The sequence below is a fragment of the Sphingomonas sp. So64.6b genome (genome assembly GCF_014171475.1).
Taxonomy (GTDB): domain Bacteria; phylum Pseudomonadota; class Alphaproteobacteria; order Sphingomonadales; family Sphingomonadaceae; genus Sphingomonas; species Sphingomonas alpina_A.
In genome coordinates, this window is sequence record NZ_CP048817.1 from 114,279 (window position 1) to 170,697 (window position 56,419).

Consider the following 56,419-nt stretch of genomic DNA (forward strand, 5'->3'; position numbering starts at 1 on the left):
TCGAAACGCTCGCGGCGGCTGCCGGAATCGCCCGGGTCGAAACGCTCGATGCGTCGGGCGGCGGATCGCTGCCGGCGATCGCTGCGTCGCAGCCCGCCCTGTTCGAGACGGTCGAGCGCGACGACGATGATCTCGCGGCGATCCTCTACACCTCGGGAACGACGGGCCGGTCCAAGGGCGCGATGCTCAGCCACGATAATCTCGCCTCCAACGCCTTTACGCTGAAGGAGTATTGGCGCTTCACCGGCGATGATGTGCTGCTCCACGCGCTGCCGATCTTCCACACGCACGGCCTGTTCGTCGCGACCAACATCATGCTCGCCGCTGGCGGATCGATGCGCTTCCTGGCCAAATTCGATGCCGAAGCGGTGCTGCGCGAATTACCGCATGCGACGGTCATGATGGGCGTGCCGACCTTCTATATCAGATTGCTGGGCGAGCCGCGCTTCACGCGCGATCTGGTCGGCCATATCCGCTTGTTCGTGTCGGGCTCGGCACCGCTCTCCGCCGACATCCATCGTGAGTTTGCGGGCCGTACCGGGCACGCGATCCTCGAACGCTATGGCATGACCGAAACCAACATGAACACGTCGAACCCCTATGACGGCGACCGGCGCGCCGGCACGGTGGGTTTCCCGCTGCCCGGCGTATCGATCCGCACCGTCGATCCCGAAAACCACGCGCCGCTGGCGCAGGGCGAGGTCGGGATGATCGCGATTGCCGGTCCCAACGTGTTCAAGGGATATTGGCGAATGCCCGAAAAGACCGCAGCGGAATTCCATGACGGGCATTTCCTGTCCGGCGATCTGGGTTTGATCGATGACCGCGGTTACGTCTCGATCGTCGGCCGGGCCAAGGACCTGATCATTTCGGGCGGTTACAACGTCTATCCGGCAGAGGTCGAAACCGCACTCGACGAGCTTGAGGAAATCCATGAATCGGCGGTGATCGGCGTGCCGCACCCCGATCTCGGCGAGGGCGTGGTCGCGGTCGTCGTGCCGCGCGAAACCGGATTTGCCGATTCCGGGCGGGTCAAGGCGTTGCTGGCGGACAGTCTGGCGCGCTTCAAACAGCCGCGCCGTATCGTCTTTGTCGATGCCCTGCCCAAGAACGCGATGGGCAAGGTGCAGAAGACCGTGCTGCGCGCCGACTATGGGGACAGTTTTACGGGTTAGGCATCCGCGTGACCTGGATATGCACTGCGCGCCACTCGCCCTTGATGCGGCGGAAGGTGTCGGAAAAGCGGAAGCGGCTGGCGAAGCTCTTGCCGCCCGAACTGCCCTTCAACAGCGTTTCCGCGCCGACCACACCGGCATCCGGACCCAGTTCCGTCACCGTGCGGTCGACCAGCACGATCGGCTCGAAGCGGTCGTCGGGTGCGGTCCACCCTTCGATGAAGTCACGCTTGCCGAGCCGCTTGCCCGATCCGTCGATGAACACCAGATCGTCGGACACCATCCGTTCGAGCGCGGCGCCATCCTTGGTCAGCTGCGCCTGGTCGAACCTATCCGCGAAGGCGACCAGCGTGTCGGCAGCGCGATCCGCCGGCGCGGCGAGGGGGGGTGACGCCGTGGCGAGCGCAAGCATCGAAATCAAAAGCTTCATCGTCGATTCCCCGGTTCGGTCGGCTTGTTGTGACAGCGTCGTCCGGGCATTCAAGGCACTCGCTTGAAATCGGAGATCCAGTTCACTTCCCAGGTCTTGCCCGCATCGCCGGAAAAGGATTGTTCGATCCGGAACGCCTTGTCGACCACCGGAGTGAAGATGAAGCGCACGAAGATCTGGCGGTCGCCGAGCGTGTCTTCATTGTAGAATTCACCGCGCCCGCTGGCGTCGAAACCGCCGATCATCGCCCGTGTGATCCCGCCGTCGCGGCTGCTCGCCCAGCTGACCTTCCATTGATGCGATGCCGGATCGTAGAGCCTGAGGCTCAGGCCTTCGATCTGCCCGGCTGGACCCGACACATTGAGCTCGCCGAGATTGGCCTTGCCGCCCCACACTTTGCGCACCACCGAGCTGCCGTCATACTCGACCCATTCGGTTGATCCGGTGAGTGGTTTGGTGCGGCGCGCGATGTGCGCGGTCCATGATCCGAACTCGAAATCGAAATCGCGGCTCCCGTCGCGCAAGACCGGCATGACTCGCCCGTCGGGCCGTGCCGTCGGTGCGGTGGACTGGGCGATCGCCGGCGCCGGTTGAAGCGCGACGATCGCACTGGCGATCAGCGTCCGGATCGAAAGTCGGGCGATCTTGCCCATGGGGATTTCCTAATGTTGGCGGTGAGGGTGCGCGTTCAGCCGTCCAGGCGGCTGAAGACGCCGTCGCGCTGCGCCTTGGTGTGGCAGGCCATGCAGCGCGTGACGCCCTGAGCCCCCGTGACGGCGACCTCGGTCCGGCTGTCGCCGAGGAATTCGATGAAGCGCCAGCCGTCGCGCCTCTTCTCCATCACGTCGACCAGCATGCGGGCACCGGGCTGGATACTGCCCGGACCGGTCTTCGGTGCATGCAGGTCGAACGCGATGACCGAACCGAGCGGGAACGCACCCGTTCGATAACCCGTCATCGCGGGCTGATTGGCATAGATATGATGGATGCCGGCATATTTCGGAAAGGAAGGATTGCCTTCGCCGACATAGCTGCTGGTGACATGAGTCCATTCGCGAAAGCCTTGCGGGTAGGCGACCTCGCTATCGTCGCTTGCGCCGATCGTCAGCGTGGCGATGCAACCGAGCAGGATGATCTTGAAAGCGGTCATGGCTCTGGATGCGGTGCCGCTTGGCGACCGACAACGACCACTTCGATGAATTTCGACGAGACCACTTGGCCCGCCTGGCAAGGCCGCCGTCATCCGGCTTTGAGCGCAGGAATCGGATTTGGGTGCGGCGCGTGGCGTCGTAGCGCCACCGACCCGACCATCGGCGAGAGACTTTCGGATGACATTTGCGAACCCGGGCAGTTCATGCGGCCCAGGCACTTCACGCGGACCGCCGAAAGTGGACCGGGTAAAACAGCCCATAGTGGACATTGTCCGGAGCGTTTGGCCGATCCACGTCTCGCACCCGGAGGGCTGGTCAATTGGCCCCGCCCGTATCGCGGCACCGTCAGTCACTCAGCGCCATCAACTGCCCCGGCGGAACGGAAAGTCATCAATGCGCCACCGCTTTTTCCGCCCGTCCATGATCATGCATCCGGCCTTGCTGCTTTGCGGTGTTGCCGCCGGACTATCGCCAATGCCCGGCCTGGCGCAGGAAATTGTGGCGCTTCCCGCGACGGTCGAACGTCAGAAGCTCGACGATGCCTGGTGGACCGGGCCGATGATGGCCAATTCGGCGGCGACCCTGCCGCGCGGTCATGCGCTGATCGAGACGTATGTCTATGACCGGATCAACGCGACATCGCACGGCTTCGGCTCGCTGACCTATCTGCTCTACGGGATCACCGACGGTGTGACGCTGGGCGTGAAGCCGTCATTCGGTTTCAATGCGGTGAAGAATGGCCGCGATGGTTCGGGCGTCGGTTTTGGCGACCTGACCTTTTCGGCGCAGCTTCGCCTGACCTCGTTCGACGCCGCGAAATCGATTCCGGCGATCGCCGTGTCGTTGCAGCACAGCCTGCCCACCGGAAAGCATGACCGGCTCGGTGACCGGCCGGGCGATGGGCTCGGCAGCGGCGCCCACACCACCACGCTATCGCTCTATGCGCAGCATTATTTCTGGCTGCCCAATGGCCGCATCTTCCGGGCCCGGCTGAATGTCTCGAATGCCTTTTCCAGTAAGGCGACGCTGAACGATGTCAGCGTGTACGGCACCGGGGACGGCTTTCGCGGCCACGCCATGCCGGGCGGGTCCTTCACCATCGGCCTGTCCGGCGAATATAGCCTGACGCGAAGCTGGGTGCTGGCGCTCGACCTGATCCGTAATCATGAAGGGCCGACGCGTGTGGCCGGTTTCGATATTCGCGATTTGGCCGATCCGCTGCCGGTCCGCTATCGCTCCAACGTGAGCACGACCTTCGCGATCGCGCCGGGCGTCGAATATAGCTGGAAAGCCAATCTCGGCATCCTGTTCGCGGCGCGTTTCATTCCGAAGGGGCGTCACAACAGCGCCTCGATCACGCCGGCGGTGGCAATCAATTACGTCTATTGAGCCGGCGGCGCTTCCCGCATCACATCATGGACCAGCGCCATGGCGCGGCGCATCGCCGGCAGGTCCATCGATCCCAGCCCGAACACCAGCCCGGCATGGCTCGCCGCGCCAAGATAATATCGCCGCAAGCTGCGGATCTCGACATTGCGCCGCGCCAGCGTCGCGATCACCGCGTCGACATCGATCGCCCCGTTCGACAGGGCGGTCACATGCATGCCGTAAGCCGACTCGATCGGATCGAGCCAATCGGCGAAGTCGTCGCGCAACAGGTCGAGCAGCAACTGCCGGCGCTCGCCATAAAGGCGCCGCATCCGCGCGATGTGACGCGTCAGATGCCCGCCAGCGATGAAGCCGGTCATCGCCGTCTGGGCCGGCAGCGAGCAGGGCCCGTCGATGCAGATCTTCGCGGTGACCAGCGCTTGCGTCGCCCAGGATGGGGGCAGGACGAAACCGAGCCGGATATTGGGCAAGGTCGATTTGGAGAAGGTGCCGACATAGAACACGACGTCGTCCTCGTCGGCGCTCTTCAGCGCCTTGATCGGCCCACCCTTGGCGCGGAACTCCCCGTCATAATCATCCTCGATGATGATCGCCCCATGATCGCGCGCGAACTGGATCAGCGCCGCGCGGCGCTTTTTCGACAGCGTCGATCCAAGCGGAAACTGATGTGAAGGGCTGACGCAGATGATGTCGATATCGGCCGGCAATTGCCCGACGATCATGCCCTCGGCATCGACCTCTACCGGATACAGCGTCGCGCCGGCCGCGGCGAAGGGAATGCGCGTCGGCCCGTAACCCGGCTCCTCGACCGCAACCCTGGTGCGGCCCGGATCGACCAGGATCCGCGCGAGCAGGTCGAACGCTTGCTGTGCCCCGCTGGTGATGATCAGGTCGTCGGCATGACATGCGACCCCGCGCATCACCGACAAATGCATCGACACCGCCGAGCGCAGATCGCGGTCGCCCTGCGGATCGCCATAGTTGAACGGTGCCCGCTCGAATGCGCGCTCCTTTTGCGCGGACACTCGGCGCCAGATGTCGAACGGAAAATTCTTCAGGTCGACCAGGCCCGGGCGAAAATCGAACCGCTCGCCCTCCGGTGCCGGGACGATCGCGCTGCGGTCATCGAAGAAACCAAAGGCCGATGTCACGTCGTGCCGGAACCAGAACGGGTTCAGCCGATGTTCCGGCACTGGCGTGTCCGCCGCGCGCGCGGCGGGAAGCGATGGCGGGCTGTCCGCGACATAAGTGCCCGACCCGTGCCGCGCGGTCAGATACCCTTCGCCAAGCAACTGGTCATAAACACCGACGACGGTCGTCCGCGCCATGCCGAACAATGTGGCCGACTGGCGGCTCGAGGGCAGCTTGGTACCCGGCTTCAACTCGCCGCCGACAATGGCCGCTTTCAGTTGCTGATGCAGGCGACGTGCCCGATGCGGGGTTTCCGCCGATCCGATATCCAGCTCGATCTCAAAGATTTCCACACATTGGTCCCGCTTGAGTCACGCCGAGCGGCATTGAGTGAACGACAATGCTGCCGCCATTACAATGCCGCTGACGGCGAACGGCCCGGTCGGCCGGTCGGGTGTCGCCCGGCGACCTCCGTTCGTTTCGTGCGAAGTCGAGAAACGGGCCATAAGCGTTGCGCGGCATCTTGCATAAACTATTGATATCATGAAATATATGCGGTTCGCGTCACGAGTCTCGCCTTGGAGATACGCAACGTTACGGTGTCCCATATCTCTCCGCGTACCCGCAAAAGATGTGGCACAACCGGTGTCCCATATCTCTTACAACTGTCCACGGCTGCCGCCGGCCAATGATTCAACCGCCATCGGCCACCCGCTATCTCGGCAAATGTGCATAGGCGTCCCTCAGAACCCAAAGCCGTTTGGGCGGAACTGCCAGCAGTGGCTGGCTTCGGCTGTCCATCGCTTGCGGTCCAGCCATTCAACGATCGCCCACGCAAAGTCCCCCCACCCCTTGCGATACCGCCCCGCGCCCGTCACACTTGCCTGCTTCGACTGTAACGAGGTGCCGATGTCCGCAAACACGACCGTGAATTCGTCGCCGACGGTCGAGGGCAAGCGCTACGTCACCTTGCCCGCTCGGCCCGAGCCGTTGCGTGTCGCGGTCGATGAAACCGCGATCGTCGTGATCGACATGCAGAACGCCTATGCCTCGCCCGGCGGTTATGTCGATCTTGCCGGGTTCGACATCTCCGGCGCGGCGGGCGCGATCGATCGGGTCGCGGCGGTGCTCGATACCGCGCGGCACGCCGGGGTGCAGATCGTCTATCTGCAAAATGGCTGGGACCCGGACTATGCCGAAGCCGGCGGCCCCGGCTCGCCCAACTGGCACAAGTCGAACGCGCTGAAGACGATGCGCGCGCGGCCCGAATTGCACGGGCGATTGCTCGCGCGCGGCGGCTGGGATTATGAGATCGTCGATGCGCTGACCCCGCAACCGGGCGATCTGCGCGTGCACAAGACACGCTATTCCGCCTTCTTCAATTCGCAACTCGACAGCACGCTCCGCGCACGCGGCATCCGCAACATCGTGTTCGTCGGCATCGCCACCAATGTCTGCGTCGAAAGCACGCTGCGCGACGGCTTCCACCTCGAATATTTCGGCGTGATGCTGGAGGATGCGACGCATCATCTCGGGCCGGACTATTTGCAGGCCGCGACCGTCTATAATGTCGAGAAATTCTTCGGCTGGGTGTCGACCGTGCCCGATTTCTGCGGCACGTTCGGGCAAATCGCCGACAGCGATCCAGCTACCACCACCCGTTCACCCTGAGCTTGTCGGGCCGCAGGCCAACGTCGTTCTTCTTTTCGACCGTCGGAAGAAGAAAGAACGGTGCTTCGACAAGCTCAGCACGAACGGAAGATAGGAAGCCCAAATGCCCTTTACCCCGATCAACCCGTCGCAATTCCCCACCCCGATCGCGCCCTATTCGGCTGGCGCCAGGGCAGGTAACACCGTCTATGTCTCGGGTGTGCTCGCGCTCGGCGAAGGCGGCGCGGTGCTGCATGTCGGTGATGCGGCGGCGCAGACCCGCCATATTCTCGACGTCATCAAGATCACGCTCGAGGCCGGCGGTGCGACGCTGGAGGACGTGGCGATGAACCATATCTTCCTCAAGGATCTGGCCGATTATGCCGCGTTCAATGCGGTCTATGCCGAGTATTTTCCCGGCGCGAAGCCCGCGCGCTACTGCATTCGATGCGATCTGGTGAAGCCCGATTGCCTGGTCGAGATCGCCAGCGTGGCACATATCAGTTGATGCCCGAGGCCGCGGGTCTTTATTACGAAACCCAAGGCTTCATAGATGCGCCGCCGCTTATCCTGTCGTCGGGCATGGGCGGATCGGCGAGTTACTGGCGCCCGAACATCGCTGCGCTCACTGAGCATTTTCACGTCATCGCTTATGATCATCGCGGTACCGGGCGTTCGGACCGAACGGTCACGCCGCGCATCGAAAGCATCGGCGACGATATGCTCGCGCTGATGGACGCGCTGAATATCCCGAGCGCCTCGATCATGGGGCACGCCATTGGCGGCATGGGCGGTCTCGCGCTCGCGCTCGATGCGCCGGCGCGGGTCGATCGGCTGGTGGTGGTCAATGGCTGGGGGCAGCCCGATCCCTATACCGCACGTTGTTTCGACACGCGGCTGAGCCTGCTGCGTCATGGCGGTGTGCGTGACTATGTCCACGCACAGCCAATCTTTCTCTATCCACCGCAATGGATCTCCGATCATCATGCGGAACTGGAGGAGGAAGAGGCCGCGCATATCGCAGCCTTCCCCGCCGAGATGGTCGAGCAGCGCATCCTCGAAGCGGTGCGCTTCGATGTGATGGAACGTCTCGCGAAACTGGTCGTGCCGACGCTGCTGCTCGCAAGTGGCGATGACGGGCTGGTGCCGCCGGGTTGTTCCCAATCGCTCGCAGACGCCATCCCCGGCGCCCGGCTCGAGACCATGAAATGGGGCGGCCACGCATGCAACGTCACCGATCCCGATACCTTCAACGCACTCATTCTCGATTTTCTGAGGAGCTAAGCCAATGCAGGTCGGAGTCTTCGTCCCCATCAACAATAATGGCTGGCTGATCAGCGAGAACGCGCCGCAATATATGCCGAGCTTCGATCTCAACAAGCAGATCGCGCAGAGTGCGGAGAAGCACGGACTCGATTTCCTGCTCTCGATGATCAAGCTGCGCGGCTTTGGCGGCAAGACCGAGTTCTGGGAGTATGGCCTGGAAAGCTTCACGCTGATGGCCGGCCTCGCAGCGGTGACCGAGAAGATCAAGATCTACGCGACCTGCCCGACTTTGGTGATCCCGCCGGCCTTTGCCGCGCGCATGTGCAACACGATCGATTCGATCAGCCATGGGCGTTTCGGCCTTAACCTGATCACCGGGTGGCAGCGGCCCGAATATAGCCAAATGGGTTTGTGGCCCGGCGACGAGCATTTCCGCAACCGCTATCAGATGCTCGACGAATATGCCCAGATTCTCCGTGAGTTATGGGAAACCGGGCGAAGCGACCTGAAGGGCCAATATTACCAGATGGACGATTGCCTCGTCCGCCCCAAGCCCGAAGGCGATATGAAGATCATTTGCGCGGGCAGCTCGGACGAGGGTCTCGCTTTCTCGGCCAAATGGGCGGATTACGCTTTCTGCCTCGGCAAGGGCGTCAACACGCCGACCGCTTTCTCCTCGAACAATGCACGCCTCGCGGCGGCGACTGCGAAGACCGGGCGCGATGTGTCGATCTTCGTGCTGGTGATGATCATCGCCGACGAAACCGACGAAGCGGCAATGGCGAAGTGGAAAAGCTATAATGACGGCGTCGATATCGACGCGATCTCCTGGCTCGCCGAGCAGGGGGCAGCCGACAAGCACAACGCCTCGACCAATGTCCGCCAGCTCGCCGCGCCGGAGGGCGCGGTCAATATCAATATGGGTACGCTGGTTGGGTCCTATAAGAGCATCGCGCGGATGCTCGACGAGATGGCGGAAGTGCCCAATACCGGCGGCGTGCTGCTCACCTTCGACGATTTTGTCGAAGGGGTGGAGGCGTTCGGCACGCGGATTCAACCGCTGATGAAAAGCCGGAATAAGTGACTTATCTCCCCTCCCTGCAAGGGAGGGGCCGGGGGTGGGTAAGCATCGGAGCGGGCTCGATGCCCGTTCCGATGCTTCGGGCTTGGCGCGACGAATCTTTATAAGCGCGCGGACGCGCGCACCCACCCCCAACCCCTCCCTTGCAGGGAGGGGAGAAAGAAGGAGCGCCGCAATGTCGATCTGGATCAAATTGCTGATCGCCATCGTCGCCATCGTGGCGGCGCTCGGCTTGATCCTGCTCTTCGCCTCACCGCCGGGCGTGCTCAACTTCATCAATTCGCACACCCCGGGCGACGGCAATGCCGAACAGGTCGCGGACGGCGTCGCCTATGGCACCGACCCGGCGCAGAAGCTCGATGTCTGGGCACCCCGGCAACGCGCCGACGCCACACCCCTTCCGGTGGTGATCTTCTATTATGGCGGCGGCTGGGTGAAAGGATCGCGCGGCGAATATGGCTTTGCCGGCCGCGCCTTTGCCGCGCAGGGTTTCATCGCGGTGCTTCCCGATTACCGGCTGGTGCCCGGCGTGCGCTTCCCCGTGTTCGTCCAGGACAGCGCGCTTGCGGTCAAATGGGTGCGCGACACTATCGCGCGCTATGGCGGCGATCCGAAACGGATCACTTTGTCCGGCCATTCGGCGGGCGCCTATAATGCCGCGATGCTCGCGCTCGACCGGCACTGGCTGACCGATATCGGTGTCGATCCCGGCATCGTCCGCGCCGCCGCGCTGCTTGCCGGACCGTATGACTTCTACCCGTTCGAAAAGAAGCGCAGCATCGATGCGATGAGCCACTGGCCACGCCTGCTCGAAACGCAGCCGATCCAGTTCGCGCGCAAGGATGCGCCGCCTTTATGGCTCGCCGCCGGCACCGCCGATGATGTCGTACGGCCCTATAATGCCGAACATCTCGCGAAACGGCTGAAAGAACTGGGCGCGCCGGTGACACTCCGGCTCTACCCCGGACAGAGTCACAATGATCTGGTAATGGGCCTGTCGAAACCGTTTCGGAGCCGCTCACCCACGCTCAAGGAAAGCAGCGATTTCCTGAAAGCGAATTCGCACTGACGACTGGAGCGATCAGGGCGCCAACGCAGCGAGCTTGCTCGCGTCAACCGCCGCGACCGCCTGTTTCAGCGTGGCGATATCGGTGACATTGCCCTCGGCGCTGACGAGGAAGCGGCTCGCGGCCATCGTCTCATATTTGCCGCGCTTCTCGGCGCTGTCCCATTTCTCGGTGACCATCGCGCCGCCGACCATCTCGGTCTTTTCGTAACCGGTCGAGGTCTGCTTGTTCGACTGGACGTTCAGCGCACCGCCAAGCGTGGCAAGCGCGCCCAGCGCGGACATATCGGCCACCGACAGGGTGAAATGCTGGTCGCCTGCACTATACTTGCCCTGCGCAGTGCTGGCGCCGATGCCGCTGGCGCCGCCGCTGGTCGATTCGGTATCGCCGCGCGCGAAACCGGCGATCGACGCGGGCAGCATCGCCTGCAACGCCGCCGCCGGCACCGCATCGGTCTTGCCGCTCGCCGCATTGGCCTGCATCCGCGCGGTTGCAGCCTCCATCTTCTTGCCCGCCTCCTCGATCTTGCCGAGGTCGACACTGCCCATGCCCGGCACGTTGACCGTGCCACTTGTCGTCCCGGTGCTTGCGCTGATCAACGGCCGCGCGATCTGTGCCGACACTGCGCCGGCGATCGTGCCGACCACGATGAACACGACCACCGCCACGACCATGGTGATAAGAACATAGGGCACGGCCTTGTCGGCGGGGGCCTTCATCAGCTTCGGCAGGCCGATCCACAGTAGATAAAGGCTGTACAGGCCGAGCAGGCCGAGGATCATGAGCGCCGGCAGGATCTGGAAGATACCGGCCAGCCAGCCCGCAGTGGCGCTGAACGCTGCGACCTTCATCGCGGACACCGGGTTCTTGGTCGCGCCGAAGCTCGGCGCGAGCGCATCGATGATCAGCGCCAGCACATAGGTGCTGCCCAGCGCCAATGCATATCCGATCACCGCCGTGGTCAGTGCGCTGGTGATCGACGGGCGATAGGTGATGCCATAGGCGCCATAGCCGAACACGAGTGATCCGATCAGCGCCGCCACCGGGCCGATCGCCGCGAGCGGCACCACCCAGCCGGTGAAGATGCCCTTGACCGTCATCGGTTCGCTGTCGATCCGGTCCCATTCGGCGGCGGGTGTCATCAACAGTCGCTTGATCCGGTCCACCATTCCCGTCGAACCATTATCTTCTGGAAGCTGCGTCGCCATGGTCAATTCCCCTGTCGCATATGCGGATTTTCCCCATGCGGATGCTATCGGCATTTCCGCCGAAAGATAGGACCAAGGCGACATGCGCGCGTTCATTGCGTGTAGCCGATTGCGCGAAGGCCGCGTCCATCCCATATCCGCCGCCATGAGCGATACCATGACGTGGCACGGCACGACAATTCTCTCCGTGCGCCGAAACGGCAAAGTCGTCGTCGCGGGCGATGGCCAGGTCTCGATGGGTCAGACCGTGATGAAACCCAATGCGAAGAAGGTCCGCCGTCTCGGCGATGGATCAGTGATCGGCGGCTTTGCCGGCGCGACCGCCGATGCCTTCACCTTGTTCGAACGCCTCGAACGCAAACTCGAACAGCACCACGGGCAATTGCTCCGTGCCGCGGTCGAGCTGGCCAAGGACTGGCGCACTGACAAATATCTGCGCAACCTGGAGGCGATGATGATCGTCGCCGACAAGGAAGTGACGCTGATCCTGACCGGCAATGGCGATGTGCTGGAGCCGGAGGCCGGGGTCGCGGCGATCGGGTCGGGCGGCAATTACGCCCTCGCCGCCGCTCGCGCGCTGGTCGATTACGAACAGGATGCCGAGACGATCTGCCGCAAGGCGATGGCGATTGCGGCTGAGGTCTGCGTTTACACTAATGACCGGCTGACGATTGAGACGTTGGAAACGGCCTGACTTTTCTCCCCTCCCTGAAAGGGAGGGGCCGGGGGTGGGTTGCGAGCAAAGCGAGCGTCCGCCCTAGTCCGAAGCGATAGCGGGGCATCGAGCCCCGCCATCGCTCACCCACCCCTTACCCCTCCCTTCCAGGGAGGGGGGAGTTTAGAATGAACGACGCACTCACCCCCAAAGCCATTGTCGCCGCACTCGACGAGCACATCATCGGCCAGCGCGACGCCAAGCGCGCGGTTGCGGTCGCGCTGCGCAATCGCTGGCGCCGTCAGCGCCTCGGCGCCGATCTGCGCGATGAGGTATCCCCGAAGAACATTCTGATGATCGGCCCGACCGGCTGCGGCAAGACCGAGATCAGCCGCCGTCTCGCCAAGCTTGCCGACGCGCCGTTCATCAAGGTCGAGGCGACCAAGTTCACCGAGGTCGGCTATGTCGGCCGCGACGTCGAGCAGATCGCGCGCGACCTGGTCGAGGAAGCGGTGCGCCTGGAAAAGGAACGTCGCCGTGTCGCGGTCAAGGACAAGGCCGAAGAAGCGGCGATGATCCGCCTGCTCGACGCGCTGACCGGCAAAGGCGCGAGCGAGGCGACGCGCGAGGCGTTTCGCCAGCGCATGGCCGACGGGCATCTCGACAATACCGAGATCGAGATCGAACTCGAAGCGCAAACGCAGATGCCGTTCGAAGTGCCCGGCCAGATGGGCATGATCAATTTGAGCGAGATGATGGGCAAGGCGTTGGGCGGCAATCAGCTCAAGCGCCGCAAGCTTACCGTGCCCAATGCATGGGAGAAACTGGTCGAGGAAGAGGCCGACAAAAGGCTCGACCAGGAGGAGGTCAGCCGCACCGCGCTGGCCGATGCCGAGGCGAACGGCATCGTCTTCCTCGATGAGATCGACAAGATCGCGGTCAGCGAACAACGCGGCGGGGCGAGCGTCAGCCGCGAGGGCGTACAGCGCGACCTGTTGCCGCTGATCGAGGGCACGACCGTCGCGACCAAATATGGGCCGATGAAGACCGACCATATCCTGTTCATCGCCAGCGGCGCTTTTCATGTCGCCAAGCCGAGCGACCTGCTGCCCGAACTGCAGGGCCGTTTGCCGATCCGGGTCGAACTGAAAGCGTTGACCGAGGCGGATTTCGTCGCGATCCTGAGCGACACCAAGGCGTCGCTGCCGCAGCAATATAAGGCGCTGATCGCGACCGAGGGCGTGACCGTCAACTTCACCGAAGACGGCATCGCCGCCGTCGCCAAGATCGCGGCGGAAGTGAATGGCGAGATCGAGAATATCGGTGCGCGCCGGCTGCAGACGGTGATGGAGAAATTGCTTGAGGAAGTGAGCTTCACCGCCGAGGACCGCAGCGGCGAGACGGTGGTGGTCAATGCCGCTTATGTCGAAAGCCAGTTGGCGAGCATTGCGCGCAATACGGATCTGTCGCGGTTCGTGCTGTAGCAGCGAGCCAATTTGACGTCGCCGTTTTCCGCGCTGACCCCACCCCGTTCGCGCTGAGCCTGTCGAAGGGCCGTTCTTCTTTCTCCCGGCGGGCAAGAAAAGAACGGTGCTTCGACAAGCTCAGCACGAACGGGGAGGGGATAGTTCCTGGGAAGTCACCCTTCCGCTTTCCCGATCCCCGCGCTAGCCTCCCGCCAAATCCGTATCGGGAGTCGTTCGTGAAGCATCCATTCGTCGCGCTGAGCCTGGCAGTTGCCCTCACGTCTCCCGCCGTCGCGCAGGATGCACCCAAGCCCCCGATTGCCGCGAAAAAGCCCCATGAGATCAAGGCCCCGTTCGGCGCGACCCGCCAGGACGACTATTATTGGCTGCGCGACGACACGCGCAAGAATCCCGATATGCTGGCCTATCTTGCGGCCGAGAACAGCTATGCCGACACGGTCCTCGCGCCCACCAAAAAGCTGCAGGACACGCTCTACAATGAGGTCGTCGGGCGCATCAAACAGGATGACAGTACGGTCCCCTATCTGAAGAACGGCTATTATTATTACACGCGCTTCGAAACCGGCGCGGATTATCCGGTCGTCGCGCGGCGCAAGGGCAGTATGCAGGCGCCGGAGGAAATGCTGCTCGACCAGCCCAAACTCGCCGCCGGCAAAGGGTTTTTCCAGGCCGCGTCGCAGACCGTCAGCCCAGACAACAAATTGCTCGCCTGGGCCGAGGATACCGTCGGCCGGCGTCAATATGTGCTCAAGGTGAAGGATATCGCAACTGGCGCGATGCATGCCGATCTCGTGCCCAATGTCGAACCCAATCTGGTCTGGGGCGACGACAACAGGACGATCTACTATGTCGAAAAGGACCCGGTCACCCTGCTCAGCAAGCGGGTCAAGGCACATGTGCTGGGTACGCCCGCGTCGGCCGATACGCTGGTCTATGAGGAGAAGGATGACAGCTTCTATATGGGGCTAAGCCGTACCAGCGACGACAAATATATCTGTATCCAGTTGCAAAGCACGGTCAGCAATGAACAGCGTTGCACGCCAGCCAATACAATGGGTGCCAAAACGCCCGGTGAATTCGGCATTGTCGCGCCACGCGAGCGCGAGTTCCGCTACGATGCCGACCATATCGGCACGCGCTGGATCGTCAGGACCGACTGGAACGCCCCCAATTACAAGCTGATGGTTGCGGACGATTCGAAAGCGAAGCTGGGCCGTGCCGGCTGGACCGATCTGGTGCCGGTCGACGCCGATGTCTTCATCGAGAATTTCAAGCCGTTCGACGGCTTCATCGCGATTGAGGAGCGTTCGGGCGGCAATAAAAGGCTTCGCCTGTTACCCGCCAAGGGCAAGAGCAGCTTCGTCCAGTCCGACGAGCCGGCCTATGTCATGTCGATCGGAGTCAATGAGGAGCCCGCATCCCCCTGGCTGCGCTATAGCTATGGCTCGCTGACCACGCCGGGCACGACCTATGAGGTCAATGCCGCGACTGGCGAACGCCGCGTGCTCAAGGTTCAGCCGGTGCCCGGATACGACGCCAGCCAATATGTCACCGAACGTGTCTGGGCGCCGGCGCGTGACGGCACGAAGATCCCTGTCTCGCTGGTCTACAAAAAGGGCTTCAAGAAGGACGGCAAGGGCGCGCTGCTGCAATATGCCTATGGCAGTTATGGCGCATCGTCGGATCCCTCTTTCTCAGCCTCCTGGCCGAGCCTGCTCGATCGCGGCATGGTCTATGCCATCGCGCATATCCGCGGCGGTCAGGAAATGGGCCGCAAATGGTATGACGACGGCCATTTGATGAACAAGAAGAACAGCTTCACCGACTTTGTCGACGTGACGCGCTATCTCGTCGCCAATGGTTATGCGGCGAAAGACCGGGTCGCGGCGCTTGGTGGTAGCGCGGGCGGCCTGCTGATGGGCGGGATCGCCAATATCGCGCCGCAGGATTACCGCGTGATCATCGCGCAAGTGCCGTTCGTCGATGTCGTGACGACGATGCTCGACGCCACCATCCCGCTGACCACCAACGAATATGACGAATGGGGCAACCCGGCGGGCAAACCGGCCTATGATTATATGCTGAGCTATTCGCCCTATGATCAGGTCAGCGCGCAGGCCTATCCCGCATTGTTCGTCAGCACCGGCCTGTGGGATTCGCAGGTGCAATATTACGAGCCGGCGAAATGGGTCGCCAAGTTGCGCGCGACATCGACCGGCACATCGCCATTGGTGTTCCGCATCAACATGGAAGCCGGCCATGGCGGCAAATCGGGTCGCTTCCAGCGCTTCCACCAGTCAGCCGAATATACCGCGTTCATGCTCACCGAATTGGGCGTGGCGCCTTAAGCAGTCTTGAAGGCCTAGCTCTTCGGCTTCTCGTAAGGCACGAAATCACCCAGCCGGCATGATCCACCGCGAAAGCCGGCGCTGCGGTCGATCGTCTCGAAAATGTCGCCCTTGCAGACTTGGCTGCCATAGATTTTGAACACCGGAATGCGGTCCGAACTCAGCCCGGGGCAGGCCTCGGGCAAGGTATTGACCCAGATCCGCCGGCCGGATTCGCGATAGAGCAACGTCCGGTCGCCGATGATCTGCGGATTGGTCCGCCGGAAATCGTCGAGGCAGCGTTGTGGTGGCCCGGCGACACGGCCCTCCAGCGCGCGCGCCAGTTCGGCATCGCTCGCGGCGGTGCTGTCGGCAGTGGTGGCGCAGGCGACCAGCGCCAGCGGGGCGAGCAACATAATACGCACAAGCGTTCTCCGTGATCCATGCCCCCCGCTCAGGCTTGTAGCAGGATCAGCCGCGGAACGCATCCTTGGCCGCGCGCCGCTCGGCCAGTTCCGCTGCGGATGAAGCGCGCAAGAACGGGTTGGTCGCCAGTTCCAGGGCGATCGTCGTCGGCACGGTTGGTTCGCTCGCGCCGCGCGCCGCATCGACCGTCGCCATGCGGTCGACGATCGCCGCATTGCCGGGTTCGGCAACGCGCGCATAGCGGCCGTTCGCCTGGGTATATTCGTGCGCGCAATAGACGATCGTTTCGGGCGGCAGCTTGGCGAGGCGCTGCATATTGGCGAACATCTGTCCCGCATCGCCCTCGAATAACCGGCCGCAGCCCATTGCGAACAAGGTGTCGCCGGTGAAGACGAGGTCGTCTTCGGGCAGATGGAAGGTGATGTGTCCGGCGGTATGTCCGGGCGTCTCCATCACCGTCGCGACATGCGCGCCGAGCGCGACCGTATCGCCTTCACCGACCGCGACATCCAGCGTGGGGATCCGTGCCGCCTCGGCCGCTGGGCCGGTCACCACCGCGCCATGCGCTTCCTTGATCGCAGCGTTGCCGCCGGTATGATCGGGGTGCCAGTGCGTGTTCCAGATCTGCCCGATCCGCCACCCGCGCTTGTCCGCCTCGGCCAGCACCGGTGCGGCATCGGCCGGATCGACCACCATCGTCTCGCCCGATGTCTGATCATGGACCAGCCAGATATAATTGTCGCTCAGCGCCGGGATGCGCACGATCTCAAGGTCAGTCATGACTCACTCCGAAAGTTAAGTGCCGCATTGCCGAGGCGGGTTGTGACATCGGCGGCGGGTTCGGCGCGTGCCCGCGCCACGCCACCGCCTGCCCAAAGCGGCGAGAAATCGCCGCGCCCCTCGCGCTCCGCTTTGGCGCGAAGCGGCGCGAGTGCGGCGCTGGCATAGGGGAAAGGCGGCGCGGCCGGGTTGATCGGGCCAAGCGCGTCGATCAGCCGGTTGCGCAGGCCCCGCGCAATGCCGCCAGTGAACAAATTGGTCGCGACCAGATCGTCCGCGCTGCCAGTCCCCAGCCGCCGCCGATGCACTGCGCTGGTCCATGTCTCGGGCGTGAGCAGATAGGCGGTGCCGGCCTGCACCGCCGCCGCGCCATGAGCCATTGCCGCCGACACGCTCGCCGCGTCGGCGATTCCGCCTGCGGCGATCACCCGCACATCAATCGCCGAAACGACCTGCGGCAGAAGCTCGTCGAGCGGCACGGAGCGATAGTCATCGAGGAAATGGCCGGCATGGCCACCCGCTTCTACACCTTGCACGATCACGGCATCGCAACCGTGTCCGGCCAAATGGCGCGCTTCGGCCAAGGTCGTCGCATTGCCGAAGATCAGTGCGCCCGTCGCGCGAACGCGTGCGAGCAGATCCTGGTCGGGCAGCCCGAAGTGGAAACTGACGATCTCCGGCCGCGCCCAGTCAAGCGCCTCCGCCATGGCCAGGTCGAACGGCCGGCGCAGCGGCGGCGAGCCGGTCGGCGGATCGACGCCCTCTTCGGCATAAAAGGGAACGAGCGCGCTGCGCCAGGCCGTTTCGTCCGGCTGGGCCCCAAGCGTGTGACAGAAGAAATTGAGGTTGAGCGGCCCGGCAACCGCGGCGCGGATCGCGGTCACCTCGGCGACCATCGCCGTGGCATCGAGCACCGCGCAGGCCAGCGACCCGACACCGCCCGAACCGATCGTCGCGATAGCCAACTCGCGTCCCGCGAAATTGGCCATCGGCGCCTGGACGATGGGCAGCCGCGCGCCGGTCAGTTTTAGGAAACCGGCGGCGGCCATCATGATCCTACCACTCGCCCGTATTGGGCATCGATGCCCAGGGTTCGGCCGGCGGCAATACGCCATCCTGCAACAGCTCGACCGAGATATTGTCGGGGCTGCGCACGAACGCCATATGCCCGTCGCGCGGCGGGCGATTGATCGTCACCCCGGCGTCTTTCAGTCGCTGGCACGTTTCGTAGATATTGTCGACGCGATAGGCGAGGTGGCCGAAATTGCGTCCGCCGGAATATTCTTCCGGATCCCAGTTATGCGTCAGTTCGACCTGCGCATCCTCGTCGCCGGGTGCGGCGAGGAAAATCAGCGTGAAGCGGCCCTTCTCGCTGTCCATCCGCCGCACTTCCTTCAGCCCGATCAACTCGAAGAATTTTATCGTCGCGTCTGGATCGGTCACGCGGATCATCGTGTGGAGATATTTCATCGCAGGACCTCTTGCTGGCGTCGCGCCTCAGATAGGGGTTCGTGTCACGTCTCGCCAGCACCCAGGCTTCGAAAATCAGGGCTTGGCTGGTGTCGCGAACTGCGCCAGCGCGGCCTTTGCGGCGATACCAGACTCGCTCTCGGGCGCGATCTTGCTTGCTTGACCCCATGCTGCCTTGGCACCCGCCTCATCACCGCCAAGCGCGGCGATATTGCCTGCCTCGAGCTGTACCGAGGCGTCGTCGCCGGACCGCTTCAGCGCCTCCGCGATGTCCTTCCTGGCGCGCGGCAGGTCATCCATGCGCCGTGCGAGTGTCGCCGACAGCAACCAGGCGAGCGGATCGGCCGCGGCGTCGACCAGCGCCTGGTCGAGATCCTCGCGCGCGCCGGCCAGATCATTGCTCGCGACTTGCGCCCGCCCCCGATCGAGCAAGGCTTCGCCGCGTTGCAACCCGGTCAGGGATCCCGCCGCCAGCGCCGCATCGAGCGCCGCGCGCGCCTTGCCCGGCTCCTTCGCGGCGAGCCAGGCGTTGCCGCCCTGCGCCCAGAACAAGGCGGCACGCTTGTCCTTCGCCAGTTCCGCCGCCCGCGCCGCGCCCTCGAACTCGGCCGCGGCGGCGTTCCAATTCCCGCTATTGGCATAAGCCACGCCGAGGCATTGCCGCGCGAGAAATCCGCCGCCCGACAATTGCCAGCGTCCCGCCTCGTCCGCGCCCGTCGCCGGATCGTTGGTCGCGAGGTCAAGGCAGTGGGTATAGCGGTCCTGGGCGGGGGCGGGCGGCCCCGCCTGAACGGGGGCAGCGGCGGCGAGCAGCAACAGGGGAAGGATCATAGGCGCGATATCACATCCTCGACCGCTTTGATCAGCAGCGCGATATCGGCATCGCGCGACAGGCGGTGATCGCCATCCTTGACCAGCACCGTCTGCACATCGGCTGAACGGATCATCTCGGCGAGCCGGGCGGTGCGCGTCCATGGCACGTCGCGATCGAGTTGCCCCTGAATCAGCCGCACCGGGCAATCGACGGGAATCGCGCCGAACATCAACCGGCTCGCCTCGCCCGAATTCCAGAACGCGGCGGTGGTGATCGTCGGCTGGTCCGAATAAGGCGAGGCGCGCGATACCTTGCCGCCCGACAGGATCGCCAGCTTCTCATCGGTGGTGAAGCCCCAGTCGGTGAAATCGGGCGCCGGCGCTACCCCGACCAACCCGGCGACCAGCTCCGGCCGGTCGCGCGCGATCAGCAGCATGATCCAGCCGCCCATCGACGAACCGACCAGCACCGCCGGGCCGTTCGCCAGTTGCTCGATCATCGACAGGGCGTCGTCACGCCAGCCGGTCAGCGTCTGGTCCTCGAACGCGCCCTCGCTCTGTCCGCATCCGCCATAATCGAACCGCAGGAACGCGCGGCCCTCAGCCTTGGCCCATGCCTCCAGCGCGAGCGCCTTGGCCCCTGTCATGTCGGAGGCATAGCCGGGCAGGAACACGATGGTCGGGCCCGTGCCTTCGGTCAGGTAATAGGCGAGCGCTGGGCGGGGCGGGGCTGGGTCGGTCATGTGGCGGGCCTTAAGGGATGTGGTGGCGGAATTGTATCCCTGTTGAAGCAGGGCGTCACGCGGCGGCGCGGCGTTGTGTTGTTCGTCATGTCAAAGAGCCGGACGGCGCCGTGAGGTGCCGTTGAAGGCGGCCTTAAAGGTGGCACGGGCGGGGTTGAATCGGTGGCCATCCGATGGCGCGCATATGCGGTACGCCGCTGCCGATTTTCCCGCAGCTGCGGGAAGTTTTTCGGGGAAATGCTTTTTCGAGCGCTTTACGGGAATCCACGGGAAAAACTGCGGGAAAATCGGCGCGACGCAACGGGAATTTCGCGCGCGCTTTACGGGAATATCGGGAAAGGGCGGGGGCGGAAATCATCGGTCTGCTCGGCTCCATATCTGCCTGATTCAACCGGCCGGTCGGGCTTGTGCCCGTGATCCGGTGGCGGAGAGCGAGCATGACGCCGCTGTAAAGCGATCTGAATCGGGCGGCGGAAAAAACCATGTCGGCAGAAGGACAATGTCCCTCTGCCGACAATGCCGCAAACAATATCCGCACCTGCCTTATCCTGGGCAGGGGCGAGAAAATCACTTGTCCACAAACCCGTTCAGCGCGGTCATGAACGCATCGGGCTGATCGAGCATCACGAAGTGGGCGGTGTCGCCGATCGGGACATAGTCGACATGTGGCGCGGCCTTGAAGTTGCCCTGGAACATCGCGTCGGCGCGCCCCTTGGGCAGGGTCGCCGACCAGGCATAGACCACCGTCAATGGCGTGGTGATCGACGCGAGATCGGGGCGCAGATCGGTGATCAGGTCCTCATACAGCGCTTCGGCGCTGACCCGCGGATCGGCCGCCATCACCCATGCCTTCACCTTGGCGCGCGATTCCGGCTTCAACGCCAGGCCGTTGGCGGTCTGCTCAGCAAAGGCGGCGTTGGCCGGCTTGCCATATCCCGCCGCCATCTGGTCGCGGATCATCTTCGCTTGCGGCTCCATCGTCGCGACCGTCGCGCCCGGATTGAAGATCAGTCCGACATAAGGCAGCGAATCGACGATCATCGCGCGCGACACATGGTCGGGATGCGCCTTGGCCATCATCAATGCGACCAGTCCGCCCATCGAATGACCGACCAATGCCGCATCCTTGATCTTCTCGCTGACGATATAACCGTCGAGCTCGGCGACCATGCCGTCGAGCAGGCCGGGTTTCAGATTGCCGCGCGGTTCGTCGCCGGCAAAGCCGTTGACCTGGACCAGATAGACGCGGTGCGTTTTTGCCAGCTCGGACACCACGCCGTCCCATACCGCACGAGGCGAGGACAGACCGGGGATCAGGAAGATCGCCGGACCCTTGCTGCCGACGACCTGGATCGAGATGTGATCGAGCTGCGTGGTCGCGGCATCGGCCTTGGCGGCGGGCGCGGGAGCAATGGCGGTCTGGGCATGGGCGGGGTTGCTGTTGAGGATGACCAGCATGGTGATGGCGCTGGCGAGAATGCGGGCTTTGAAATGGGCGATCATATTGCGGATTCCCTGGTTGGGCTGGTGAAGATGTCTTCGATGGTCAGGTCGAACAGTTCGGCGATCTTGAAGGCGAGCGGCAGCGAAGGATCGTAACGGCCGGTCTCGATCGCGTTGACGCTCTGGCGGGAGACTTCGAGCCGGTCGGCGAGATCGCCCTGGCTCCAGTCGCGTTCGGCGCGAAGCACCTTGAGGCGGTTCTTCATGCCTCCACCTCCGCATCGCCGCGCAGCATCAGCTTGTTCATGCAAGCGCCGAGGCCAAGGCCGCCAAACCACAGCACCGCAACATAATAGGCGTCGATATGGCCGACGAGGTCGAAGCTTTCGAGAAAACCCCAGATCGTCGCGAGGCTGAGCGCGAAACCGCTCGCCCATAATGTCTGCCGCACCATCAGCATGCGGACATATTCGTCGGTTTCCTCGATCAGGTAGCGGCCGATCGCAATGAAGATGCCGATGATCGGCGGCGCCGGCAGGACAGCGGCGACATAAGCGGCCGGACCGGCGAGCAGCTTGTGGTTGAAGCCATAGACCGCGCCACACAGGAACAAGGCGTAAAGCAGGCTGAGAATGATGACGGTTCGGTTGTAGCGCCGGAGCGCTGTGGATTTCGACATGTAAAGCTCCTTTCGAATCTGTAAATGAAGCTTTACAGTCAAGGGCGCTTGTCTGTAACTACACTTTCCATATTGAGTGGGAAGCTTGTCGCAAATGACCACGGAAAGATTGTTGTCCGGCGTCCGCTTCGAAGACCAGAATTTTCGGAAATTCAGCGGCTTACTAGAAGCCAACACCGTGAACCATGCAGCAAACGGCACGCCCCGAAAATCGGACGCTCGCTACCTTTGGTCGCGGGCGCCATCATGATTGCTCCCGCAATTAGATTGGGAGAGGCTGTCGAGGGCGTGCGGCAAGAAGCTCAAGTTCAAGGGCGGAACTATGGAAACCTCGAGATAATCGCCATGAAGCGCGGAAATCGGCGTTCGGCGTAAATTTTGCTCATTCCGTATTTGTTCTCTTGCCTTTGCGCGGGCGAGCCTTTGACCGCGAGTCGCGAACATACGGGAAACATTCGGCGCTATGAACCGACTCAAAATAGCGACGAACCGAGTCCCTAATTTGTCATTTACCGTCTTGCGGAGTCGTTGCGGTTGCGCCCAATGTATTGGGGTTGAGTTCGGGGGCGAACCCAAGAACTGGTAAATTCAGTTTTGAAGGCCAGCCCCTTCAACGCAACAACGCCAGCTGGACGGCAATCCAGCTGGCGTCATCTAAACTAAGCTCTGGGCTTAGTCCGCATTAGCAAAGCCGGTTAGACATTACGTTGACGGCGCGGTCAAGGGTTCGGGGTACATTTAAAGGTACCTTTATATGACGCCTGACGAAATGAAGCGCTTTCTCGCCAAGGCCCGGAAGAGCCGTGAAGCCGCAAACGATATAGCCGCACAGATCGAGATGGAACTCATGCGGTTCGATGGTGAGAACGCGCCGATCGATTTCAATGTGGATTGGTCAGAGGAAACGGTCTGGGCGACGCAGAAACAGATGGCCGACCTTTTCGGTAAGGATGTCCATACCATCAGCGAGCATCTCGCTACGCTTTACGACTCGGACGAGTTTGAGCGAAAGGCAACAGTCCGCAACTTCCGGATAGTTCGGCTAGAAGGCGCCCGGCAGGTTGCCCGTGAGATCGAGCACTACAATCTCGATGTTGTGCTGGTTATCGGTTACCGGGTCAACGGCACCAAAGCGGCCGAGTTTCGCAAGTGGGCTAACCAGATACTCAAAGCCTACATCACTGACGGCTACGCTCTAAACAAGGAGCGCCTCCGCTCGGAACCATCAGCGTTACGCGACCTTGCGGCGAAGGTGCGAGCACTTCGCTCGGAAGAAAGTAATATTTACAGCGCCGTGCGAGACTGTTTTAAAGAGTGTGCTCTCGATTACGACAAGGCGTCGTCTGCTGCACGCTCGTTCTACGCCCGCATCCAGGATCGTTTCATGTATGCGGCAACCGGCAAGGTAGCGGCCCAGATCGTCTTGGAGCGTGCCGATGGCACCAAGCCTAATATGGGCATGACCGTCGTTGAAGGTCGCTTCCCGAAAAAAGCTGACTGCTTGGTGGGCAAGAATTATCTGTTCTCCGATGAGCTTTACGTTCTGCACATCATGTGTGAGCAGTTCTTACTCTTCGCAGAAAGCAAGGCCCTGCGGGGGCAACCCACTACAATGGCCGACCTTTCGCTCAAGCTAGATCAGCTTTTTGCAATAAATGAATATCCGATATTCCCCGGCTATCAGGATTATCTCCGAGAAAAGGCCAAGGAGCATGCTCAGGTGGAATGGAACCTAATGGCCAAGCGCCTCGGCAAAGGCGAAGCGGCTTGATAGATCGGCAGAGAGTACGGCTCGCCTATTCAGCCGTTTTGGCTCACCCGTCAAATTACCACTTAGCGCCTTCCACGTCCGCCCGTAACTCCGTTGACCATTTAGGCTTGTCGTGTGAGCCAGGGGGGTGTGTTCAGTATTCCCTTTAGACACTCATCTTCGACTTTTACATGAAGTACCTGACATGAACGATGAACCAGATATAGGCTTCTTTCCCGACTATCACGAACACGAAGATTTTCAGCCTGCAATGCTGGCTCTCAGCCACTTGGTAGTTCAATGGAATTGGGCCGAGCACAATTTCAATGTGCTTCTTTGGCAATACGTTGGCGATTTCAACACGGGGTCGATGTATACAGCAGGGCTTGGCAATCAATCCCGCGCTGATGCTCTACTCGCTCTCGCCAGGTTGCATGAAAAAGACGGAGAAATAGTGGATAGAATTCTATTCTCCATTAAGGCTTTTGGGAGGATAAAAGATAATAGGAATGCGCTAGTGCATGCTCATAGCGTGACATATCATTATAGCGAAGAACCTAAGCCGCGCTGGGTGAGGGGATCTAAAAACCCCAAGAATATTCATGTTTACTGCTTTGCAGATATATCTGATATTGTGAGCAATCTTGATGCTGCCTGTCAGTTGGCGATGTTCTTAGGAGAGATCATGGTCTACTACGCATCTCCGTTGCGACCAAAGCCATCGCTCGCAAAATTTCCTCTACCAGATTCTCTTGTGCCGCACCCGGTCCCTCGGACAGAACGAGAAGCCTCGCCTCAATCACGCCCTGAGTAGCCTCATATTAATTTCGAACATCGCCAAGCCGTTGGCCGTTGTCGTGTCGCTGCCAGCGTAAATCGGTCCTAGGGCGAAACGTGAAAATCCCTGAAACCATATCCGACGAAGATAACGAACCTGCGCAACGCATGCAGATCGGGGCGGTGTCCCGTCACCCGTCGCGCCCATAAATATCCCGGCGAAAGGCAACGCCGCGCTCGGTCGCGGTGGCGGTGAGATAGGTCAGATAGACCGGCACCTGGACGGGCAGCGGCACCGCCTGTTCCGGCCTGGTCGAGCCGGCGCGGATCGGCTTTTGCAGCAGCCAGCGGCCCAGCTCGGCGGCATTTTCGAGCCGGATGCAGCCATTGCTGAAATGACGATCATCCTTTTCCAGCAAGTCGCGATTGGGCGTGTCGTGGAGATATATTCCTTCCTTGTTGGGGAAGAGGAATTTGACCCGGCCCATCGAATTGGCCCCGCCGGGCAGCTCGCGCAGGCGGATTTCGCGCTTGCCCGATGCGACCGCGGCCCAGTCGATCGACGCGGCGGACAGGGGGCGCGCGGACGCGCTCCAGTCCGACAGCGCCTCGATCCGCTGCGACGCCAGCGAGTGCCCCGACAAGACCTTGGGTGCGATGCTCTGGCGCGCGAGATAGGTCGGCACGTTCCAGTACGGGTTGAGGATCGCCCATTGCAGATTGCCGACCAGCATCGGCGTCTGCGTCTCCTCTGCGCCGACCACGACGCGCATCGTGCCGACCTGTTCCCCGCCCTGATAATACCAGAGCCGCCCGGATGAGGCATCGACCACCACATGCCGGGTCCATGGCCCCGGCAGCAGCCGCGCGCGATCGAGATTGAGTTCCAGGCGCTTCATCGTCTCCTTCGATGTCCCGGCCTTTTCGGCGCGCGCCATCAACTGGCGGAGGCGGACATAGTGCGGACTCATCCAGCCCATGCCGGTCACATAATCGTCGAGCGATTTGGGAAAGGCGGCGGCGCGTAGCACGGTCTCCGGCTTTGGCGGCTTCGGCTTCAATGCGCGATCGGCATAGATCATGCGCACGCCGCTGCCGCGCTGGTCGCGGACGTAGCGGGCAAAGGTGGCGGACAGCGCGAGCTCGGCGCGGGCGACAGCGCGCGGGTCGCCGCCACGCGCCGCAGCGATCGTCTCGCGCAGGTCGTCGATGTCGTAGGAAGAGGGTTTCAGCCTATCGAGCCCGGCGGATCTGAGGAAGCCGATCAACGTGTCGGCCGGGCGGCCGATCTTGCCGCCGGATGCCCAGAGCGGGCGAAAGCGGCGTTCGGCATAGAAACGCTTGAGCGAACCGCCGACCTTATCCTGGATGGCCAGGGCAATGGCATCGCCACGCGCCGCCGGTCCACTTCGCGCGATCGACTTGTTGTCGCGCGCGGGCGCTGCGGCGGCAGGGCTCCAGCCGGCGCCGGCGACGGCCAGCGCGATCATCAAATAATGCGGCACGAAGCCGTGGGGAATGCGGCGCGGCCGCATTCCCCAAATCGAAGCGGTCAGCCCCTTTCCCCCAACCGGGTCGGGGCCGGCGGCGCGGAGGGCATCGGCGGCAAGGCATTGGGATGATAGATGCCGTCGGCGGTGTAATAACCGTCAATGATGCCGTCGCCGTCACGGTCGGCGGCGGTGCTGCCGGGCACGGCGCCGGGCGGTGGCGGCGGGGCGCTGGCGACATGTTCCTGCTTGTTGCACGCCGCGAGCGTCAGCGCGCCAAGGCCCGCCAGCATGATGGGTCGAATACGCATACTTACCTCCCTTTAGAGGAACGTGCGGAACGTGCCGCACGCCATTGGTCCCCCCCGGGGCAATCATCTGAACCCGCCGCGATGCGCGGGTCATCCGTCCAGCGACGGACGGTGCGGCGCGCGGGATGGTTAACCGGACCGAGCAGAGTTTCAGGCGTGGACGTTCGCGATTGGCGAACAAGAGGTTCAGGCGCGATCGGTCGGCGGGCTATATCGCAGTTCGCCTCCAGTCTCGGACTGCAAGAAAGATGCGGCTTTCCTAGCCAGTTCTTCGTGTTCCGAGCGTACGACCAAAACCAAAGGTTGAAGCTCGTCTAAAGGATGAATATCGACCCGTTGTTCGTACTCGGGCCGGAGCGTGACGGTAAGCTCGGTCCAGCCATCTGCGGGCGGTTGATCGTCGTTGCCATCAGAATCGAAATCGCTGTCTCGGCCCCAGAGATGCTCAGCGACATCGCCGAAAAACGGTCTCGGACCCGGCGCCACGAGATAGACGGCATGCATCAGGGAGCCTCCCTTTAAGATCGGAAGAAAACCCGCCCGCGATCAGATCACATATTCGACTGTCGTCATTTGGGTCTGCGCCGCACGAATCGCGCCGCGCTTGGCGACGAGCTGTTCGTGCAATTCCTTCACTGCATCGCTGCCCGCGGTCTTGAACGCGAAGGGCAGCCAGGCGTGGAGCATGCAGCCAAGCCCGCCGCGCACCATGCGGAAACCGAAGCGCGATGCGACCCCGAAATGCTCGCCAAAACTCTCACCGACCGACTCCGGATGATCGAGAAACAGGCGGCGAAACATGGGCGATCCTCTTCGTTGCAGGCCAGCGGCCCTATCATAGGCCCCTATCATGGGCGCCGCCGCTTGTCAGCCTCTGGCGGCAATTCGCGCCAGCATTTCGGCCGCCAGCTGGCTCAGCGTGTCGTCGCGTGCGCCCATCACGACGATGCGGTCGCCGGGTCGCGCCTGATCGGTCAGCGCCGCGGCGGCATCGGCGCGATCGGCGATGTGCAGTGCATTTCCTCCGGCGGCCACGACATCGGCGATGATGTCCGCGCTGGTCACCTCGCGCGAAACCGTACCGCCCTGATAGACCGGGTCGGGCAGCACGAGCAGGTCGTCCGCGCGGAGTTTTGCCGCAAGCATCGCGACCAGTTCCGACCGCATCACCTTGAGTGGGCCATAGCCGTGCGGCTGGAACAGAATCAGCAATCGCCCGGGAAAAGCGTGCAGCGTGTCAAGCGTCGCGGCGATCTTGTCCGGGTTATGGCCGAAATCGTCGATGACGCTGACACCGCCCGCTTCGCCGACCAGCTCGAAGCGGCGTTTGAGACCGGTGAAACCCTCGATCGCGGCGATCGTCTCAGCCAAAGACACGCCGGCGGCTACCGCCGCACCGATCGCCGCCAGCGCGTTCGAGACGTTATGGCGGCCGGGCACCGACAGCCGCACCTGATGGCGCTCACCGCCGGTGACCAGGTCGAAGCCGATCGCGAACGGCTCGGGCGTGAGCGCCTCGGCGGTCAATTCGGCGGGCGCCTCGACCGCGAAGGTGGTGATCCGGCCGCGATCCAGTGCGGCGGCAAGCAATGCCGTTTCGGTATCGCCGATATTGACCAAAACCGCCCGCGCCTTGCCCGCGAAATCGCCGAACAGCTGGCGCAACTCGTCGAGCGACTTGTGATCGAGCGTGACATTGTTGAGCACCGCGATGTGCGGATGATAGAGCGCGATCGATCCGTCGCTTTCGTCGACTTCGCTGACGAACGCCTCCCCGGCGCCAACCAATGCGCTGGCAAAGGGAGCATCGGGGCCGGCGAAATTCTTCATCACCGCGCCGTTCATCACCGTCGGGTCGCGGCCGCACGCGTGGAGGATCCAGCCGATCATGCCGGTCACGGTCGATTTGCCGCTGGTTCCCGCGACGCCGATCGACAGGTCGCTGGCGTTGAACAGGCTGGCGAGCAATTCCGCGCGGCTCATCCGCGTCGCGCCGACGCGGTCGGCCGCGACGATATCGGCGACGGTCGATTCAACCGCGGCGGAGGCGACGACGATCTGGTCGGTGCTGGTGATGCCGCTGCCATCCTGTGGGAACAGCGCGACGCCGCGCGCGCGCAAGTCGGCGAACTTGGTCGGCAAGCGCGCCTGGTCGAGCGTGCGGTCCGATCCGGCGACGCGCGCGCCGCGTCCGGCCAGGATCATCGCCAGCGGCATCATGCCGCTGCCGCCGATCCCGACGAAGAAGTAGGATTTGCCGTCAGCCATGAGCGCGCGCTATCGCGGCATTTCGGAGCAGGGGCAAGTCGCCCGTTCCTCCGGCTTTGGATTGTACGGGCCGGCTTTGGATTGTACGGAAAGGCGTCGAACGAATGCGCATCGGAGTAGTGAGCCCGGCACGGTCGATCGACATCCTGGTCGAGAACCGCGTCAAGGCGCTGATCGCGCTGACCTTTCCGGAGGTCGATATCGTCTTCCATCCGCAATGTTTCATGGTCGAGGGTCATTTCGCCGGCTCCGATGCGGTGCGCGCCGCCGCCTTCCTCGAATTCGCCAACGATGCCGGGATCGACGCGATCTGGTTCGCGCGCGGCGGTTATGGATCGAACCGGATCCTCGAGACGATCCTGCCGCAGCTCAACGCGGCGGCGAAGCGCAAGACCTATCTCGGTTATTCCGACATGGGTTTCATGCTCGGCGCGCTTTATGCGCGGCGCATCGGCCGTCCCGCGCACGGCCCGATGCCGAGCGAGGTGGGACGCAAGAACGATGCGGCGCATTGTGTTTCACGGGCGCTCGCCTGGCTGGTCAATGGCGACCGCAAGTCACTGGAACCGACGATCGACAGCCCGGCGGGGAGCAGGCGTCCGCACGCCGCGTTCAACCTGTCGATCCTGACCTCGCTGATCGGTTCGAAATATCTGCCCGACCTGACCGATCATGTGCTGATGATCGAGGAAGTGAGCGAACCGCTTTACCGCGTCGATCGCATGCTTTTCACCATGGCGCATGCGACGCAGTTGAAGGGCATCGCCGGCGTCCGCCTCGGCCAGGTCAACGACGTGATCGACAATGACGTGACCTTCAACGAAACGCCCGAACAGATGATCGTGCGCTGGTGCGCGGAAATGGGCGTGCCCTATCTCGGCCGCGCGCAGATCGGCCATTATGCCGACAATTGCGTGGTGCCGTTCGGGGTGGCGTGAGGTTGCGCGTCATCGGATAATGCGGGTATCTCGTAACCCGGGATCTGACTGCTGGGGACTGGGCGATAGCGCTGATAATTCTTGCGATCGCAACGATGCAATGCATTGTGGCTGCCCTGGTGACGGCCCTGCTCCGGCACCTTTTGCCTCGCCATTGGCTGGCGCTGACAATCATATGTTCCGGTCTCCTCACGCCCGCGATCATCATTGCCATCGCCACCCTGCCGTCATTCTTCTGCGATACCGTCGAGCAGGCTGCCAGCTATGGCTTCATGTTGGCGATGATCGGGCTCATTGCCCTGTATACCGCGCCGCTTGCATTCCTTGTGAGTTTTGCCCTCATTTTCAGAAGGTTGAAGGCGCGCTCCTCGACCAGTGGAGTCCGGCCTTGGGTATGACTGGGCGCTCTGATCATCTGCGCGCGCCATTGCGTTTCGGGCGACAGGCTCGAGTTGACGATCGCCCATGCCAGTCCGACATGAGCCCGATATCCAACGTCGCGCGATCGTCCGCGCATTCACATGAGGCATCGACATGACTCCCGACACCGAGAACCAGTTGGCTACGCTTATCGACTTGACGGGAACGGTGCCGTTGATCGCTCCGCTGCGCGAATGCGTCAGGCATTTCACCGCATTGAAGATCGAGCATCGCGCCGATGCCCGGATATTGCTCACCCAGCCGGTGGCGCGTGCCGGCCAGAAGACACGGACCTGGCTGCTCGAGCCGGCCGAGATCGCGGCACTGGCGGCGCGCTTTGCCGATGAAGAGAGCCTTGCCGGATAGGTATCCACAGGCTTGCCGCGATGTCCGCGGCCGCAGGTAGCCTTTCACGGGGCGGGTTAAAGGACGCGTTCCGCTTCCAGTTCCCACGTCGCCGGATCGGGCAGCCGCGGATGGCGCATGCGCAATTGCGCGGCGGCCAGCGCCAGACGATCGACCGCACGGTCGAGATCGACTTCCGGTAGCGTGAAGGGCAGGCGGACAAAGCGTTCGAACGCACCATTGACGCCGAAACGCGGCCCGGGCGTGATGCGCAGCGAAAGGCTTTGCGCCATGGCCGCCAGCGCCGATGCCTCGGGGCGCGGCATTTCCGCCCACAGCATGAAGCCACCCGATGGCACCTGCACATTCCAGTTCGGCAGCACGTCGGCGAGCCGCGCGACCAGATGGTTGCGGCGCGCGCGAATGTCAGCGGTTGTGTCATTTCCCCCGATGCTGCCGTCAAGCAGCGCGGCGACCGCGAGCTGGTCCATGATCGGGGTCGCCATGTCGAGCGTCGCGCGGAGGCGACCCAGCGCGACGACCGTCTGCGCATCGGCTCGCACCCAGCCGATCCTCAAGCCCCCCCAAAAGCGCTTGCTGACCGATCCGATGCTGATCACCGTGTGGCCGTCCGCGTCATATGCTGCCACGGGCGACGGGGCCGCCGCGTCGAGCGCGACCGCCGCCATCGTCTCGTCGATCACCAGTGGCGTGTGCGTCGCGTGTGCCGCCCGCACCAACGCGGCGCGCGCGTCGTTGTCCATGAGGCGGCCGGTGGGATTGTGGAAATCGGCGATGATATAGGCGAAGCGCGGCCCGGTCTGGCGAAAGGCGGCATGGATCGCGTCGATATCCCAGCCGGTGGCGGGAAGCCCGACCGGCACCGGGACGCAGTTATGCTGGAGGATCGCGGCGATCGCGTTGTGATAGGTCGGATGGTCGATCACGACGCGGTCGCCCGGCCCGGCTAACAGATGCAGCAGCAAGGTGAGGGCGTGCTGCGCGCCACTGGTGACGAGGATCTGATCCGGCGTCGTCGGGCAGCCGCGCGCGACATAGTCCGCCGCGATCGCCAGTCTCAGACGCTCAACGCCGAGCACCTCATAACCAAAGCCCGACAGGAAGGCCGGCATCTGACCCAGTGCCTGTTCGTAAGCGTGCCAGACGGCCTGCGGAGCGGGCAGCACGGCTTTCGTCCAATCGATGACGTCCGGTCCCGCTTCAGTGAGTATTTCCGCCGGATCGCGTGTCGCGCCATGTGCTACGATACCCGGCAGGCGTGTGACACTGCCCGATCCCTGTCGGCTCAGCAAAAATCCCTCATCGCGCAACAACTCGAAAGCGGCCGTGACGGTGGTGCGGCTCACACCCAATGCCCGCGCCAGATCGCGCTCGCCGCCGATCCGGACGCCAAGACCGATCCGGCCGTCGAGAATCAGCAAACGCAATGCGCTGGCAAGCTGGCGATAGGCTGGGCCGCCGCCCGCGCTGCCGCGCCATGCGCCAAGCATGCGTACGAGCGAGGCCGGGCTCAGGGTGCTGACGTTCATGAGGGCCAATATCTTCGGAATGGACCTTAAAAACAATGCCAATTAATATTATTGGCTTTTAATATGATCAGACAACGCCTTGTTCAGCTCTTTTGGGGCCTTTCGCTTTATGGCTTCTCCATGGCACTCATGCTGCGTGCAAATCTGGGGCTCGATCCTTGGGACGTGCTGCATCAGGGACTGGCGCCGCGCATCGGGCTCAGCTTCGGCATGACGGTCAATCTACTCGGTCTGATCGTGTTGCTACTGTGGATTCCATTGCGACAGCGCCCCGGCATCGGCACCATCCTCAATATCATCATCATCGGCACGGTGGTCGATTTGTCGCTCCCGATCCTGCCCGCGCCGGATGGATACCCCTTGCGCTTCGCCTTTCTGATCGCGGGGATCGCGCTGAACGGTATCGCGGGGGGCGCCTATATCGGCGCGGGCCTTGGCGCCGGACCGCGCGACGGCCTGATGACCGGTATAGCGGGCCGGACCGGCTGGCCGATCAAACTCGTGCGTACGGCGATCGAGCTGAGTGTTCTGGCCGCGGGCTGGGCGATGGGCGGCACCGTTGGCGTGGGCACGATTCTTTACGCGCTGACCATCGGCTGGGTGGTGCATTACTCGATCCCATTCTTCACTTTGGGCCGTAAGGACCCTGTTCCCGAACGAGCCGTTCCCGCAAATCTGTAGCGCGGGCGACAGCGGCCGACGTCGTCGCCCGGAGGCGTGCCGCTTCGTGCCGCGCCGCGCGGTGGACTTGCCGGAATAATCGCGCCTCGACCTGTCTTCGCGCATGCGCCATATTTGGCGCCGCACGGGGTAGGGGACGGACATGATTTTCACGGTGGCGATCATCGGAGCCATCGCGGGATGGATCTTTGCCGAACTGGAAACCTATGGCCTGGTGATCGGTGGCATGATCGGGGCGCTGGCCGGTCTCGCCATGCGTTTCGCGGTGCGCCACGAAATCGCCAAGGCCACAGCCGGCCTCCATATGCAGATCGATGTGCTGCGCGCCGCTGTGAAAGACGCGTCCGCGCCGAATGTTCGTCCTGACCCGACAGCGGCGGCCGAGCCCGTCGCCACGCCCAGCCAGCGTCCCGTGGCCGCAGCCACCGCGGCACCTCCGGCGGTTCGCGCCCGGTCACAGGTCACGTCGCCCGCTTATTCGCCGCCGCCGCGCGTGCAAACTCCGGCGGCGCCTGATCCGGTCAGCGAGATGGCGGGCAAGGTCGTTGCGGCGATCCGCAACTGGCTGTTCGGCGGCAACACGATCGTGCGCGTCGGGCTGGTAATCCTGTTCGTCGGGCTGTCGTTCCTGGCCAGTTACGCCGCGTCGGTCGGGCTGTTCCCGATCGAACTGCGCCTCGCGCTCATCGCCATCGCGGGCATGGCCTTGCTGGTGGTCGGTTTCCAGACGCGCGTGAAGCGCCCCGAATTCGGCCTCACGCTGCAGGGCGGTGGTGTCGCGACGCTCTATCTCACGCTGTTCGCCGCGGCGCGGCTGTTCGATGTCGTGCCGGCGATCGCCGCGTTCGTGCTGATGATTCTGGTCTGTGCGCTCGGCTGCGCGCTGGCGTTGCTGCAACGGTCGCAGCCGATGGCGATGACTTCCTTCGCCGGCGGCTTTGCGGTTCCGCTGCTACTGAGCACCGGCGGCGGCAACATCGCGGCGGTGTTCGCTTATTATACCGTGCTCAACCTCGCCATCCTGTTCATCGCGCAGCGCCAGTCATGGCGCGGGTTGAACCTGATCGGATTCTTCGCGACCTTTGGCATCACCTCGGTCTGGATGGCGATGAGCTATCAGCCGACCGACTATCCCGCGGCGCAGGCGTTCGTCATCGTGTCGGTGCTGATCTACCTCGCGACGGCGGTGCTTTACACACGCGGCACGCCGGGGCGGCTGGGCAATATGGTCGATACGACCTTGCTGTTCGGGCCGGCTCTGGCCGGTTTCGGGCTGCAGGTCGCATTGGTCCATGATCGCCCGTTCGGCAGCGCCTTTGCCGCGCTTGGCTTCGCCCTGATGTATCTCGGTGTCGCGGCGTTCACCTTGCGCTATCGCCGCGAAAGCTTCCGCGTGATGAACGAGGCGATGCTGGCGATCGGCATCGGTTTCGTCACGCTTGCCGTGCCGCTTGCGCTTGGCGCGACCTGGACCTCGGCGGTGTGGGCGCTGGAGGGCGCGGGCGCGTTCTGGGTCGGCATGCGCCAGGCGCGGTGGATGCCGCGGCTGTTCGGTCTGTTGCTGCAATTGGCGGCGGCTTTCGCTTATGTGATCGGCAGCGGCGAGAATATCTCGGCGCTGCCGATCGCCAATCCGGCGGTTGTCGGGGCGATGCTGATCGCGCTGTCGGCGCTGGTCACCGCCTGGTGGCTGCGCAAACCGCTGGCGCATAGCGGGTCCTGGTTCGCCGAGCGCTATGCACCGGCCGAGGCGGCACTTGGCGTACCGGTATTCCTGTTCGGTTTCGCTTTCTGGTGGGCAGCGTGGATCTTCGAAATCACACGCGCGCTGCCGCCGGTTGTACGCAGCGGGCTGCCGCCGGAGCATGTCTTCGACCTTGCGATACGTTTTCTGCTGGTCATGCTGGCCTATGTGCTCAGCGCGTTCGGAGCGCAGGCGGTCGCGCGGCGCACCGGCTGGTCGGTCGCCGCATGGCCGTCGCGCGCCAGCCTGATCGTGCTGGCGCTGGCCTTTTTCGCACAGGTCGGATCGGGCGGGCACGTTCTCGACACACCGGGCTGGGCGATCTGGATCGTGGCAGCGGCGATCCATCTGCGCATGCTGTATCTGAACGATGCGACCGATGCGACTGAAGCCCCTGGGCTTCGGTCATTGCTGGGCGCGACGCATGTCGGCGGCGTGTGGCTGGCGACACTGATGCTTGCCGATTGCCTGTGGCTCGGTGTTGACCATGCCGATTTGTGGGACACGTCCTGGGCCGGCCTCACTTTCCAGGCGAGCGTGCTGGCGGTGCTGGTCCTGCTCACAGCATGGGCGGGGCGGAGCCTGAAGGCACAAGCCAAGCGCTGGCCGCTCGACCGGCACGCCGTCGCATATGCCTGGTATGCGGCATTGCCGATCGCGGCACTGGCCTTTTTCGGTGCGCTCGCCACCGCGACGATCGCGTCGGGCCGGACCGATCCCTTGCCCTATCTGCCACTGCTCAACCCGGTCGATTTGACGCTCGCTTTGTCGCTCGCCGCGCTGGAGCTGTGGCGTCGCGCGATCGTGGCGGCAAACCCGGCCGTGCCGGGTTCGACCGCGCTCGGCGAAACGCCGGCGCTGGCGGCACTGGCGGGGCTCGCCTTCATCATGGTCAATACGGTGTGGATGCGCGCCGCGCATCACCTGCTCGGCATCGAGTGGAATCCGGAAGCACTGCTCGCCAGCGTCGTCGTGCAAACCGGCATCGCCATATTGTGGACGGTGCTTGCGCTCGGATTGATGATCGCGGCGCATCGGCGCGGGCAGCGCAAGATGTGGCTGGTCGGTGCCGGGCTGCTCGGGCTGACCGTGGTCAAATTGCTGCTGGTCGATCTCAACGCGGCGGGTGGCGGCGCGCGTATCATCGCCTTTATCGTCGTCGGCGTGTTGATGCTGGTGGTCGGTTATATGGCACCATTGCCGCCAAGGGCGTCCGAGGCGCCAGCCCCCGGCGATGCCCAACAAGCGGGAGCAGCGACATGATCGGGCGTCGGACCCTGGCGAGCGTCATGCTCGCTTCGCTTTCGCTGATCGCCGCGGCGCCGGCCGGTTCGGACAAGGATCCGGCCGCCTATCGCGTCCGCCTTGCCGTCACACCGGCCGCCGATGCGCCGGCGCAGCGGCTGACTCTTCCGGCTGGGGTTCTGGCAGTCCTGCAGACCGCCGATGCGAGCGATGTGCGCCTGTTCGATGCGACCGGCCGGATGCTGCCGATCGCCCGCGCCGAAGCCGATGCGCCGGCGGAGCGCCGCGACGAGTTGAAGGCGTTGCCGATCCTCGGCGCGCCCGATGCGCTGAAGGTCAGCGGTATCGCGCTCAGCCTCGACCGCGACGGTCGCGCGCGCGTCGTCCGGCTCGACGATGCGGCGGACGATCGCACAACCGGGGCGGTCGTGCTTGGCGCGCTGCTCGATGCTCGCACCATCGCCGGCAACACGAAAAGCCTGACGCTCGAGGCCGATCTACCCGCCGGTCAGCCGATCACCTTCACCGTTGCGGCAAGCGGTGACCTGAAGGCATGGCGCCAGATCGGTGAACAGGTGATCTACCGCACGCCGAATGCGGCCTTTGCCGGCACGGAACTGACTTTGTCGGATGCGACGCTGGAGCGCGATTATCTCCGCGTCACCTGGCGCGCCGACTCGCGGCTCCTGTCGCCGGTCAGGGTGCGTGGCGCGACGTTGCGCACGCGCTCCGGCCTGGCCGATGCCGGCGCGACGATCGATGCCACCACGCCGCCGATCAGCGATGCGCATGTCATCGACGTCGCGCTGCCGTTCGCGACGCCGCTTTCCGCCATCGCCATAGTGCCGGCGGGCGACGATCTTGTCGTGCCCGTGCGCATTCTCGGCCGCAACGACCGCGAACAACCCTGGACCCCGCTCGGTGAGGGCGTGGCGTCGAAGGCCGCGCCCGGCGCCATTGCGCTCAATGGCCCGGCATTCCGCACGCTGCGGATCGAAGCGGATAGCAAGACCGCCGGCTTCACTGCCTCGCCGACGCTCCGTCTTGCCTTCGCCTCCCATGCGCTGGTCTTCCTCGCGGCGGGCAAGCCACCCTTCACGCTGGCGGCGGGCCGCGCCGGCACGACTGATCCCTATCTGGCGCTGGAAAGCTTGACGCCAAAGCCTTCCGACACGCTCCCGACCGCGACCGTCGCGGCATCGTCCGGCCCGGCGCTGGCGCTCGCAGCGGTCGACGACAGCGGCGAGCGCGGACGGCAGACTATGCTCTGGGCGATCCTGATCGGCGCGACCGCGTTGCTCGCCGCGATGGCATGGTTATTGTGGAAACGGAGCGCCGATCCGAAAAGAGTTCCGGCGCCAACCGACAAACCGGAATGACGGGATCGAAGCATGCGGAAGTATCTCGCTGTATTAATTGCGATGCTCCTGGCGGTAACTCCGGCGCACGCATGTCGAGTTGCGAAATATCCCATCGACCCGGGACTGACTCATTCGGATATCATCCTGGTGGGGCGGGTGTTCGACGTCAGCCTGGACGGCACAATTCGGGGAAAGTGGTTTAGCGTCAGGGTTGAGGCCGTCGTTTCAGGGGCATTCCCGGAGCCAACATACCGAACGGGCTGGGTCACCGGGCCGGGCGCTTGTGGGCCGACGGGACCGGACGTTGCCGAAGGTGATCAGGTCGCGGTCTATTTCCGCTATGTTGACGGAAAGCGTGTCGAACAGGGCTGGACGAAAATTCCTTCGAAATAAGCTGTCGAGATCGGGGCGACCGGTGCAAAACCTGCGAACTCATGCCCGTATTCACCGCTCGTTCAAGTCTAGCTTCCTTAACCCCACCCGCCTATATCCCTCTCATGAACCGCGCGAACGCCTTTCACATGACTACCACCACCCCGGTTTTCCGGGGGGATCTCGGCCTGCGCGTCACTCGCTGACGTCGCCTGTGCCGAGAGCCTCATCCGGGAACGGGTGAGGCGGCGTCTCTCTTCCGTTCCTGAAAACCATCCATGACGCTTTCCCCAAGGCTTTTCCAAAGCGCCGCGGGTGTGCATAAGCCCGCCAAATCCACAGGAACGAATTCGATGAACGACATGCTTTCGATCACGCTGCCCGATGGTTCGGTCCGTGCGGTCCCGCTCGGCACCACGCCGGCGGATATCGCCGCGGCGATCGGGCCTGGCCTGGCCAAAGCGGCGATCGCGGCGCGCGTCGATGGCGAGCTGCGCGACATAATGCGCCCGTTCGAGGGCGATGCGCAGCTTGCGCTGGTCACGTCGCGTGACGAGGCCGATGCGCTCGAACTCGCGCGCCACGACTTTGCCCATGTGCTGGCCGAGGCGGTGCAGGCGCTCTTTCCGGGCACGCAGATCACGTTCGGCCCGTCGACGGACGATGGCTTCTATTATGATTTCGCGCCGAAGGATCGGCCGTTCACGGACGAGGACCTGCCCGCGATCGAGGCGGAGATGCGCAAGGTCATCGCGCGCGACGAACCGCTAATCCGCGAAGTGTGGAGCCGCGCCGACTTGATCGACCGCTGGCAGAAACAGGGCGAGAGCTTCAAGGCGGAATGGGCGGCCGAACTGCCCGAGGGCGAGGAACTGACGGTGTATCGCGCGGGCAAGGGCGCGGACGCCTGGCTCGACATGTGCCGCGGCCCGCATCTCGCCTCGACGGGGAAACTTGATCCGCAAGCGTTCAAGCTGACGCGCGTATCGGGTGCCTATTGGCGCGGTGACCAGAAGAACGCGATGCTGTCGCGCATCTACGGTACCGGCTGGCTCAACAAGAAGCAGCTCGACGCGCATCTCGTGCGGCTCGAGGAAGCGGCCAAGCGCGACCATCGCAAGATTGCGGCGGAGATGGACTTGTTCCACCTCCAGTCGGAAGCGCAGGGCTCGGTCTTCTGGCACCCCAAGGGCTGGACGATGTGGCGGGCGCTCGAGGCTTATATGCGCCGCAAGCTCGATGCCGCCGGTTATAACGAGATCAAGACGCCGCAGCTGATGGATGCCAAGCTGTGGGAGGCATCGGGCCATTGGGGCAAGTTCCGCGAAAACATGTTCGTCGTGCCCGACGAGGTGCCGGGGACGGATCCCGACAAACCGGTGCTGACGGGCGCGGGCGACCTGATGGCGTTGAAGCCGATGAACTGCCCGGCGCATGTCCAGGTCTTTCGCCAGGGGATCAAGTCGTACCGCGACTTGCCGCTGCGTCTCGCCGAGTTTGGCTGCTGCCACCGCAACGAGGCGCATGGCGCGCTGCACGGCATCATGCGCGTGCGGCAATTCACGCAGGACGATGCGCATATCTTCTGCACCGAGGATCAGATCATTTCGGAGACGCGGGCGTTCTGCGACCTGCTCGATGCGATCTACCGCGATCTCGGGTTCGAATCGTACATGATCAAGCTCGCGCTGCGCCCCGACAACCGCGCCGGCGAGGACGCCCTGTGGGACCGTGCCGAGGGAGATCTGCGCACGGCGCTCGAACAGGCCGGGCGGCTCAACGACACCTACAGCTATGAGGAACTGCCGGGCGAGGGTGCGTTTTACGGCCCCAAGCTCGAATTCCACCTGACCGATGCGATCGGCCGGACCTGGCAGTGCGGTACGCTGCAGCTCGATTATGTCATGCCCGAACGGCTCGACGCGTCCTATGTCGGGGCGGACGGCGAACGGCATCGCCCGGTCATGCTGCACCGCGCGATCCTCGGCACGTTCGAGCGTTTTCTCGGCATCCTGATCGAACATCATGCCGGGCGCTTCCCGCTCTGGCTCGCGCCGGTGCAGGCGGTGGTCGCGACGATCGTGTCGGACGCCGACGATTATGCGCATGAGGTCGTCGCGAAGCTGGCGGCGGCGGGCTTGCGGGTCGAAAGCGACCTGCGCAACGAGAAGATCAACTACAAGGTGCGTGAGCACAGCCTGGCCAAGGTCCCCAACCTGCTCGTGCTCGGCAAGCGCGAAGCGGAGGAGGGCACCGTCGCGCTGCGGCAGCTGGGCAGTGAGCGGCAGCAGGTCATGCCGCTCGACGCGATGATCGCGATGCTCGTGGCGCAGGCCAGTCCGCCGGATCTGATTTCTTGATCCTGCCGTCTGAGCGACGGTTATTGGCAGCCTAATCGCGTCGTAACAAGCACATCGCGGTGATCAGCGGCGGACCGAGGAACAGACCGCTGCGCCGTATCGTCGCGATGACCGCCGGGTCATGGCGCCGGAAGGTTGCGGCGCGCTCTGCGTGCCAGCCTTGCAGACCGACGCTATCGGCTGCCTGGCGGCAATCATCCTGTCCGATCAGCAAGATCCGGTCGGCCGCAACGCCCGTTGCATAGCGCGGCAGCGCGTCAATCCCGGGCACCAGCGTCAGGAAGCGGCCGGTGCGCGGGTCAACCGCGACATTGCCCTGTGCCGCAGCGACCCAGGCCGGGGCAATCATCGCTTCGGCGCGCAGATCGGCGCGATCATAGGCCACGCCCAGTGCCTTGCCGACGAGCAGCAGCGCCGCGACTGACACGAGCAACGCGCGGGCCGGTAAGCTGCGTGCGGCGAACACGCCGAAATAGACGCAGAACAGCGCGATGATCGCCAGATACATGCGCGGCCGGGGCGCGATGGCGAAGCCATAGGTCAACCCGCCGAACAGCAAGGCCGCGCCGATTGCCAGCGCCAGCAGCAATTTGCCCTCGCGTCCCCCGATCAGTGCGCGCCAGTTCAGCGCGGCGAACAATGCGCCGCACGCCAGGGTCAGCGCGATCGACGGATCGACCAACAGATTGAGCAGTCCATCGACCGTCCAATGCACCGAAATGCCGTTGGCCTGTTTCCATCCGCCGATCAGGCTCGGGTTGAACAATGGGCTCCGGCTGGTGTCGACGCCCGGCAGCAAGTCCGATGACGGCATATGGCTATGCGCCAGCGACAGCCGCCATGGCAGCAACGCATCCCCGGTATTTAGCCAGTACAGGATCGCTTCGCCCAGATTGGGAATCAGCACGCCGGCGATCAGCGGCAGCGTCCATCTGCGCCACTGCTTCATCGCGACCAGGCCGATCATAAAGATCGGCACCATGACCAGCGATGTCGGCCGCGCCTGGATCGCGAGGCCAAGCATCACGCCGGCCAGCACCACCAACCACCGCTTGCCGCTCGCGCTGGCCGATTGCAGGCACAGCAAGGCCGCCAGTACGAAGGTGAGTTCGGGGATGTCGATATTCACCTCGGGGAGGCGCATCGCGAATGCCGGCGTGCAGGCAAGCGCAAGCCCCGCGAGCAATGCCTCGACGCGGCCGAACTGGCGCTGCACCAGGGTCACGAACAGCGCAAGCGCGCTCAGGCTATAGGCGAGTGGCGCAATCGCCAGTGATGCCTGGCTTTCGCCGAACAACGCCAGGCTGACCCCGGTCGGGAAGACGATCGGATAGCGCCGCCACCAATGATCGACCGGCAAGCAGAAACCATGATCGGCCACGCACCGTGCCGCGAGCAGATAATGATAATCGTCGCCATCGCCGCCAAGATAGGCGACCGGCACGATCGCCAGCAACAGGAGCGCGAAAAGAATGACCGTCGCGACCGGCGACGCGAGGAACGGCGCGCGCCAATCGACCGGCCGTCGGCTTGGAAAGGGGGGTGAAATCGGGCGCGTCATGCTCGCTACCGCTTAGCCTTGGGCGGCTAAGATTGGTTTAATCCGCATGCACCATGCGAAAAGTGCATGTTGTGTGCGGCGTGCCTTTCAATCCGCGCGCGAAAGCTCTACATGGGCCGCTCTATTTTCGTCAGGAGCAACACCTATACGTCCCCCCATGAACCGGCAGGCGCCACCGATGAACGGCCCCCGCTTTAACGAATTCATCCAATCGCCCAAGGTCCGCGTGATCGATCAGGACGGCGAGAATCTCGGCGTAATGTATACCCGGGAAGCAATGGAACAGGCGCAGAGCGTCGGGCTCGACCTTGTCGAAGTGTCGCCCAACGCGGATCCGCCCGTCGCCAAGTTCCTCGATGTCGGCAAGTTCAAGTACGAGGCGCAGAAAAAGGCCAACCTCGCACGCAAGTCGCAAAAGACGCAGGAGATCAAAGAGATCAAGATGCGTCCGAACATCGACGACCATGATTATGACACCAAGATGAAGAAGGTCGCCGAGTTCATCGGCGAGGGCGACAAGGTGAAGATCACCTTGCGCTTCCGTGGCCGTGAGCTGAGCCATGGCCAGCTCGGTATGGCGCTGCTCCAGCGCGTCCAGGCCGATGTCGTCGAGACCGCCAAGGTCGAAGCCTATCCGCGCATGGAAGGCCGGCAGATGCTGATGGTACTCGCGCCGAAGTGATCTGATGCTCGCCTGCTAGTATTGCGATGCCGCCGGGTCGATCATGTCCCGGCGGCGCGCACTGGCCGCGCCGTTTCTCACGACGAAGGTGTGAACTCGTCGCTGCGCAAATGTTTGTTAACGACCAGTTGCAGACGTTCCGCTCTGGCGTAGAACGCATACATGAAAAGCTATTTTCTTGAAGGCTTGAGCAACAACGACGAAGCACGTGTCGCTCTATCAAACCGCCTTCCGCACTGGGTTGAGCCGTGGCGTCTCAATGACGACGCGGGCGACGCCCTCGCTTTTCTCTCCTTGAGCAAGACGATGACGGCACAGTCTCAATACAGGCTGATCTGAGCGGCCGTCATTACGAAGAGGCGGAAAAGGTCATCGACTTGCTTCATCATCTGCAACACCTTGGGTGGTCAGGTGACGGACGACGACGACAACGTCCTGTGAGGGCCAACGGCTATCTACCACCAGCGGTCGTTCACGGGGAAAAAGCGGACCCTGAAAGCAGACTGACCAGATGCGGACATTGGCGTCCACGGGTTTACCTCGTGCTAAGGCCGTCGACAATATGAGTAGGTGCTATCCGGAGGTTGACGGCTATGATCCTGCTATTCTCGCTCATACTAATCGGCCAATCGGTTTCGGTTTCTCCACCACCTTCGCCTGCCTGGGGACGGGCTGAACAAATCGCGGATCGCTTTAGGCAGGCCTGCATGTCGGAGGCCGGCGTCGCGATTGCCATAAAAGCTTGGTTGGAAGGCCAAGAGGCCGCCAAGGCGCAGACGGCAGAGAATGACAAGATCGAGCGAGAGTTAGGCGAAGCAGCTTACACCGCACCGATCGACATTGATCGGCTCGATCGCGCTGCCCAAGCACGGAATGCCAATCAAGCTGAGCGGCTGGCCGAGATGGTCCGGCGAAATATTGTCACAATGCGTCGGCTAGCTCCCAAGGACCGCACAATCTTCGCGCGGGACTTCGCAATCTACCGCCCGGACCGGCCAATTCACACTTGCCCCCCGAACGTCCGGTAACCACCAATCGCCGACATTTGGGCAGTTGCTCTGCAGGCGCTTTGAGGTCGCCTATCCAAGAGTGCTCCCCGGGGGTGGATTAAGAAAACCCGGCCGACGACCGATCAGGCAGCAAAGAAGGGTCGCAACCGATCGCGAATGCGATCGAGTACCGTCGCGCCTTCGAGATCGGGCTCGAAGGACAGGCCGGTGATGGTTTCGAAGGCCTCGGCATAGACCGCGGACGTTCCCAGCACGAGGTCCTGGGGGATTTCGGGGATGGCATCCCGATAGGGATCGCAGCGTTCGGCGACCCAGGACCGGACGAAATCCTTGTCGAAGCTGTCGGGCCGCTCGCCGCTCGCGAAACGCTGCTCATAGCTCGACTGCTTCCAATAGCGGCTGCTGTCGGGGGTATGGATTTCGTCGGCAAGGACGATGTTGCCGTCCGGGTCGAGGCCGAATTCATATTTGGTATCCGCCAGGATCAGGCCCCGGTCCTGTGCCAGCGTCTGACCATGCGCGAATAGGGCGAGCGCGATGGCGCTCACCTCCTCCCATTGCGCCGAAGTGAGGAGCTTGCGCTCCAGTATCTCTGTCGGGCTCAATGGTTCGTCATGACCGCCATCGAATTCCTTGCTGGTCGGCGTAATGATCGGCTGCGGCAGGCGTTCATTGTCGCGCAATCCATCCGGCAACGACATGCCGTACATCGTGCGCTGGCCATTCTTGTAGAGCGTCAGGATCGATGTGCCCGTCGTCCCCGCCAGATAGCCGCGCACGACGATCTCGACGGGCAGAATGTCGAGACGACGGCAGAGCAGGACGTTCGGGTCCGGATACTCCAGGACGTGGTTGCGGCAGATATGGGCCGTCTGTTCGAACCAGAAACGTGCCGTCTGGGTCAGCAGTTGGCCCTTGAACGGAACTGCGCACAGGATCTGATCGAAGGCGCTGAGCCGGTCGCTGGCGATGATGATGCGGCGACCATCGGCAAGATCGTAATTGTCACGCACCTTGCCGCGATAATGTTGCGGCAGCTCGGCTATCGTGGCGTCTTCCAGCGTCCGGGTCGCATAAGCGGCGAAATCGTGAAATGGCATGCGGGCACCCTCTTATCGGATCGGCCAGCGGCTCCTAGCCCGACTTCTTCGCCCTGTCAGAGCTGAAATTTGCGAGAATTGAATTTGTCACGACCGAATTTTGCGGATTTCAATTACGCCTGCAAAGATTGCAGGCGTAAATCCGTGACTTGCAAGGCGATCTTGCCTTTACCGTAACGTAAACCATCAATCACGCATGCAGTTTATGCATGTGCGAACGACGATTGCTCCCGTTGCGGCCATAAACGGCGGAAATCCGCCATTTTCGGGCTGGACGAAACGTCCACAGCCCTTATGGACGCGCGTCCAACCATAATAGATAATCAGGAGAGTATCCCGATGCGCAAGTCCGCGTTGCTGTTGTCCGTCGCCACCATCGCCTTTGCCGCTCCCGCTTTTGCGCAGGATGCCGCCGCGACCACCCAGCAAGAGGCGCAGGCCGCATCGCAGGACACCGCTCCCGCAGCTGCTGACGACACTGCCGCCGATGAGGTTGGCCAGGGCGACATCGTCATCACCGCGACTCGCCGTAGCGAGCGCTTGTCCGACGTGCCAATCGCGGTGTCGGCGGTCAGCCAGGAAGCGCTGCAGAATTCCGGTGCCAACGACATCCGCCAGCTCAGCCAGCTCGCCCCGTCGCTGCTCGTCTCCTCGACCGGTAGCGAAGCCAATGCCTCCGCCCGTATTCGCGGCATCGGCACGGTCGGCGACAATCCCGGCCTGGAAAGCTCGGTCGCGGTATTCATCGACGGCGTTTATCGCAGCCGCACCGGCTCGGGGCTCAACGATCTCGGCGAAGTCGATCGCATCGAAATCCTGCGCGGGCCGCAAGGCACGCTGTCGGGCCGCAACGCATCGGCCGGCACGATCAACATCATCACCAAATCGCCCGACATGAACAAGTTCGGCGGTTATGCCGAGGCGACCTACGGCAATTACAACAATATCCGTGTCGCCGGCGCCGTGACCGGCCCGATCACCGAGTCGCTCGGTTTCCGCATCGACGGCGTCTACAATCGTCGCGACGGCTTCTATTATGATACGGTCAACAACACCGATTATAACGACCGCAACCGCTATTTCGTGCGCGGCCAGCTGCTGTTCGAACCAAGCAGCGACCTGTCGATCCGGCTGATCGGCGATTACACGCGCCGTGACGAGAAATGCTGTGGCGCGGTCTATGTCGACCTGCGTCAGAAGACCGATCCGACGCCGGGTGTCCCGGGTGACTATACCGCCTCGGCCAACAACCCGATCGTCGACATCATGCGCAGCATGGGCGCGGTCTTTCCCAGCGCTGGCGATCCCTATAATCGCCGTATCGCCAACACGCCGGGCCGCGCATATAGCAACATCACCAAGGACTATGGTGGCTCGGCGCAGATTGATTACAATCTCGGCGGCGCCGCGCTGACCTCGATCACCGCCTATCGCGAATATAAGTCGGGTGGCGCGTCGGACATCGATTACGGCAATCTCGACATCGGCTATCGTGCCGATGACGGCAATAATTACCGCCAGTTCCATACCTTCACTCAGGAAGTGCGCCTGAACGGCGAAGCGCTGGGCGGTAAGCTCGACTGGCTGGTCGGCGGTTATTATTCGCGTGAAGACCTGCAGGTCGTCGACAATCTGCAATTTGGTTCGCAATACGGCGCCTTCGCTGCCTGCCGCGCTGTCGCCAGCATCAGCCCAGCCGCGGTGCTGCGTAACCCGACCGCACCAGGCTGCCTCAGCCCGGCCGGTATCGCGACCGTCAATGGCGCACTCGGCGCCGCCGCGCCGATCGTGATCGGCGCGCTCAACCGCCTGAGCACGCTCAACAATCTGGGCAGCACGCGCGACGTGTATAACCAGAACAGCGAGAATTACGCGTTCTTCACGCACAATATCTTCAAGATCACCGACAAGCTGAGCCTCACCGCCGGTCTGCGCTACACGCATGAGCGCAAGAAGTTCGACGCGACGTTCAACAACAACAACACGGTCTGCGCCGCGCAGCAGGCCGCGCTGGCGCCGTATCTGACCAATGCGCAGCTCGGCGGCACCGCCGCCGCCCTGTTGACGCTGAGCTGCACCGGCAATTCCAGCTCGACGCTCAACGGCAAGACGATCAATGATCGTCTGAGTGAAGGTGAGTTCACCGGCACGGCGGTCCTCTCGTACAAGCCGATCGACGCTCTGCTGGTCTATGCATCCTATTCGCGTGGCTACAAGGCGGGCGGATACAACCTCGATCGTTCGGATCTGGGCCTGGCTTATCTGCCCAGCACGACGGCGTCGCCGGATGCCGCGCGGCTGCGCTTCGACCCCGAAACGGTCAATGCGTTCGAGGCCGGCTTCAAATACAAGTCGCGCGAATTCACCCTGAACGTGGCCGGCTTCCGTCAGCAGTTCAGCAACTTCCAGCTCAACACGTTCAACGGCACCAACTATGTCGTGCAGAATATCGGGTCCTGCTCGACCAGCCTGAACGGGGCGGATACCGATGCCAGCGCCGCCACCGGTGCCTGCACCAGCGGCGTGAAATATGGCGTGGTGTCGCAGGGTGTCGAGATCGAGGCGGGCATTTACCCGGCGCGCAATTTCGCGGTGAATTTGGGCTATTCCTTCACCGATACCAAGTACCGCAAGAATCTGGTCGGCAGCGAAGCGGGTGAAGCGCTTGACCCGGCGCTGTTCCTGCTTTCGGGTCAGCAGATGTCGAACGCGCCGCGCAACGTGGTGACGGCATCGGCCAGCTGGACGCCGGACATTGGCTCGTCGGGGATGAGCGCGTTGTTCTATGTCGATGGCCGCATGACGTCGGACTACAACACCGGCTCCGACCTGTTCCTCGAAAAGGATCAGGACGGCTTCTTCCTGCTCAACGCGCGGATCGGCCTGCGCGGCGCCGACAAGCGCTGGAGCGTGGAGGTGTGGGCGCAGAACCTGCTCGACACCAAATACACGCAGGTCGCGTTCAACGCGCCGTTCCAGGGTGCCGGTTCGGCCAGCCAGGTGCAGGCGTTCGGTGGCGTGGGCAACCAGGTCTTCTCGGCCTTCCTCGCCGAGCCGCGCACTTATGGCCTGACGCTGCGCACGCGCTTCTGATTGGCTGATTTTGTCACGCGGCGGCCCGCTCCCGACAAGGGAGCGGGCCGTTGTTGTTTGGGGTGGAGCGGCGGGGAGCCGATTTGTCGTTTCGGGGATTGCGTCGTCGCACATAAACAGGAAGAAACGCAGCATTCTGAGAATGATGGGAATTCTTCGTGGTCTTTAGGCTCATTGCGCTTGCCCTTGCCGCCGGCGTCGTTCCCGCTTCAGCTGCACAGGATGCCCCCGGCCGCGACAAGGCGCCAACCGCATCCAATGCCGACAAGATGAAGAGCGAGGCGGAGGCCGCCTGGGCCAACGCGCCGGTCGCCGAAACCGAGACGACGCACCACGATGCGGTCACCATTGATGGCCGTCGTTATGGCTATACAGCCTCCGCCGGCACGCTGACGATCCGCGACATCGAAGGGAAGCCGACCGCCTCGATGTTCTATACCGCGTACACGCTTGACGGCGTGAAGCCGGGGACGAAACGGCCGGTCACCTTCCTCTACAATGGTGGACCGGGCAGCCCGTCCTTCTGGCTGCGGATGGGATCGTTCGCGCCGATCCGGCTTCGTACGACCAGTCCCGAATTCATCCGGCCCGCACCCTATGACGTCGCACCCAATCCGGATTCGTTGCTCGACAAGACCGACCTCGTTTTTCTTGATGCGATCGGCACCGGTTATTCGCGCCCGCTCGGCGATATGAAGCCCGGGCAATTTTACGGCGTTGATGAGGATGTCGATGCCTTTGCCAAGGGCATCCTGCGCTACGTCACCAAATATGGCCGCTGGATGAGCCCGAAATTCCTGCTCGGCGAAAGCTATGGGACGTTGCGATCGGGAGCGCTTGCCTATCAGTTGCAGGACCGCGGCATGGCGCTCAACGGCGTCGTACTGCTGTCGTCGATCATGAATTATGGCTATCGCCAGCCGGGGCTGGACCAGGTCTATTTGAATTATCTGCCCAGTTACGCCGCGACGGCCTGGTACCATAATCGGCTGCAGAACCGGCCGGCGGACGTTGCCAAGATCGTCGCGGAAGCGCGGGACTTCGCCCACGGGCCTTATATGTCCGCCCTCGCCAAAGGGCAGGCGATTTCGGATGTGGAGCGCGATCAGGTCGCCAATCGGATGAGCCAGCTGATCGGCCTGTCGCCCGATTTCATCAAGCGCGCCAATTTGCGGATCGATCTGCCGCGGTTCCAGAAGGAATTGCTGCGCAGCGAGGCGCGCACCGTTGGCCGGTTCGATTCGCGTTATACCGGCATCGACACCGATGCGGCGGGCGAACGGCCGGAGACGGATGCCTCGTCCGATGCGATCTCGGGCGCGTATATCGCCTCGTTCAACGATTATCTGTCGACCACGCTCGGCTATAAGACCGATCTGCCTTACCGGCTTTCCGCGCGGGACGCGGCGGGTTTCACCTGGAACTGGAAGCATGACGCGCTTGGGCGCGGCCAGGGCCAGAGCCAGAATAATCCCAACACCGCGATCGATCTGGCGGCCGCGATGCGCGCCAACCCGTATCTGAAGGTTCTGTCGATGAACGGCTATTACGACATGGCGACGCCGTTCTTCGGGACTGAAAACGATCTTGGCCATATGATGCTGGAACGGTCGCAACAGGCCAATCTGCGGTTCACCTATTATCCAGCTGGACATATGACCTATCTGAATCCGGAGGCGTTGCGCCAGATGAAGGCTGATCTGGCACGTTGGTACGACGAAGCGCTCAGCGATGCGCGTTCCGCGACGCCGCCCGTTCCGCCGTCGAGCAGCGCACCGGCACTGGGCCAGACGCCGAACTGAACGCGCTTCCGATTACCTGCGTCTTACGCGCCGGGTCCGCCTGCTCGAGGCGGCGGACCCGGAGTTCCTTGCGCTGCTACGCCTATGGGGCGGCGTGGCACACGAATTCGACCAGACGATTGTCCGGATCGCGAAGATAAGCGGCATAATAATTCGGGTGGATGTGCGGTGCGAGCATGGGCTCCCGATCAAGCACATGTCCGGCATCGCGACCGACCTGATAGATTTTCTCGACCGTCGCACGGTCGGGCGCGCCAAAGGCGAAATGAACGTTGAGGGACGGATCGCCTTCGATCAGGAAGACGTCGAGCGTCTTGCCGTCGCCAAACCCTTTGGCCGGACCATCGACCTCCAGCCGGTAGCCGAGCGGTGCGAGCAGGTCGCCATAGAAGCGCACGCTTGCGTCGAGGTGGTGAGTCTTCAATTCGAGATGATCGATCATCTTATGTCCTTCGGCCCTGAATGAATGAATTGGCCGTCAGTCGACATTGCCACCGCACAACGGCACCGCGACACGCCGGCCACGCCAGCGGTCCGGTTCGGCAATCAGAGCGGCTAGCCCGGCCGCGCCGGCGGGCTCGACGATCAGACCGAGATGCTCGCGCAGGAGATCCATGGCGTGGCGGATCGCCTCATCCTCGACCAGCACGACATCATCGACGACGTCCCGGACGCAATCGACGGCGTAGGGGATTGGCACACGCACCGCGATGCCATCGGCAATCGTGCCGGCCATGGGCAGTCCGCCGGGCGGAAGGCCCAGCACCGCCCTGGCCATGGCCGGCGCCCCCGCAGCGGCGACCGCGACGATCCGGGTGTGCGGTGCTGCATGTTTCAGCCAGGTCCCGACCCCCGATGCGAGTGCGCCATTGCCCAGCGGCACGATCGCCACATCGAAAGGACCGGCATCGCGGGTCATTTCCAGCGCCAGCGTGCCGGCGCCCTCGGCAATCAGGCGATCGGCACCGTCCTCGATATAGATCCGACCTTCCCGCGCCGCATAAGCCCTGGCTTCGTCCTTCGCCGCGTCGAAATCATTGCCGAAAAGCCGGACATCGGCAGCGAGCCCGCGCATCGCCGCGACCTTCGACACCACTGCGCTGGTCGCGGCAAAGACCGTCAGCGCGATTCCGCGCCGTCGTGCAGCCCAGGCCAGACCCTGGCCGAAATTCCCTGCCGACCCGCACACCAGGGCAGCGCCGCTTGCGAACTGTGCCGCGAAATTCTCGGTCCCGCGCCCTTTGAAGGAGCGGATCGGATTGGCCGTTTCGTCTTTGAGCAAAAGCGTCGCGCCGATTGCTGCGTCGAGCGTGGGCGATTGTCGCATCGGCGTTGCGAGGAAGACCGGATCGATGATTTGCAGCGCGGCCTGGATGCCGGCGGGAGCGGGATGGTTCATGCTCCTGAAGATAACGCCGCAATCCGCCGGGTATCGGCAAGTTGCACAGCTAAAATGCACGAAATCGGCGTTTCGAGGTGCTAATGTGCCGGCGATGGCCCGCATCTCCCAACTCGATGGATTCGACCGCAAGCTGCTGTCGCTGGTTCAGCGTGATGCCGACATGACCGCCGATCGGCTCGGCGAGACGGTCGGGCTGTCCGCGTCGGCGGTGTTGCGGCGATTGAAGCGCCTGAAAGCGCAAGGTGTCATTGTGGCCAATGTGGCGGTGGTCGATCCCGTCCGGGTAGGCAAACCGACCTTTTTCGTGGTTGCGCTGGAGATTGAGCGCGAGCGGCCCGAGATGATCGCGCGCCTGCGCCAATGGCTCGGCGACGACGAGCATATCCAGCAGGTTTTTTATGTAACCGGGACTGCGGACTTCATCCTGATCGTCGCGGCGCCCGATGTGGAAGCATATGACGCGCTGATGAGTCGCCTGATCGCGGAAAACCCTAATGTGCGGCGCTTCACCACCAATGTTGTGCTTGGCACGGGGAAACGCAGCTTGTCGGTACCGATCGAAGACAACGGCCTGAAGTGAGAAAAGTGACCCGATAAGACTTCAATTTGGGGCCGTTTGGGACCTTTCTAGACCGATCGGTATCTTTTTATTATAGGGAAGCCTTATTGACCCTTGCAATTATGTGTTGCGCTGCGACATGGGGGCCCGAGCAGGTCTGACGGTTCTGGGGGTCGCCGCCACTCGTGCAAGCGTTTGGTCGAGGTATTCCCGTGATCGGTATCGTCAGAGTCGCACTGTCGCGTCCACTCACCTTCATCGTGATGGCGATCCTGATCGCGATCGTCGGCGTGCTTTCGGCGATCCGAACGCCGGTCGACATCTTCCCCAACATCCGCGTGCCGGTGATCGCCATCGCGTGGAACTATAGCGGCCTGTCGCCGGGCGATATGAGCGGGCGGATCATCACGCCGTTCGAACGCGTGCTCACCACCACGGTCAACGACATCGATCATATCGAAAGCCAGTCGATGCCCGGCATCGGCGTGGTGAAGATCTATTTCCAGCCCGGCGCCGATATCCGCACCGCAACCGCGCAGGTGACCAGCGTCTCTCAATCGGTGCTGCGCCAGTTGCCACCGGGGATCACGCCGCCGCTGATCCTCAACTACAACGCCTCGACCGTGCCGATCCTGCAGCTCGCTTTGTCTGGCAAGGGCCTGTCCGAAGGCAAGATGTTCGATATCGCGCAAAATCAGGTTCGCCCCGGCCTGGTCACCGTGCCGGGCGCCGCGATCCCCTATCCGTCGGGCGGCCGGCAGCGCCAGGTGCAGATCGACCTCGACCCCCAGGCGCTGCAGTCAAAGGGGCTGTCGGCGCAGGATGTCGGCAATGCGATCGCTGCGCAGAACCAGATCAACCCGGCGGGCTTCGCCAAGATCGGCGGCTTCCAGTATAATATCCGTCTCAACAATGCGCCCGGCTCGATCGACGAGCTCAATGCGCTGCCGGTCAAGGTGGTCAACGGCGCGACCATCTATATGCGCGACGTGGCGTATGTTCGCGACGGCAGCGCACCGCAGACCAATGTCGTCCATGTCGACGGCTCGCGCTCGGTGCTGATGACTATTCTCAAGAATGGCACGACCTCGACGCTGGCGATCGTGCAGGGGATCAAGGACGCCTTACCGGCGATCCAGGCGACCTTGCCGCCCGAACTCAAGATCGTGCCGATCGGCGATCAGTCGCTGTTCGTCGATGCGGCGGTGTCGGGCGTGGTCAAGGAAGGCGCGATCGCCGCGGCGCTGACGAGCTTGATGATCCTGTTGTTCCTCGGGTCATGGCGCTCGACCGTGATCATCGCGATCTCAATCCCGCTCGCGATCCTTGCCGCGATCATCGCCTTGTCCGCGACCGGTCAGACGCTGAACGTGATGACGCTCGGCGGGCTCAGCCTGGCGGTCGGCATTCTGGTCGACGATGCGACGGTGACGATCGAGAACATCAACTGGCATCTCGAACAGGGCAAGGGCGTGCGCCAGGCGATCCTCGACGGCGCCGCGCAGATCGTCACCCCGGCATTCGTCTCCTTGCTGTGCATCTGTATCGTGTTCGTGCCGATGTTCTTCCTGCCGGGCGTTGCCGGGTTCCTGTTCGTGCCCCTGGCGCTGGCGGTGGTGTTCGCGATGATCGCATCGTTCATCCTGTCGCGCACCCTGGTGCCGACCATGGCAATGTACCTGCTCCGCCCGCATGCCGGAGACCTGCACGCGGCGGGCACACCGACCTCGCGCAATCCGCTGGTCCGTTTCCAGCGCGGGTTCGAGGCGCGCTTCGAACGTATCCGGCTCGCTTATGGCCGGCTGCTCGAACGCGCGCTGGCGACCGGCCGGCCGTTTCTGCTCGGTTTCCTCGCGGTAGTCGCGCTCTCGTTCCTGCTGGTGCCGTTCCTGGGGCAGAATTTCTTCCCCAGCGTCGATGCCGGGCAGATCACCTTGCACGTCCGCGCGCCGATCGGCAGCCGGATCGAGGATACGTCGGCCGCGTTCGACCGGATCGCCGGGCGCATCCGTCAGATCATCCCGGCCGACGAGCTTGTCTCGGTGGTCGACAATATCGGCCTGCCGGTCAGCTCGATCAACACGACCTACAACAATTCCGGCACGATCGGGCCGCAGGATGGCGACATCCTGATTCAGCTGGCGGATGGCCACAAACCGACCGCCGATTATGTCCGCAAGATGCGAGAGACGCTGCCGGGCGCGTTCCCGGGAACGACCTTCTCGTTCCTGCCCGCCGACATCACCAGCCAGATCCTCAATTTCGGCGCACCCGCGCCGATCGACATCCAGATCGCGGGCAAGGATCAGGCGGGGAATTATGCCTATGCGCGGACCATCCTGCGCCGGATCGCGGCGATCCCCGGCGTGGCCGATGCGCGGATCCAACAATCGGCGCGCTACCCCGAATTGAGCGTGGATATCGACCGCAGCCGGATCGGCGGGCTTGGCCTGACCGAGCGCGACGTGACCAACAGCGTCGCCTCATCGCTCGCGGGAACGTCGCAGACATCGCCGGTCTTCTATCTCAACCCGGAAAACGGCGTGTCCTATTCGGTCGTCGCGCAGACCCCCGAATATCGCGTCGGATCGATCAGCGACCTGTCCAATATCCCCGTCACCGGCGCTACCGCCGGCGGTATTGCGCAGGTGCTGGGTGGAATCGGGTCGATCAGCCGCTCGACCTCACCGGCGGTCGTCTCGCACTACAACATCCAGGGGGCGATCGACATCTATGCGACCCCCAATGGCCGCGATCTCGGCGCGATCGCCGGCGACATCAAACATGTTCTGGCCGAGCTCAAGGCAAGCGCCCCCAAGGGCACGACGGTCGCGCTGCGCGGGCAATATGCGACGATGAACAGCGCCTTTTCCGGCCTGTTCTTCGGCCTGATCGGAGCGATCGTACTGATCTATCTGCTGATCGTTGTGAACTTCCAGAGCTGGCTCGACCCGTTCGTGATCATCACCGCGCTGCCCGGCGCGCTCGCCGGGATTATCTGGATATTGTTCCTGACCGGCACGACGCTGTCGGTGCCGGCGCTGACCGGCGCGATCATGTGCATGGGCGTGGCGACGGCGAACTCGATCCTGGTGGTCAGCTTCGCGCGTGAACGGCTCGCCGCGCTCGGTGACTCGACCAGGGCGGCGCTGGAGGCGGGCATGACCCGTTTTCGCCCGGTGCTGATGACCGCGCTGGCGATGGTCATCGGCATGCTGCCGATGGCGCTGGGCCTGGGCGAGGGCGGCGAACAAAACGCGCCACTCGGTCGCGCGGTGATCGGCGGGCTGATCGTCGCGACGATCGCGACGCTGATGTTCGTGCCGGTAATTTTCAGCATCGTTCACCGCAAGCATGCCGAGACACGCGCTGCGAGTGCGGAAAATTTGGAGGAAGTCCATGTCTGAACCCGCTTCCGGTTCCTTGAAGAAGATTGGGGTCGCCGCGGCGATCATCGCTGTCGCGCTCGCCGGCTTCGGTATCTTCGCGCGCAGCCATTCCGATGCACAACTCGCCAGCTGGACCACCGCGCATGCGACGCCGATCGTCACCGTGATCCAGGCCAAGGGTGCGGGCGCGAGCGATGCGCTGACCCTGCCGGGCAATGTCCAGGCGTTCAACAGCGCACCGATCTACGCCCGGACCAACGGCTATGTCCGGCGCTGGTTCGTCGATATCGGCGATCCCGTCCGCGCCGGGCAGACGCTTGCCATCCTCGATGCGCCCGAGGTCGACCAGCAGGTCGAGGCGGCGCGCGCCGATCTGCAGACTGCGCGCGCCAACCGCGCGCTTGCCGCATCGACCGCGACGCGCTGGCGCGACCTGCTCGCCAAGGACGCCGTGTCGAAGCAGGAGACCGATGAAAAGTTCGGTGACCTTGCCGCCAAGTCGGCGATCGCCAGCGCGGCCTCGGCCAATGTCCGGCGGCTCGGCGCACTGCAGGGCTTCACCCGGCTCACCGCACCTTTCTCCGGCACGGTGACGAGCCGCTCGACTCAGATCGGCGCGCTGGTCGCGTCGGGAACGGCGGCGTCCACGCCGCTGTTCACCGTCGCCGATGTCAGCCGCATGCGCATCTATGTCCGCGTGCCTCAGGCCTTTTCGGGGCAGATCCGGCAGGGCATGCATGCCGGCCTGACGGTACCCGAATATCCCGGCCGCAATTTCGACGTGACGCTGACGCGCAGTGCCGGCGCGGTCGACCCGCAATCGGGCACCGTGCTGGTCGAGCTGCAGACCGCCAATGCCGATCGCGCGTTGAAGCCGGGTGCCTATGCGCAGGTCAAGTTCCCGGTCGGTGGCGGCAGCAGCGCCGGCTTGCGCCTGCCGTCGAGCGCGCTGGTGATTGGGTCGAAGGGCACGCAGGTCGCGGTGGTCGGCGCCGACGGCAAGGCGCAGTTGAAGACGATCACGATCGGCCGCGACGATGGCGACAGTGTCGAGATCAGCGCCGGTCTGACTGCCGCCGACCGGGTGATCGACAGCCCGCCGGATTCGCTCCAGAGCGGCGATCCGGTGCGGATCAGCACGACCCCCAGGCCCGGTGCGGGAGCGACCCGTGCCTCGCGCTAGGACCGCGCTGACGGCGGTCGTGGCGGTCACGCTCGCGGGCTGCTCACTCGCGCCGCCTTATGGCGTGCCGCCGGCCCCGATCGCGCCGGTCTATAAGGAGCTGGGCAAGTGGCAGCCGGTGGAGGTCGGTGTTGCGCCCGGCCCGTGGTGGAGCGCGTTCGGCGATACGATGCTCGACGAGCTCGAGGCACGGATCGAAAGCGGCAATCCCGACCTCGCGGCGGCGGTCGCGCGCTATGATCAGGCGCGCGGTCAGCTGCGCGAAAGCCAGGCGGCGCAACTACCGAGCCTGGATGCCGGCGCCAGCGCGGAGCGTGCGCGGGTCTCGGCCGGGCGCCCGCTGAGCAGCAACGGTGCCGCGCGCTATACCGATCTGCGCCTCGGCGGGTCGCTTGCCTATGAGATCGACCTGTTCGGCCGGGTGCGCAATTCGGTCCGCGCCAATGCTGCCGATGCCCAGGCGAGCGAACAGGACGTCGCCGCCGTGCGGCTCGGGCTGCAGGCGACATTGGCCGATTATTATTTCCAGATGCGCGGGCTCGATGCGCGCGCCGTGCTGCTGCGCCAGACGGTCACGGCATTCGAGCGCGCGTTCGAACTGACCGACACGCGGCACAGCGGTGGAATTGCCTCCGGTATCGACGTCAGCCGCTCG

General features: G+C 63.4%; 54 protein-coding genes (2 of these 54 only partly in view). 29 read left to right on the plus strand and 25 right to left on the minus strand.

All coding sequences use genetic code 11. From position 1 onward, the window contains the following. Positions 1–1,175: the 3' portion of a malonyl-CoA synthase gene (locus G4G27_RS00555; protein ID WP_183111163.1), read on the plus strand. 337 nt of this gene lie to the left of the window's left edge; the window shows 1,175 of its 1,512 coding nt (coding positions 338–1,512); its start codon lies off the left edge, out of view; its stop codon occupies positions 1,173–1,175. Here G4G27_RS00555 and G4G27_RS00560 read toward each other — a convergent pair. Genes G4G27_RS00560 through G4G27_RS00570 form a run of 3 tightly spaced genes read right to left on the minus strand, consistent with a single transcriptional unit; the run spans position 1,165 to position 2,755 of the window. Continuing rightward, positions 1,165–1,605, minus strand: a complete 441-nt coding sequence (locus tag G4G27_RS00560; protein WP_183111164.1) for a nuclear transport factor 2 family protein — start codon at positions 1,603–1,605, stop codon at positions 1,165–1,167. The genes G4G27_RS00555 and G4G27_RS00560 overlap by 11 nt on opposite strands. A gap of 50 nt (positions 1,606–1,655) precedes the next feature. Beyond that, a complete protein-coding gene (locus G4G27_RS00565; RefSeq protein WP_183111165.1) occupies positions 1,656–2,258 on the minus strand; it encodes a hypothetical protein in 603 nt (200 codons plus the stop codon). A gap of 35 nt (positions 2,259–2,293) precedes the next feature. Further along, complete coding sequence (locus G4G27_RS00570; protein WP_183111166.1) at positions 2,294–2,755, minus strand: cytochrome P460 family protein; 462 nt, start codon at positions 2,753–2,755, stop codon at positions 2,294–2,296. 394 nt (positions 2,756–3,149) lie between these two features. Between G4G27_RS00570 and G4G27_RS00575 the strand changes: the two genes are divergently transcribed. Continuing rightward, entirely contained in the window at positions 3,150–4,145 is a 996-nt protein-coding gene (locus G4G27_RS00575) for a transporter (protein ID WP_202049641.1), read from the plus strand. On the opposite strand, the gene G4G27_RS00580 is transcribed toward G4G27_RS00575, so the two are convergent. Continuing rightward, positions 4,139–5,629 (minus strand): PLP-dependent aminotransferase family protein, encoded by a 1,491-nt coding sequence (locus tag G4G27_RS00580; RefSeq protein WP_183111167.1) that lies wholly within the window; start codon positions 5,627–5,629, stop codon positions 4,139–4,141. The two genes, G4G27_RS00575 and G4G27_RS00580, sit on opposite strands and share 7 nt — an antisense overlap. A 556-nt stretch (positions 5,630–6,185) precedes the next feature. Here G4G27_RS00580 and rutB point away from each other — a divergent pair. The 5 genes from rutB to G4G27_RS00605 all read left to right on the plus strand — a co-directional run bounded on the left by rutB (position 6,186) and on the right by G4G27_RS00605 (position 10,342). Then, complete coding sequence (gene rutB / locus G4G27_RS00585) at positions 6,186–6,947, plus strand: pyrimidine utilization protein B (protein WP_183111168.1); 762 nt, start codon at positions 6,186–6,188, stop codon at positions 6,945–6,947. A gap of 103 nt (positions 6,948–7,050) precedes the next feature. Then, entirely contained in the window at positions 7,051–7,434 is a 384-nt protein-coding gene (gene rutC / locus G4G27_RS00590) for a pyrimidine utilization protein C (protein ID WP_183111169.1), read from the plus strand. Beyond that, the gene (gene rutD / locus G4G27_RS00595; RefSeq protein ID WP_183111170.1) at positions 7,434–8,210 is read left to right on the plus strand and encodes a pyrimidine utilization protein D; all 777 of its coding nucleotides are present in this window, start codon (positions 7,434–7,436) and stop codon (positions 8,208–8,210) included. The genes rutC and rutD overlap by 1 nt, the downstream gene beginning before the upstream one ends. 4 nt (positions 8,211–8,214) lie before the next feature. Further along, positions 8,215–9,276 carry a pyrimidine utilization protein A gene (gene rutA, locus G4G27_RS00600; protein WP_183111171.1) on the plus strand — a complete coding sequence of 354 codons (1,062 nt, stop codon included), beginning with the start codon at positions 8,215–8,217 and terminating at the stop codon, positions 9,274–9,276. A gap of 172 nt (positions 9,277–9,448) precedes the next feature. Beyond that, positions 9,449–10,342 (plus strand): alpha/beta hydrolase, encoded by an 894-nt coding sequence (locus G4G27_RS00605; RefSeq protein ID WP_183111173.1) that lies wholly within the window; start codon positions 9,449–9,451, stop codon positions 10,340–10,342. Positions 10,343–10,354: 12 nt separating this feature from the next. Here G4G27_RS00605 and G4G27_RS00610 read toward each other — a convergent pair whose 3' ends face one another. Further along, positions 10,355–11,548 (minus strand): Yip1 family protein, encoded by a 1,194-nt coding sequence (locus tag G4G27_RS00610; RefSeq protein WP_183111175.1) that lies wholly within the window; start codon positions 11,546–11,548, stop codon positions 10,355–10,357. A gap of 145 nt (positions 11,549–11,693) precedes the next feature. Here G4G27_RS00610 and hslV point away from each other — a divergent pair, with 145 nt between their 5' ends. The 3 genes from hslV (at position 11,694) to G4G27_RS00625 (ending at position 16,038) form a co-directional block, all read left to right on the plus strand. Next, positions 11,694–12,242 (plus strand): ATP-dependent protease subunit HslV, encoded by a 549-nt coding sequence (gene hslV / locus G4G27_RS00615; RefSeq protein ID WP_183111177.1) that lies wholly within the window; start codon positions 11,694–11,696, stop codon positions 12,240–12,242. A 149-nt stretch (positions 12,243–12,391) separates the two neighbouring features. Further along, positions 12,392–13,687: an ATP-dependent protease ATPase subunit HslU gene (hslU, locus tag G4G27_RS00620; protein ID WP_183111179.1), complete on the plus strand. Its 1,296-nt coding sequence runs from the start codon at positions 12,392–12,394 to the stop codon at positions 13,685–13,687. Positions 13,688–13,905: 218 nt separating this feature from the next. Then, entirely contained in the window at positions 13,906–16,038 is a 2,133-nt protein-coding gene (locus G4G27_RS00625) for a S9 family peptidase (RefSeq protein WP_183111181.1), read from the plus strand. Positions 16,039–16,052: 14 nt separating this feature from the next. On the opposite strand, the gene G4G27_RS00630 is transcribed toward G4G27_RS00625, so the two are convergent. The 10 genes from G4G27_RS00630 to G4G27_RS00675 form a co-directional block, all read right to left on the minus strand. Then, a complete protein-coding gene (locus G4G27_RS00630) occupies positions 16,053–16,433 on the minus strand; it encodes a DUF6491 family protein (RefSeq protein WP_244624746.1) in 381 nt (126 codons plus the stop codon). A 55-nt stretch (positions 16,434–16,488) separates the two neighbouring features. Further along, entirely contained in the window at positions 16,489–17,223 is a 735-nt protein-coding gene (gloB, locus tag G4G27_RS00635) for a hydroxyacylglutathione hydrolase (RefSeq protein ID WP_183111183.1), read from the minus strand. Further along, positions 17,220–18,275 carry a nitronate monooxygenase gene (locus G4G27_RS00640; protein ID WP_183111194.1) on the minus strand — a complete coding sequence of 352 codons (1,056 nt, stop codon included), beginning with the start codon at positions 18,273–18,275 and terminating at the stop codon, positions 17,220–17,222. The genes gloB and G4G27_RS00640 overlap by 4 nt, the downstream gene beginning before the upstream one ends. A 4-nt stretch (positions 18,276–18,279) precedes the next feature. After that, positions 18,280–18,693, minus strand: coding sequence for a VOC family protein (locus tag G4G27_RS00645; RefSeq protein ID WP_183111196.1), 414 nt, complete (start codon positions 18,691–18,693; stop codon positions 18,280–18,282). A gap of 75 nt (positions 18,694–18,768) precedes the next feature. Beyond that, the gene (locus G4G27_RS00650; RefSeq protein ID WP_183111198.1) at positions 18,769–19,524 is read right to left on the minus strand and encodes a hypothetical protein; all 756 of its coding nucleotides are present in this window, start codon (positions 19,522–19,524) and stop codon (positions 18,769–18,771) included. Further along, the gene (locus tag G4G27_RS00655; RefSeq protein WP_183111200.1) at positions 19,521–20,249 is read right to left on the minus strand and encodes an alpha/beta hydrolase; all 729 of its coding nucleotides are present in this window, start codon (positions 20,247–20,249) and stop codon (positions 19,521–19,523) included. Before G4G27_RS00655 ends, G4G27_RS00650 begins: the two co-directional genes overlap by 4 nt. 133 nt (positions 20,250–20,382) lie before the next feature. Next, positions 20,383–20,787, minus strand: coding sequence for a hypothetical protein (locus G4G27_RS00660; protein ID WP_183111202.1), 405 nt, complete (start codon positions 20,785–20,787; stop codon positions 20,383–20,385). 29 nt (positions 20,788–20,816) lie between these two features. Then, a complete protein-coding gene (locus tag G4G27_RS00665; protein ID WP_183111204.1) occupies positions 20,817–21,752 on the minus strand; it encodes an alpha/beta hydrolase in 936 nt (311 codons plus the stop codon). Next, positions 21,749–21,958 carry a helix-turn-helix transcriptional regulator gene (locus tag G4G27_RS00670; protein ID WP_183111206.1) on the minus strand — a complete coding sequence of 70 codons (210 nt, stop codon included), beginning with the start codon at positions 21,956–21,958 and terminating at the stop codon, positions 21,749–21,751. The genes G4G27_RS00665 and G4G27_RS00670 overlap by 4 nt, the downstream gene beginning before the upstream one ends. Beyond that, on the minus strand, positions 21,955–22,371 hold the full coding sequence (locus G4G27_RS00675) for a hypothetical protein (RefSeq protein ID WP_183111208.1): 417 nt from the start codon (positions 22,369–22,371) through the stop codon (positions 21,955–21,957). Before G4G27_RS00675 ends, G4G27_RS00670 begins: the two co-directional genes overlap by 4 nt. 754 nt (positions 22,372–23,125) lie before the next feature. On the opposite strand from G4G27_RS00675, the gene rhuM reads away from it, so the two are divergent. Together rhuM and G4G27_RS00685 are read left to right on the plus strand one after the other, a co-directional pair. Continuing rightward, positions 23,126–24,142: a RhuM family protein gene (gene rhuM, locus G4G27_RS00680; RefSeq protein ID WP_183111210.1), complete on the plus strand. Its 1,017-nt coding sequence runs from the start codon at positions 23,126–23,128 to the stop codon at positions 24,140–24,142. Between the two features lie 184 nt (positions 24,143–24,326). Further along, positions 24,327–24,935, plus strand: coding sequence for a hypothetical protein (locus G4G27_RS00685; protein ID WP_183111211.1), 609 nt, complete (start codon positions 24,327–24,329; stop codon positions 24,933–24,935). 154 nt (positions 24,936–25,089) lie between these two features. Here the strand turns inward: G4G27_RS00685 and G4G27_RS00690 are convergent, their stop codons facing one another. The 5 genes from G4G27_RS00690 to G4G27_RS00710 form a co-directional block, all read right to left on the minus strand. After that, positions 25,090–26,433: a L,D-transpeptidase family protein gene (locus G4G27_RS00690; protein WP_244624493.1), complete on the minus strand. Its 1,344-nt coding sequence runs from the start codon at positions 26,431–26,433 to the stop codon at positions 25,090–25,092. A gap of 17 nt (positions 26,434–26,450) precedes the next feature. Beyond that, entirely contained in the window at positions 26,451–26,699 is a 249-nt protein-coding gene (locus tag G4G27_RS00695; protein WP_183111213.1) for a hypothetical protein, read from the minus strand. A 186-nt stretch (positions 26,700–26,885) separates the two neighbouring features. Then, complete coding sequence (locus G4G27_RS00700) at positions 26,886–27,203, minus strand: hypothetical protein (RefSeq protein WP_183111215.1); 318 nt, start codon at positions 27,201–27,203, stop codon at positions 26,886–26,888. Positions 27,204–27,245: 42 nt separating this feature from the next. Next, complete coding sequence (locus tag G4G27_RS00705) at positions 27,246–27,500, minus strand: DUF6356 family protein (RefSeq protein WP_183111217.1); 255 nt, start codon at positions 27,498–27,500, stop codon at positions 27,246–27,248. A gap of 66 nt (positions 27,501–27,566) precedes the next feature. Then, complete coding sequence (locus tag G4G27_RS00710; protein ID WP_183111219.1) at positions 27,567–28,967, minus strand: Mur ligase family protein; 1,401 nt, start codon at positions 28,965–28,967, stop codon at positions 27,567–27,569. Between the two features lie 104 nt (positions 28,968–29,071). Between G4G27_RS00710 and G4G27_RS00715 the strand changes: the two genes are divergently transcribed. The 3 genes from G4G27_RS00715 to G4G27_RS00725 all read left to right on the plus strand — a co-directional run bounded on the left by G4G27_RS00715 (position 29,072) and on the right by G4G27_RS00725 (position 30,691). Beyond that, positions 29,072–29,905, plus strand: coding sequence for an LD-carboxypeptidase (locus G4G27_RS00715; RefSeq protein WP_183111221.1), 834 nt, complete (start codon positions 29,072–29,074; stop codon positions 29,903–29,905). Between the two features lie 119 nt (positions 29,906–30,024). Next, the gene (locus G4G27_RS00720) at positions 30,025–30,303 is read left to right on the plus strand and encodes a hypothetical protein (RefSeq protein ID WP_183111223.1); all 279 of its coding nucleotides are present in this window, start codon (positions 30,025–30,027) and stop codon (positions 30,301–30,303) included. A gap of 136 nt (positions 30,304–30,439) precedes the next feature. Then, on the plus strand, positions 30,440–30,691 hold the full coding sequence (locus G4G27_RS00725) for a hypothetical protein (RefSeq protein ID WP_183111224.1): 252 nt from the start codon (positions 30,440–30,442) through the stop codon (positions 30,689–30,691). 56 nt (positions 30,692–30,747) lie between these two features. On the opposite strand, the gene G4G27_RS00730 is transcribed toward G4G27_RS00725, so the two are convergent. Next, the gene (locus G4G27_RS00730) at positions 30,748–32,220 is read right to left on the minus strand and encodes a PLP-dependent aminotransferase family protein (protein ID WP_183111226.1); all 1,473 of its coding nucleotides are present in this window, start codon (positions 32,218–32,220) and stop codon (positions 30,748–30,750) included. A gap of 120 nt (positions 32,221–32,340) precedes the next feature. Here G4G27_RS00730 and G4G27_RS00735 point away from each other — a divergent pair, with 120 nt between their 5' ends. The 5 genes from G4G27_RS00735 to thrS all read left to right on the plus strand — a co-directional run bounded on the left by G4G27_RS00735 (position 32,341) and on the right by thrS (position 39,983). Next, positions 32,341–32,901, plus strand: coding sequence for a hypothetical protein (locus G4G27_RS00735; protein ID WP_244624494.1), 561 nt, complete (start codon positions 32,341–32,343; stop codon positions 32,899–32,901). A gap of 142 nt (positions 32,902–33,043) precedes the next feature. Further along, positions 33,044–35,908 (plus strand): DUF2339 domain-containing protein, encoded by a 2,865-nt coding sequence (locus G4G27_RS00740; protein ID WP_183111229.1) that lies wholly within the window; start codon positions 33,044–33,046, stop codon positions 35,906–35,908. After that, positions 35,905–37,269 carry a DUF3999 family protein gene (locus G4G27_RS00745; RefSeq protein WP_183111234.1) on the plus strand — a complete coding sequence of 455 codons (1,365 nt, stop codon included), beginning with the start codon at positions 35,905–35,907 and terminating at the stop codon, positions 37,267–37,269. Before G4G27_RS00740 ends, G4G27_RS00745 begins: the two co-directional genes overlap by 4 nt. Positions 37,270–37,281: 12 nt before the next feature. Further along, positions 37,282–37,644 (plus strand): hypothetical protein, encoded by a 363-nt coding sequence (locus G4G27_RS00750; protein ID WP_183111236.1) that lies wholly within the window; start codon positions 37,282–37,284, stop codon positions 37,642–37,644. 332 nt (positions 37,645–37,976) lie between these two features. Then, positions 37,977–39,983: a threonine--tRNA ligase gene (gene thrS, locus G4G27_RS00755; protein WP_183111238.1), complete on the plus strand. Its 2,007-nt coding sequence runs from the start codon at positions 37,977–37,979 to the stop codon at positions 39,981–39,983. Positions 39,984–40,014: 31 nt separating this feature from the next. On the opposite strand, the gene G4G27_RS00760 is transcribed toward thrS, so the two are convergent. Further along, entirely contained in the window at positions 40,015–41,544 is a 1,530-nt protein-coding gene (locus G4G27_RS00760) for a glycosyltransferase family 39 protein (protein ID WP_183111240.1), read from the minus strand. Between the two features lie 178 nt (positions 41,545–41,722). Between G4G27_RS00760 and infC the strand changes: the two genes are divergently transcribed. The 3 genes from infC to G4G27_RS00775 all read left to right on the plus strand — a co-directional run bounded on the left by infC (position 41,723) and on the right by G4G27_RS00775 (position 43,254). After that, positions 41,723–42,226: a translation initiation factor IF-3 gene (gene infC / locus G4G27_RS00765; protein WP_235364932.1), complete on the plus strand. Its 504-nt coding sequence runs from the start codon at positions 41,723–41,725 to the stop codon at positions 42,224–42,226. A 162-nt stretch (positions 42,227–42,388) separates the two neighbouring features. Beyond that, positions 42,389–42,565, plus strand: a complete 177-nt coding sequence (locus tag G4G27_RS00770) for a hypothetical protein (protein WP_183111244.1) — start codon at positions 42,389–42,391, stop codon at positions 42,563–42,565. A gap of 368 nt (positions 42,566–42,933) precedes the next feature. Beyond that, positions 42,934–43,254 (plus strand): hypothetical protein, encoded by a 321-nt coding sequence (locus tag G4G27_RS00775; protein ID WP_183111246.1) that lies wholly within the window; start codon positions 42,934–42,936, stop codon positions 43,252–43,254. A gap of 104 nt (positions 43,255–43,358) precedes the next feature. On the opposite strand, the gene G4G27_RS00780 is transcribed toward G4G27_RS00775, so the two are convergent. Continuing rightward, positions 43,359–44,336: a phosphoribosylaminoimidazolesuccinocarboxamide synthase gene (locus tag G4G27_RS00780; protein ID WP_183111248.1), complete on the minus strand. Its 978-nt coding sequence runs from the start codon at positions 44,334–44,336 to the stop codon at positions 43,359–43,361. A 339-nt stretch (positions 44,337–44,675) separates the two neighbouring features. Between G4G27_RS00780 and G4G27_RS00785 the strand changes: the two genes are divergently transcribed. Next, positions 44,676–47,429, plus strand: a complete 2,754-nt coding sequence (locus G4G27_RS00785) for a TonB-dependent receptor (protein ID WP_183111250.1) — start codon at positions 44,676–44,678, stop codon at positions 47,427–47,429. A gap of 158 nt (positions 47,430–47,587) precedes the next feature. Next, on the plus strand, positions 47,588–49,231 hold the full coding sequence (locus G4G27_RS00790) for a peptidase S10 (RefSeq protein WP_244624495.1): 1,644 nt from the start codon (positions 47,588–47,590) through the stop codon (positions 49,229–49,231). 82 nt (positions 49,232–49,313) lie between these two features. Here G4G27_RS00790 and G4G27_RS00795 read toward each other — a convergent pair whose 3' ends face one another. Continuing rightward, on the minus strand, positions 49,314–49,673 hold the full coding sequence (locus G4G27_RS00795) for a VOC family protein (protein ID WP_183111252.1): 360 nt from the start codon (positions 49,671–49,673) through the stop codon (positions 49,314–49,316). A gap of 36 nt (positions 49,674–49,709) precedes the next feature. Further along, positions 49,710–50,630, minus strand: a complete 921-nt coding sequence (locus G4G27_RS00800) for a pyridoxal-phosphate dependent enzyme (RefSeq protein ID WP_183111254.1) — start codon at positions 50,628–50,630, stop codon at positions 49,710–49,712. 94 nt (positions 50,631–50,724) lie between these two features. Between G4G27_RS00800 and G4G27_RS00805 the strand changes: the two genes are divergently transcribed. From G4G27_RS00805 to G4G27_RS00820, 4 genes are all read left to right on the plus strand, one after another. Further along, complete coding sequence (locus G4G27_RS00805) at positions 50,725–51,213, plus strand: Lrp/AsnC family transcriptional regulator (RefSeq protein WP_183111256.1); 489 nt, start codon at positions 50,725–50,727, stop codon at positions 51,211–51,213. A 191-nt stretch (positions 51,214–51,404) separates the two neighbouring features. Then, on the plus strand, positions 51,405–54,599 hold the full coding sequence (locus tag G4G27_RS00810; RefSeq protein WP_183111258.1) for an efflux RND transporter permease subunit: 3,195 nt from the start codon (positions 51,405–51,407) through the stop codon (positions 54,597–54,599). Then, on the plus strand, positions 54,592–55,764 hold the full coding sequence (locus G4G27_RS00815) for an efflux RND transporter periplasmic adaptor subunit (protein ID WP_183111260.1): 1,173 nt from the start codon (positions 54,592–54,594) through the stop codon (positions 55,762–55,764). The genes G4G27_RS00810 and G4G27_RS00815 overlap by 8 nt, the downstream gene beginning before the upstream one ends. After that, positions 55,751–56,419 carry the beginning of an efflux transporter outer membrane subunit gene (locus G4G27_RS00820; protein WP_183111262.1) on the plus strand. Its footprint extends 729 nt past the window's final position, so 669 of the gene's 1,398 nt are visible here — the first part of the coding sequence; the start codon lies at positions 55,751–55,753; its stop codon lies off the right edge, out of view. Before G4G27_RS00815 ends, G4G27_RS00820 begins: the two co-directional genes overlap by 14 nt.

Excerpts from the sequence above, each read along its gene's own strand:
- G4G27_RS00685 (WP_183111211.1), top strand. The coding sequence starts at position 24,327 with ATGAACGATGAACCAGATATAGGCTTCTTTCCCGACTATCACGAACAC.
- G4G27_RS00785 (WP_183111250.1), top strand. The coding sequence starts at position 44,676 with ATGCGCAAGTCCGCGTTGCTGTTGTCCGTCGCCACCATCGCCTTTGCC.
- G4G27_RS00745 (WP_183111234.1), top strand. The coding sequence starts at position 35,905 with ATGATCGGGCGTCGGACCCTGGCGAGCGTCATGCTCGCTTCGCTTTCG.
- G4G27_RS00690 (WP_244624493.1), bottom strand. The coding sequence starts at position 26,433 with ATGCGGCCGCGCCGCATTCCCCACGGCTTCGTGCCGCATTATTTGATG.
- hslU (WP_183111179.1), top strand. The coding sequence starts at position 12,392 with ATGAACGACGCACTCACCCCCAAAGCCATTGTCGCCGCACTCGACGAG.
- G4G27_RS00640 (WP_183111194.1), bottom strand. The coding sequence starts at position 18,275 with ATGATGGCCGCCGCCGGTTTCCTAAAACTGACCGGCGCGCGGCTGCCC.
- thrS (WP_183111238.1), top strand. The coding sequence starts at position 37,977 with ATGAACGACATGCTTTCGATCACGCTGCCCGATGGTTCGGTCCGTGCG.
- rhuM (WP_183111210.1), top strand. The coding sequence starts at position 23,126 with ATGACGCCTGACGAAATGAAGCGCTTTCTCGCCAAGGCCCGGAAGAGC.
- G4G27_RS00610 (WP_183111175.1), bottom strand. The coding sequence starts at position 11,548 with ATGGCGACGCAGCTTCCAGAAGATAATGGTTCGACGGGAATGGTGGAC.
- G4G27_RS00565 (WP_183111165.1), bottom strand. The coding sequence starts at position 2,258 with ATGGGCAAGATCGCCCGACTTTCGATCCGGACGCTGATCGCCAGTGCG.
- infC (WP_235364932.1), top strand. The coding sequence starts at position 41,723 with ATGAACGGCCCCCGCTTTAACGAATTCATCCAATCGCCCAAGGTCCGC.
- G4G27_RS00725 (WP_183111224.1), top strand. The coding sequence starts at position 30,440 with ATGACTCCCGACACCGAGAACCAGTTGGCTACGCTTATCGACTTGACG.
- G4G27_RS00650 (WP_183111198.1), bottom strand. The coding sequence starts at position 19,524 with ATGATCCTTCCCCTGTTGCTGCTCGCCGCCGCTGCCCCCGTTCAGGCG.
- G4G27_RS00695 (WP_183111213.1), bottom strand. The coding sequence starts at position 26,699 with ATGCGTATTCGACCCATCATGCTGGCGGGCCTTGGCGCGCTGACGCTC.
- G4G27_RS00815 (WP_183111260.1), top strand. The coding sequence starts at position 54,592 with ATGTCTGAACCCGCTTCCGGTTCCTTGAAGAAGATTGGGGTCGCCGCG.
- G4G27_RS00795 (WP_183111252.1), bottom strand. The coding sequence starts at position 49,673 with ATGATCGATCATCTCGAATTGAAGACTCACCACCTCGACGCAAGCGTG.
- G4G27_RS00605 (WP_183111173.1), top strand. The coding sequence starts at position 9,449 with ATGTCGATCTGGATCAAATTGCTGATCGCCATCGTCGCCATCGTGGCG.
- G4G27_RS00570 (WP_183111166.1), bottom strand. The coding sequence starts at position 2,755 with ATGACCGCTTTCAAGATCATCCTGCTCGGTTGCATCGCCACGCTGACG.
- G4G27_RS00730 (WP_183111226.1), bottom strand. The coding sequence starts at position 32,220 with ATGAACGTCAGCACCCTGAGCCCGGCCTCGCTCGTACGCATGCTTGGC.
- rutA (WP_183111171.1), top strand. The coding sequence starts at position 8,215 with ATGCAGGTCGGAGTCTTCGTCCCCATCAACAATAATGGCTGGCTGATC.
- G4G27_RS00710 (WP_183111219.1), bottom strand. The coding sequence starts at position 28,967 with ATGGCTGACGGCAAATCCTACTTCTTCGTCGGGATCGGCGGCAGCGGC.
- G4G27_RS00780 (WP_183111248.1), bottom strand. The coding sequence starts at position 44,336 with ATGCCATTTCACGATTTCGCCGCTTATGCGACCCGGACGCTGGAAGAC.
- G4G27_RS00760 (WP_183111240.1), bottom strand. The coding sequence starts at position 41,544 with ATGACGCGCCCGATTTCACCCCCCTTTCCAAGCCGACGGCCGGTCGAT.
- rutC (WP_183111169.1), top strand. The coding sequence starts at position 7,051 with ATGCCCTTTACCCCGATCAACCCGTCGCAATTCCCCACCCCGATCGCG.
- gloB (WP_183111183.1), bottom strand. The coding sequence starts at position 17,223 with ATGACTGACCTTGAGATCGTGCGCATCCCGGCGCTGAGCGACAATTAT.
- G4G27_RS00805 (WP_183111256.1), top strand. The coding sequence starts at position 50,725 with ATGGCCCGCATCTCCCAACTCGATGGATTCGACCGCAAGCTGCTGTCG.
- G4G27_RS00800 (WP_183111254.1), bottom strand. The coding sequence starts at position 50,630 with ATGAACCATCCCGCTCCCGCCGGCATCCAGGCCGCGCTGCAAATCATC.
- rutB (WP_183111168.1), top strand. The coding sequence starts at position 6,186 with ATGTCCGCAAACACGACCGTGAATTCGTCGCCGACGGTCGAGGGCAAG.
- G4G27_RS00675 (WP_183111208.1), bottom strand. The coding sequence starts at position 22,371 with ATGTCGAAATCCACAGCGCTCCGGCGCTACAACCGAACCGTCATCATT.
- G4G27_RS00630 (WP_244624746.1), bottom strand. The coding sequence starts at position 16,433 with ATGTTGCTCGCCCCGCTGGCGCTGGTCGCCTGCGCCACCACTGCCGAC.
- G4G27_RS00575 (WP_202049641.1), top strand. The coding sequence starts at position 3,150 with ATGCGCCACCGCTTTTTCCGCCCGTCCATGATCATGCATCCGGCCTTG.
- G4G27_RS00715 (WP_183111221.1), top strand. The coding sequence starts at position 29,072 with ATGCGCATCGGAGTAGTGAGCCCGGCACGGTCGATCGACATCCTGGTC.
- G4G27_RS00560 (WP_183111164.1), bottom strand. The coding sequence starts at position 1,605 with ATGAAGCTTTTGATTTCGATGCTTGCGCTCGCCACGGCGTCACCCCCC.
- G4G27_RS00705 (WP_183111217.1), bottom strand. The coding sequence starts at position 27,500 with ATGTTTCGCCGCCTGTTTCTCGATCATCCGGAGTCGGTCGGTGAGAGT.
- G4G27_RS00665 (WP_183111204.1), bottom strand. The coding sequence starts at position 21,752 with ATGATCGCCCATTTCAAAGCCCGCATTCTCGCCAGCGCCATCACCATG.
- G4G27_RS00655 (WP_183111200.1), bottom strand. The coding sequence starts at position 20,249 with ATGACCGACCCAGCCCCGCCCCGCCCAGCGCTCGCCTATTACCTGACC.
- rutD (WP_183111170.1), top strand. The coding sequence starts at position 7,434 with ATGCCCGAGGCCGCGGGTCTTTATTACGAAACCCAAGGCTTCATAGAT.
- G4G27_RS00645 (WP_183111196.1), bottom strand. The coding sequence starts at position 18,693 with ATGAAATATCTCCACACGATGATCCGCGTGACCGATCCAGACGCGACG.
- G4G27_RS00740 (WP_183111229.1), top strand. The coding sequence starts at position 33,044 with ATGATTTTCACGGTGGCGATCATCGGAGCCATCGCGGGATGGATCTTT.
- hslV (WP_183111177.1), top strand. The coding sequence starts at position 11,694 with ATGAGCGATACCATGACGTGGCACGGCACGACAATTCTCTCCGTGCGC.
- G4G27_RS00700 (WP_183111215.1), bottom strand. The coding sequence starts at position 27,203 with ATGCATGCCGTCTATCTCGTGGCGCCGGGTCCGAGACCGTTTTTCGGC.
- G4G27_RS00735 (WP_244624494.1), top strand. The coding sequence starts at position 32,341 with ATGGCACTCATGCTGCGTGCAAATCTGGGGCTCGATCCTTGGGACGTG.
- G4G27_RS00770 (WP_183111244.1), top strand. The coding sequence starts at position 42,389 with ATGAAAAGCTATTTTCTTGAAGGCTTGAGCAACAACGACGAAGCACGT.
- G4G27_RS00775 (WP_183111246.1), top strand. The coding sequence starts at position 42,934 with ATGTCGGAGGCCGGCGTCGCGATTGCCATAAAAGCTTGGTTGGAAGGC.
- G4G27_RS00750 (WP_183111236.1), top strand. The coding sequence starts at position 37,282 with ATGCGGAAGTATCTCGCTGTATTAATTGCGATGCTCCTGGCGGTAACT.
- G4G27_RS00670 (WP_183111206.1), bottom strand. The coding sequence starts at position 21,958 with ATGAAGAACCGCCTCAAGGTGCTTCGCGCCGAACGCGACTGGAGCCAG.